General features: G+C 53.7%; 49 protein-coding genes (1 of these 49 running past the window's edge). 43 read left to right on the plus strand and 6 right to left on the minus strand.

What is annotated here, in order from left to right:
- Positions 1 to 184 precede the first annotated feature (184 nt).
- The 20 genes from dnaA (at position 185) to GEOB_RS00095 (ending at position 27179) form a co-directional block, all read left to right on the plus strand.
- Positions 185 to 1522 (plus strand): chromosomal replication initiator protein DnaA, encoded by a 1338-nt coding sequence (dnaA, locus tag GEOB_RS00005; protein ID WP_012645108.1) that lies wholly within the window; start codon positions 185 to 187, stop codon positions 1520 to 1522.
- Between the two features lie 213 nt (positions 1523 to 1735).
- A complete protein-coding gene (gene dnaN / locus GEOB_RS00010; RefSeq protein ID WP_012645109.1) occupies positions 1736 to 2854 on the plus strand; it encodes a DNA polymerase III subunit beta in 1119 nt (372 codons plus the stop codon).
- A gap of 97 nt (positions 2855 to 2951) precedes the next feature.
- Positions 2952 to 4046 carry a DNA replication/repair protein RecF gene (gene recF, locus GEOB_RS00015; protein WP_012645110.1) on the plus strand — a complete coding sequence of 365 codons (1095 nt, stop codon included), beginning with the start codon at positions 2952 to 2954 and terminating at the stop codon, positions 4044 to 4046.
- Positions 4047 to 4055: 9 nt separating this feature from the next.
- Positions 4056 to 6440: a DNA topoisomerase (ATP-hydrolyzing) subunit B gene (gene gyrB / locus GEOB_RS00020; RefSeq protein WP_012645111.1), complete on the plus strand. Its 2385-nt coding sequence runs from the start codon at positions 4056 to 4058 to the stop codon at positions 6438 to 6440.
- 51 nt (positions 6441 to 6491) lie between these two features.
- The gene (gyrA, locus tag GEOB_RS00025) at positions 6492 to 9062 is read left to right on the plus strand and encodes a DNA gyrase subunit A (protein WP_012645112.1); all 2571 of its coding nucleotides are present in this window, start codon (positions 6492 to 6494) and stop codon (positions 9060 to 9062) included.
- A gap of 44 nt (positions 9063 to 9106) precedes the next feature.
- Positions 9107 to 10669, plus strand: coding sequence for a HEAT repeat domain-containing protein (locus tag GEOB_RS00030; RefSeq protein ID WP_012645113.1), 1563 nt, complete (start codon positions 9107 to 9109; stop codon positions 10667 to 10669).
- A 57-nt stretch (positions 10670 to 10726) separates the two neighbouring features.
- Positions 10727 to 11734: an NAD(P)H-dependent glycerol-3-phosphate dehydrogenase gene (locus GEOB_RS00035; RefSeq protein ID WP_041267206.1), complete on the plus strand. Its 1008-nt coding sequence runs from the start codon at positions 10727 to 10729 to the stop codon at positions 11732 to 11734.
- 69 nt (positions 11735 to 11803) lie between these two features.
- Positions 11804 to 14059, plus strand: coding sequence for an ATP-binding protein (locus GEOB_RS00040; RefSeq protein WP_012645115.1), 2256 nt, complete (start codon positions 11804 to 11806; stop codon positions 14057 to 14059).
- Positions 14049 to 15599 carry an ATP-binding response regulator gene (locus tag GEOB_RS00045; RefSeq protein ID WP_012645116.1) on the plus strand — a complete coding sequence of 517 codons (1551 nt, stop codon included), beginning with the start codon at positions 14049 to 14051 and terminating at the stop codon, positions 15597 to 15599. The genes GEOB_RS00040 and GEOB_RS00045 overlap by 11 nt, the downstream gene beginning before the upstream one ends.
- Positions 15600 to 15617: 18 nt before the next feature.
- Complete coding sequence (locus GEOB_RS00050; RefSeq protein WP_012645117.1) at positions 15618 to 17453, plus strand: sensor histidine kinase; 1836 nt, start codon at positions 15618 to 15620, stop codon at positions 17451 to 17453.
- The gene (locus tag GEOB_RS20370; protein ID WP_230198994.1) at positions 17450 to 18001 is read left to right on the plus strand and encodes a response regulator; all 552 of its coding nucleotides are present in this window, start codon (positions 17450 to 17452) and stop codon (positions 17999 to 18001) included. Before GEOB_RS00050 ends, GEOB_RS20370 begins: the two co-directional genes overlap by 4 nt.
- 112 nt (positions 18002 to 18113) lie before the next feature.
- On the plus strand, positions 18114 to 19577 hold the full coding sequence (locus GEOB_RS00055; RefSeq protein WP_230198995.1) for a GAF domain-containing sensor histidine kinase: 1464 nt from the start codon (positions 18114 to 18116) through the stop codon (positions 19575 to 19577).
- A complete protein-coding gene (locus GEOB_RS00060; RefSeq protein WP_012645118.1) occupies positions 19574 to 20503 on the plus strand; it encodes a daunorubicin resistance protein DrrA family ABC transporter ATP-binding protein in 930 nt (309 codons plus the stop codon). The genes GEOB_RS00055 and GEOB_RS00060 overlap by 4 nt, the downstream gene beginning before the upstream one ends.
- 11 nt (positions 20504 to 20514) lie before the next feature.
- A complete protein-coding gene (locus GEOB_RS00065) occupies positions 20515 to 21270 on the plus strand; it encodes an ABC transporter permease (RefSeq protein ID WP_012645119.1) in 756 nt (251 codons plus the stop codon).
- Between the two features lie 92 nt (positions 21271 to 21362).
- Positions 21363 to 22442, plus strand: a complete 1080-nt coding sequence (locus GEOB_RS00070) for a radical SAM/SPASM domain-containing protein (protein WP_012645120.1) — start codon at positions 21363 to 21365, stop codon at positions 22440 to 22442.
- Between the two features lie 131 nt (positions 22443 to 22573).
- The gene (gene hemE, locus GEOB_RS00075) at positions 22574 to 23593 is read left to right on the plus strand and encodes a uroporphyrinogen decarboxylase (RefSeq protein WP_012645121.1); all 1020 of its coding nucleotides are present in this window, start codon (positions 22574 to 22576) and stop codon (positions 23591 to 23593) included.
- 52 nt (positions 23594 to 23645) lie between these two features.
- Positions 23646 to 23879, plus strand: a complete 234-nt coding sequence (locus tag GEOB_RS00080) for a hypothetical protein (protein ID WP_012645122.1) — start codon at positions 23646 to 23648, stop codon at positions 23877 to 23879.
- A gap of 83 nt (positions 23880 to 23962) precedes the next feature.
- Positions 23963 to 24481 (plus strand): DUF2127 domain-containing protein, encoded by a 519-nt coding sequence (locus GEOB_RS00085; RefSeq protein ID WP_012645123.1) that lies wholly within the window; start codon positions 23963 to 23965, stop codon positions 24479 to 24481.
- Between the two features lie 59 nt (positions 24482 to 24540).
- Positions 24541 to 26865: a nitric-oxide reductase large subunit gene (locus tag GEOB_RS00090; protein ID WP_012645124.1), complete on the plus strand. Its 2325-nt coding sequence runs from the start codon at positions 24541 to 24543 to the stop codon at positions 26863 to 26865.
- Positions 26866 to 26954: 89 nt separating this feature from the next.
- A complete protein-coding gene (locus tag GEOB_RS00095) occupies positions 26955 to 27179 on the plus strand; it encodes a hypothetical protein (RefSeq protein ID WP_230198996.1) in 225 nt (74 codons plus the stop codon).
- Positions 27180 to 27232: 53 nt separating this feature from the next.
- Here GEOB_RS00095 and hslO read toward each other — a convergent pair whose 3' ends face one another.
- Genes hslO through GEOB_RS00110 form a run of 3 tightly spaced genes read right to left on the minus strand, consistent with a single transcriptional unit; the run spans position 27233 to position 31061 of the window.
- Positions 27233 to 28132, minus strand: coding sequence for an Hsp33 family molecular chaperone HslO (gene hslO, locus GEOB_RS00100; RefSeq protein ID WP_012645126.1), 900 nt, complete (start codon positions 28130 to 28132; stop codon positions 27233 to 27235).
- Positions 28123 to 28656, minus strand: a complete 534-nt coding sequence (locus tag GEOB_RS00105; RefSeq protein ID WP_012645127.1) for a hypothetical protein — start codon at positions 28654 to 28656, stop codon at positions 28123 to 28125. The genes hslO and GEOB_RS00105 overlap by 10 nt, the downstream gene beginning before the upstream one ends.
- A 32-nt stretch (positions 28657 to 28688) precedes the next feature.
- Positions 28689 to 31061, minus strand: a complete 2373-nt coding sequence (locus tag GEOB_RS00110; RefSeq protein ID WP_012645128.1) for a peptidase U32 family protein — start codon at positions 31059 to 31061, stop codon at positions 28689 to 28691.
- Positions 31062 to 31206: 145 nt separating this feature from the next.
- On the opposite strand from GEOB_RS00110, the gene GEOB_RS00115 reads away from it, so the two are divergent.
- On the plus strand, positions 31207 to 32643 hold the full coding sequence (locus tag GEOB_RS00115; RefSeq protein ID WP_012645129.1) for an ATP-binding protein: 1437 nt from the start codon (positions 31207 to 31209) through the stop codon (positions 32641 to 32643).
- Between the two features lie 4 nt (positions 32644 to 32647).
- Here GEOB_RS00115 and GEOB_RS00120 read toward each other — a convergent pair whose 3' ends face one another.
- Together GEOB_RS00120 and aroF are read right to left on the minus strand one after the other, a co-directional pair.
- A complete protein-coding gene (locus GEOB_RS00120; RefSeq protein WP_012645130.1) occupies positions 32648 to 33121 on the minus strand; it encodes a hypothetical protein in 474 nt (157 codons plus the stop codon).
- Positions 33122 to 33314: 193 nt separating this feature from the next.
- Positions 33315 to 34334 (minus strand): 3-deoxy-7-phosphoheptulonate synthase, encoded by a 1020-nt coding sequence (gene aroF / locus GEOB_RS00125; RefSeq protein ID WP_012645131.1) that lies wholly within the window; start codon positions 34332 to 34334, stop codon positions 33315 to 33317.
- Between the two features lie 417 nt (positions 34335 to 34751).
- Here aroF and GEOB_RS00130 point away from each other — a divergent pair, with 417 nt between their 5' ends.
- The 15 genes from GEOB_RS00130 to cobD all read left to right on the plus strand — a co-directional run bounded on the left by GEOB_RS00130 (position 34752) and on the right by cobD (position 49862).
- Entirely contained in the window at positions 34752 to 35531 is a 780-nt protein-coding gene (locus GEOB_RS00130; protein WP_012645132.1) for a hypothetical protein, read from the plus strand.
- 178 nt (positions 35532 to 35709) lie between these two features.
- Positions 35710 to 36168 (plus strand): YqaA family protein, encoded by a 459-nt coding sequence (locus tag GEOB_RS00135; protein ID WP_012645133.1) that lies wholly within the window; start codon positions 35710 to 35712, stop codon positions 36166 to 36168.
- Between the two features lie 21 nt (positions 36169 to 36189).
- Entirely contained in the window at positions 36190 to 37488 is a 1299-nt protein-coding gene (locus GEOB_RS00140; RefSeq protein WP_012645134.1) for a M16 family metallopeptidase, read from the plus strand.
- Between the two features lie 2 nt (positions 37489 to 37490).
- Positions 37491 to 37874, plus strand: coding sequence for a sirohydrochlorin chelatase (locus tag GEOB_RS00145; protein ID WP_012645135.1), 384 nt, complete (start codon positions 37491 to 37493; stop codon positions 37872 to 37874).
- Entirely contained in the window at positions 37874 to 38515 is a 642-nt protein-coding gene (locus tag GEOB_RS00150) for a precorrin-8X methylmutase (RefSeq protein ID WP_012645136.1), read from the plus strand. Before GEOB_RS00145 ends, GEOB_RS00150 begins: the two co-directional genes overlap by 1 nt.
- A gap of 10 nt (positions 38516 to 38525) precedes the next feature.
- Positions 38526 to 39614 (plus strand): cobalt-precorrin-5B (C(1))-methyltransferase, encoded by a 1089-nt coding sequence (locus tag GEOB_RS00155; protein ID WP_012645137.1) that lies wholly within the window; start codon positions 38526 to 38528, stop codon positions 39612 to 39614.
- Between the two features lie 31 nt (positions 39615 to 39645).
- Positions 39646 to 40863, plus strand: coding sequence for a bifunctional cobalt-precorrin-7 (C(5))-methyltransferase/cobalt-precorrin-6B (C(15))-methyltransferase (locus GEOB_RS00160; protein ID WP_012645138.1), 1218 nt, complete (start codon positions 39646 to 39648; stop codon positions 40861 to 40863).
- A 154-nt stretch (positions 40864 to 41017) separates the two neighbouring features.
- On the plus strand, positions 41018 to 41743 hold the full coding sequence (gene cobI / locus GEOB_RS00165; protein ID WP_012645139.1) for a precorrin-2 C(20)-methyltransferase: 726 nt from the start codon (positions 41018 to 41020) through the stop codon (positions 41741 to 41743).
- A 13-nt stretch (positions 41744 to 41756) separates the two neighbouring features.
- Complete coding sequence (gene cobM, locus GEOB_RS00170) at positions 41757 to 42548, plus strand: precorrin-4 C(11)-methyltransferase (protein ID WP_012645140.1); 792 nt, start codon at positions 41757 to 41759, stop codon at positions 42546 to 42548.
- A 342-nt stretch (positions 42549 to 42890) separates the two neighbouring features.
- Positions 42891 to 43745, plus strand: a complete 855-nt coding sequence (locus GEOB_RS00175) for a KilA-N domain-containing protein (RefSeq protein ID WP_012645141.1) — start codon at positions 42891 to 42893, stop codon at positions 43743 to 43745.
- 85 nt (positions 43746 to 43830) lie between these two features.
- Entirely contained in the window at positions 43831 to 44889 is a 1059-nt protein-coding gene (locus tag GEOB_RS00180) for a cobalt-precorrin 5A hydrolase (RefSeq protein WP_012645142.1), read from the plus strand.
- Between the two features lie 19 nt (positions 44890 to 44908).
- Entirely contained in the window at positions 44909 to 45436 is a 528-nt protein-coding gene (locus tag GEOB_RS00185; RefSeq protein WP_012645143.1) for a hypothetical protein, read from the plus strand.
- Positions 45437 to 45442: 6 nt separating this feature from the next.
- Complete coding sequence (locus GEOB_RS00190) at positions 45443 to 47785, plus strand: cobyric acid synthase (protein WP_012645144.1); 2343 nt, start codon at positions 45443 to 45445, stop codon at positions 47783 to 47785.
- A 14-nt stretch (positions 47786 to 47799) separates the two neighbouring features.
- Entirely contained in the window at positions 47800 to 48762 is a 963-nt protein-coding gene (gene cbiB / locus GEOB_RS00195; protein WP_012645145.1) for an adenosylcobinamide-phosphate synthase CbiB, read from the plus strand.
- An 8-nt stretch (positions 48763 to 48770) separates the two neighbouring features.
- Positions 48771 to 49862: a threonine-phosphate decarboxylase CobD gene (gene cobD / locus GEOB_RS00200; protein ID WP_012645146.1), complete on the plus strand. Its 1092-nt coding sequence runs from the start codon at positions 48771 to 48773 to the stop codon at positions 49860 to 49862.
- On the opposite strand, the gene GEOB_RS00205 is transcribed toward cobD, so the two are convergent.
- Positions 49854 to 50681, minus strand: a complete 828-nt coding sequence (locus GEOB_RS00205; protein ID WP_012645147.1) for a PilZ-like domain-containing protein — start codon at positions 50679 to 50681, stop codon at positions 49854 to 49856. The two genes, cobD and GEOB_RS00205, sit on opposite strands and share 9 nt — an antisense overlap.
- A gap of 340 nt (positions 50682 to 51021) precedes the next feature.
- Between GEOB_RS00205 and GEOB_RS00210 the strand changes: the two genes are divergently transcribed.
- The 7 genes from GEOB_RS00210 to GEOB_RS00240 form a co-directional block, all read left to right on the plus strand.
- A complete protein-coding gene (locus tag GEOB_RS00210; protein WP_012645148.1) occupies positions 51022 to 51447 on the plus strand; it encodes a Fur family transcriptional regulator in 426 nt (141 codons plus the stop codon).
- Positions 51444 to 52373 carry a metal ABC transporter solute-binding protein, Zn/Mn family gene (locus GEOB_RS00215; RefSeq protein ID WP_012645149.1) on the plus strand — a complete coding sequence of 310 codons (930 nt, stop codon included), beginning with the start codon at positions 51444 to 51446 and terminating at the stop codon, positions 52371 to 52373. The genes GEOB_RS00210 and GEOB_RS00215 overlap by 4 nt, the downstream gene beginning before the upstream one ends.
- Positions 52364 to 53116, plus strand: a complete 753-nt coding sequence (locus GEOB_RS00220; protein WP_012645150.1) for a metal ABC transporter ATP-binding protein — start codon at positions 52364 to 52366, stop codon at positions 53114 to 53116. Before GEOB_RS00215 ends, GEOB_RS00220 begins: the two co-directional genes overlap by 10 nt.
- 97 nt (positions 53117 to 53213) lie before the next feature.
- Entirely contained in the window at positions 53214 to 54035 is an 822-nt protein-coding gene (locus tag GEOB_RS00225) for a metal ABC transporter permease (RefSeq protein WP_012645151.1), read from the plus strand.
- Positions 54036 to 54299: 264 nt separating this feature from the next.
- Positions 54300 to 54743 carry a response regulator gene (locus GEOB_RS00230; protein WP_012645152.1) on the plus strand — a complete coding sequence of 148 codons (444 nt, stop codon included), beginning with the start codon at positions 54300 to 54302 and terminating at the stop codon, positions 54741 to 54743.
- A gap of 38 nt (positions 54744 to 54781) precedes the next feature.
- Positions 54782 to 56101, plus strand: coding sequence for a diguanylate cyclase domain-containing protein (locus tag GEOB_RS00235; RefSeq protein WP_012645153.1), 1320 nt, complete (start codon positions 54782 to 54784; stop codon positions 56099 to 56101).
- Positions 56098 to 57671, plus strand: the 5' portion of a protein-coding gene (locus GEOB_RS00240; RefSeq protein WP_012645154.1) for a sensor histidine kinase. 388 nt of this gene lie beyond the right edge of the window; the window shows 1574 of its 1962 coding nt (coding positions 1-1574); its start codon is at positions 56098 to 56100; the stop codon falls past the right edge of the window. Before GEOB_RS00235 ends, GEOB_RS00240 begins: the two co-directional genes overlap by 4 nt.

Here is a 57671-nt window from a genome sequence, read left to right on the forward strand (position 1 = left end):
TTATCCCTTTTGGAAAATTTACCTTGCAAATTAAAGGTAGCTTTGTTACATTTCAACCACCATCGGCTAGATCAAAATATCTCTCCTTTTAGAAATGTAACAGACTGAAATTAATATGTTTATTTTTTCAACATCTGTTGATAAATCTGTTTAAAAGTCACCTATCCAAGAAGGTCATATTCAAATGGAAAAGATTTGGCTTGAAGCCCAATCGAACATAAAGAAGGTCCTAACTCCGCAGACCTACAACACCTGGATCAAACCAATTCATTTCCACAACGTCAGTGACACCAATCTGACACTGGAAGTTCCCAGCAAATTCATCAAGGAATGGGTCACTGAAAAATACCTTTCCATCATTATAGAGGCAATATCCTCTCTTACCAACATCAAATATCAAGTTGATTTCAAAATAACGGAAAAATCCCAGGTGGAGAAAAAAAAGGTCGACCTTCAGGCTACTGAGAAGATCGAAAATGACTCCACCAGAAATGTTGATTTCAATACCAATCTCAACCCTAAATACACTTTCGATTCCTTCGTCTGCGGTGCCAGCAATCAGTTTGCACATGCCGCTTCCCAGGCAGTGGCAAACAACCCGGCCTGCAATTATAATCCTCTTTTCATTTATGGCGGCGTCGGCCTCGGCAAGACCCATCTTCTCATTGCAATCGGTAATCAGATCAGGGAAAACAATAAAAAAGCGAAAATTTGCTATTACTCATCTGAAAAATTCATGAATGAGATGATCAATTCCCTCCGCTATAAAAAAATGGATGAATTTCGCAATAAGTTTAGAAAAATGGACATTCTCCTCATCGACGACATTCAGTTCATGGCGGGAAAAGAAGCTACCCAGGAAGAGTTCTTCCATACCTTCAATGCATTATACGAATCGCACAAACAGATAGTTGTTACCTCGGATAAATTTCCCAAGGATATTCCTGGTCTTGAAGAAAGGCTCCGCTCGCGCTTCGAGTGGGGTTTGATCGCCGACATCCAGCCTCCCGACATTGAGACCAAGATAGCGATCTTAAAGAAAAAATCAGACTTGAACTCCATTACCCTGCCCAACGATGTGGCCCTTTTTCTTGCATCGAGTGCCACTAGCAACGTCAGGGAACTGGAAGGCATGTTGATCAGACTTGGAGCTTATGCGAGCCTCACCGGCAGTGAAATCAGCCTGAACATGGCCCGCGACATTCTGAAAGATATAATTGTCGAAAAAACCAAAGATATTACCGTAGAAATGATACAGAAACACGTTGCTGATCATTTCAAAATCAAAGTATCGGAGCTAAAATCGGACAAAAGGTTGAAAACCTTCGTAATTCCGCGCCAGATAGCCATATACATCAGCAGGGAACTCACCAAGGCCTCCTATCCTGAGATTGGAGAGAGATTCGGAGGTAAGGATCATTCTACAATCATACATTCGGTTAAAAAAATCGAGAAACAGATGGAAAATGACCTGGAGATAAAAAACACTGTGGAAAAGATGAAGAAGGAATTGATGAGTTGATGGGAAAAGCTGTTAATATTTCCCGACAGCTGTTGACAATTTAAGCGCGATGTTTAAAAACCTCCCAGCTGTCGTAACTGCCAACAATCTTATAAAGTGAAAAAAATACGTAACTTCGGCTAATTAGCCATTGTATCAACATATCCACAGCCACTATCTACTACTACTTAAAAGATTTAAAATATATTATTCGTATGTGACATGGAGGAGTAGATGGAATTCAGCATCAGCAAAGAAACATTCACCAAAGCCTTACAGAAGATCCAGGGAATCGTCGAAAAAAGAAATACTATGCCCATCCTTTCCAATGCCCTCATTGAAGCAAGCAATGGCTTGTTGCATATTACGGCTACCGACCTTGAAGTGGGCATGAAAAGCTCATACCCTGTAACAATTGCCAAAGAAGGAAAGATTACCGTAGCGGCAAAGAAAATTTACGAGATTATAAAAGAGCTTTCCGATGAAGAAATAACCTTTTCCACAAAAGAAAATGACTGGATAGAAATCCATTGCGGCAAAGCTCACTTCAACATAGTCGGCCTTTCACCCGATGAATTTCCCTATTTTCCCAAGGTAAACGACAACATTTTCGTTAATCTCAGCAACAACTTTTTGAGTGAAATGATTGAAAAGACCTCCTATGCAATCTGCACCGACGAGAGTAAATTCAATCTCAACGGAATTTTCATAAAAGCTGCCAGCGAAGAAGGCAGAAATGTCATCAGGATGGTTGCCACCGATGGACATCGGCTGTCAGTCACAAATAAGGAATTTGAAGGGGCCATTAGCAACGAACTGAGCAAAGGGGTCATATTTCCCAAAAAAGGGATTTATGAGTTGAAGAAGATTGCAGAAGAAGAAAGCGGCGACATAATGATGGGCTTCATGGATAACAGCGCCGTAATCAAGAAGGACAATACGGTTATTGTCATGCGCCTTATCGACGGGGAGTTTCCCGATTACACCAAAGTGATCCCTGCAAACAACGACAAGAAAGTAACAGTGTCCCGTGAGGCCCTGCTCCATTCACTCAGGAGGATGGCCATCCTCTCCAGTGAAAAATTCAAAGGTATAAAACTGGATGTACGAAGCGGCAGTATCGAGATTTCTTCCAGCAATCCCGAGTTGGGTGATGCCAGGGAGGAGCAGGAGGTTCTATACGATGGCACTCCCTTGTCGGTGAGGTTCAACGCCAGATACCTGATCGATGTTCTGACTGTCCTCAGGGATGATCAGGTTGAGCTGGATCTCAGGGATGAGTTATCTCCAATAATAATGAAACCGATAGCAAAGGATGATTTCATGTCGGTGATCATGCCCATGCGTCTCTAGAACTTTCCCTATCTAAGAAGGTTCAGCCACAGGGGACCAGCTCCCTGATAAGGCCCCTCTCGAAAGGAGTGGCCTTTTTAATGAAATAACAGTTGAGATGAAATTAAATAAAATATATCTTCAGTCGTTTAGAAATCTTCAAGAGACCATGCTGATGCCGGCTCAGCATTTCAATATTTTTTACGGCAATAATGGTCAGGGCAAGACAAATCTCCTTGAATCCATCTTTATTATGGCAACTATGAAATCCTTCAAAACTGCAAGGAGCAGCGACCTTGTGCGGTGGGGTGCCATCAGCAGCCTTTTAAAGGGCTGGGTGGAGCGGGATGGAGTAACTAGAGAAATAGCTGTTTTCCTGGATAACCAGGGTAAAAAAATAAGGGTAGACCAGAAGGCTGTTACCAGAATAGATGATTTTTTTGGCCATCTGAATGTGGTGGTATTCACTCCGGAAGAAGTGAACATGGTCAAGGGCCTGCCGGAGCTGAGAAGAAAATATCTGGACAGGGCTGTCTTCAGCAGTGATATCACCTATCTTTCCGTCTATCATGCTTACAGCAAGATCCTGAAAAACAGGAACATGCTTCTGAAAAGGGGAGAAAAGGCCAGCTTTGACATCTGGACTGAAAAGCTTGTCGAACAGGGAAAAAATATCATCCTTTCCAGGCTTGCCTATCTCGACGCCCTTCGAGACTTGCTTAAACGCTTTTACCGCGAGATATCGGGAAATGAAGAGGCCGTGGATATAAGCTACAGGCCTTATCATATGGATTTGGCTGACTGTAGAGGCGATGTGGCTGATGCTTTTGCAGAAGCCCTTGCTAAAACGGCGACGGAAGAAGAGCGCCGGGGAACGACCCTGGCAGGGCCCCACAGGGACGATGTGGAATTCATTCTCAACGGCAGACCGTTGAAACAGTTCGGTTCACAGGGACAGCAGAAGAGCTATGTGCTTGCCTTAAAAATGGCAGAAACTGAATACTTGCAGAAGAAATTCCACAGCCAGCCAATCTTTCTCCTGGATGATCTCAGCTCCGAGCTGGATCAGGAAAGGAAAAAAAACCTGATGGAGTTCCTGAAGAAAAGAGATATGCAGGTTTTCATCACAACCACGTCTCTGCAGAATATTAACGTTGATGAAATAGAAAACTACAGGACCTACCGGATTGAAGAGGGAAAGGTTCTACATTGAGGGACAACGATGAGCAATGACGAAACTTCCAAAGATTACGGTGCGGACAAGATCAAGGTGCTGGAAGGTCTTTCTGCGGTAAGAAAAAGACCAGCCATGTATATCGGGTCAACCTCCATCCAAGGGCTGCACCACCTTGTTTACGAGGTGGTTGATAACTCCATCGACGAGGCACTGGCTGGCCACTGTGATGACATTGCGGTGACTATCAATGTTGACGGGTCTGTAACCGTCGTAGACAACGGTCGCGGTATTCCTACAGATATGCATCCAACAGAAGGGAAATCTGCAGCGGAGGTAGTACTGACAGTACTTCACGCCGGTGGAAAATTCGATAATACTTCCTACAAGGTTTCTGGTGGCCTTCATGGCGTCGGAGTTTCGGTTGTCAATGCCCTGTCGAAGAAGCTGGAGCTGGAAATACGCCGGGATGGAAAAATATTCAAACAGTCCTACCGTTGTGGTGACCCCCAGGGTCCGCTGGAAGTGGTGGGCGAAACAAAGAAACGCGGCACCAAGATCATCTTTTTTCCCGACGATGAGATTTTCGAGACAACGGAGTTTTCCTTCGACATTCTCTCACAGCGCTTGCGGGAACTGGCATTCCTCAATGCCGGAGTAAAGATAAAGATAGTTGACGAGCGGACTGAAAAGGTGCATGAGTTCTTCTATGAAGGGGGTATACGGTCCTTTGTCGAATATTTGAACAAGAACAAGACCCCTATCCATCCCCAGCCGATATTCATCAACGGCGAAAAGGGTGGTGTGGAGATGGAAATTGCCATGCAGTATAACGATTCCTACGACGAGAAGGTGTTCTCCTTTGCCAATAACATCAATACCCATGAAGGCGGAACCCACCTTGTAGGTTTCAAGGCAGCCCTCACCCGCACCATGAACACCTATGCCAACACCAATAACCTGCTGAAAAACGTCAAGGAGAACATTTCCGGAGAAGACCTGCGTGAAGGGTTGACGGCTGTCATATCGGTAAAGATATCCCAGCCCCAGTTCGAGGGGCAGACCAAGACCAAGTTGGGTAACTCTGAAGTGAAGGGTTATGTGGAAACTTTGATGAACGAAAAGCTGGCAACCTACCTGGAGGAAAATCCGCAGATCGCCAAACGTATTCTGGAAAAATCCATCGATGCGGCCCGGGCCAGGGAAGCCGCCCGTAGAGCCCGCGACCTGACTCGGCGCAAGGGAGCGCTGGAGGTTGGAACACTGCCGGGCAAGCTGGCCGACTGCCAGGAAAAGGATCCGGCATTGTGCGAGCTTTTTTTGGTCGAGGGTGATTCTGCAGGTGGATCGGCAAAACAAGGGCGGGACCGTAAATATCAGGCCATACTCCCCCTCAAGGGAAAGATCCTCAACGTGGAGAAGGCGCGCTTCGACAAAATGCTCTCTTCCCAGGAGATACGCACCCTGATTGCGGCACTTGGCACCAGTGTCGGCAAAGGGGACTTCGACATCGCCAAGCTCCGTTACCACCGCATCATTATCATGACCGATGCCGACGTTGACGGCTCGCACATCCTGACTCTGCTCCTGACCTTCTTCTTCAGGCAGATGCTTGAACTGATCGAACGTGGATACCTCTACATTGCCCAGCCTCCTCTTTACAAGATCAAACGCGGGAAGAAGGAGCAATATCTGAAAAATGAGGCGGCGCTGCAAAGCTACCTGTTAGAGGAGGGCACCGAAGATCTGATCCTCCGTTTTGGGAGCGATGAGCGCACCTACCGTGGGAAACAGATCATCCCCCTGCTCAGGCAAATCATCGAACATCAGTCCCTCTTCGGCAAGGTAGTGAAGAAGGGGGTTAACGAGGAACTGCTGAAGATTTTCCTCAAGAGCGGCGTAAAAAGCGGGCTGGAAGAAATAAGCGAACTGGAGCCTTACCTGGCAAGAATGAAGGAGAACTTTCCCGATGCTGATTATATGCCGGGGGATCAGAAGATTATCTTCATGCTGGGGAATCTCAGGGTCAGCATAGATCAGCACATCTTTGACGCCATCAATTCCTATGAATATGACCTTCTGGTTGAAAGTCAGCGCAAGGTGGAAACCATCATGGGCAACGAGTCGGCAACGGTAGCCACCGAAGAAAAGCAATTGCTTGAAACGGAAAGCCATGAGGAACTGCTGGCATTTTTCCTCGAAACGGCTAAAAAAGGGCTGTATATCCAGCGTTACAAAGGTTTGGGAGAAATGAATCCTGAGCAGTTATGGGAAACCACCATGCATCCGGAGAACCGCTTACTGCTCCAGGTGAAGATCGAGGACACTGTCGAAGCAGAAGAGATATTTACCGTCCTTATGGGTGATCAGGTGGAACCGCGGCGCGAATTCATAGAGTTGAACGCACTGAACGTTTCCAATCTGGACATTTGATGACACAAGGGTGCTTTTCCGCCCTTATATGCCAATTGCAAAGAGGTCGTAATGCTTACTCAAACTAACAAGGTAGCGGTCAACATAGAAGATGAAATGAAAAGGTCGTACATGGATTACGCCATGTCCGTCATTATCGGACGGGCGCTTCCCGATGTGCGCGACGGTCTGAAGCCTGTTCACCGGCGCTGTCTCTATGCCATGTATGACATGGGCAATGATTACAATAAGCCATACAAAAAATCGGCCCGTGTCGTTGGTGATGTCATCGGTAAATATCATCCCCATGGCGATACGGCGGTTTACGACACACTGGTGCGCATGGCCCAGGATTTCTCCCTCCGTTATCCGCTTGTTGATGGTCAGGGGAACTTCGGATCCGTTGACGGAGATTCTCCGGCAGCCATGCGTTATACGGAAATCCGCATGTACCAGCTTGCCCACGAACTTCTGGCCGACATCGACAAGGAAACGGTGGAGATGGGGCCGAACTACGACGACTCGTTGAAAGAGCCGCTGGTTCTGCCGGCCAAGTTCCCCAACCTGCTGGTCAACGGCTCTTCAGGTATTGCCGTCGGTATGGCGACCAACATTCCTCCCCATAATCTGGCAGAGGTCATTGACGGTATCGTTGCTGTCATCCACAATCCTGAGCTGACCTTCGAGGAACTTATCGCACTCATTCCAGGGCCTGATTTCCCTACCGCCGGCTTCATCTATGGGCGGGAAGGGATACTTTCAGCCTACTCTACCGGCCGTGGTATCATCCAGATGCGTGCCAGGGCCATCGTTGAAACCCACAAGAAGACCGAGCGCCAGTCCATCGTCGTCACCGAAATTCCCTATCAGGTGAATAAGGCAAGGCTGGTTGAAAAGATCGCCGAACTGGTCAGGGAAAAGAAGATCGAAGGTATTTCCGACCTGCGGGACGAATCGGACCGTGAAGGGATGCGGGTCGTTGTCGAGCTGAAAAAGGACGAGAATCCACAGATCGTTCTCAATCACCTTTACAAGCAGACCCAGATGCAGTCCTCCTTCGGCATCATCATGCTGGCCATCGTCAACAACCGGCCGAAGGTTCTTACCCTGCGCGAGACTATCAATCATTTCATCGACCACCGCCGGGAGATCGTCACCCGCCGCACTATCTTCGATCTGAAGAAGGCCGAGGCCCGTGCCCATATCCTGGAGGGCCTGAAAATCGCGCTGGACTGGCTAGATGCCGTGATCGAACTGATCCGCGGGTCTAAAAACCCGGCGGAGGCCAAGGAAGGGCTCATGTCCGGCATTTTTTCCGACGAGGAATGGCTGAAAAAGCTTGGCCTTTCCCTGCCGGCAAATCATGCCGAATATGCCAAACCGGTCATGCTTTCCGAGCTCCAGGCCCAGGCCATCCTTGAGATGCGACTCCATCGCCTCACCGGCATGGAGCGGGACAAGATCATCGACGAATACCACGAGATCCTTCGGTATATAGCCCGTCTCAAGGAGATTCTCGCTTCGGAAACGGAGATCCTGAAGATCATTGTCGGCGAACTTCTGGAGCTGAAAGAGAAGTTCGGCGACAAACGGCGCACCGAGATCATCGATCAGACGGCGGAAATATCCCTAGAAGACACGATCGTCGAAGAGGATATGGTGGTGACAATTTCCCACACCGGATACATCAAGCGTAATGCGGTGACCATGTACCGTGCCCAGCGCCGTGGCGGCAAGGGCAAAACCGGCATGAAAACCAAGGAAGAGGATTTCGTAGAGCAGCTGTTCATCGCCTCTTCCAAGGATTACCTGATGTTTTTCACCGATGCGGGCAAGGTTTACTGGCTGAAGGTCTATGAAATCCCGGAAGCAGGACGGGCTACCAGGGGCAAGGCTATCGTCAACCTGCTCAACCTTTCCGCCAATGAGAAAATTACAGCCATCCTCCCGGTCAAGGAGTTTGCCGCCGACAAATTCATCATGATGGCCACCCGTCACGGTGTGGTGAAAAAGACGCCGCTTATGGAATATTCCCATCCGCGCCTGGGGGGGATAATCGCCGTCAACCTGGACGAAGGGGACAAGCTGATCTCGGTAGCGCTCACTGACGGCCGCCAGGATGTGCTGCTGGCCTCAAGGAACGGCAAGTCCATCCGCTTCAAGGAGTCGGATGTCAGGACTGTTGGCCGGGTATCCCGAGGGGTGCGGGGCATGACCCTGGAAGATGACGATGTGGTCATCGGCATGGAAATCATCAACGAAGAGTACACCGATTCCACTCTCTTCACTGTCACCGAAAACGGTTTCGGCAAACGGACCGAGCTTGGGGAATACCGCTGTCAGTCCAGAGGGGGCAAAGGGATCATCACCATCAAGACCACCGAACGTAACGGCTGTGTCGTCGATATCAAGCAGGTGGTGGACGAAAACGACCTCATGCTCATCACCGATCAGGGGAAAATCCTGCGGGTGCCGGTGGAAGGATTTTCGATCATCGGCCGCAACACCCAGGGTGTACGCCTGATGGTGACCGAGGACGACGAGCGGGTGGTGGCTGTTGCCCGGCTGGCCGAGAAAGAAGAAGATGACGCCGACGAATCCACTGATGGGGGCCTGGACACAGAGGTGGAAGAACAGGAATAAGCCGATTTCGGATTTCTCCAGCCCAGTTCCATCTGAAGGATGCAATGCACCTGCGAAAAATAGATACAAGCCTTAATGACCGCCGTGGCATTCTTCGCCAGCTGGAAAGAGTGAAAGAGGAAAATATCAGTCTCGATGAGCTGGAAGAGATTGGCAGGTCCCTGAAAAAAAACGGGAAGTCCGCCCTTCGCCCCCTGGTGCGAAATCTCTGGCTGGAGAGGCGCGGTGACCTGATTTCAAGGTATACCTATCTTCTGGATTTTTTCGAGGATGAAGTCTGGATCGACCAGCTCATTCAGATTGCCCTGAAACGCAGGGACCTGGACCATGATGCCAAGGCGGCAATACTGGCGGCACTGGAAGGCTATGGTGTCGATGTGAGTCATCCTCCCTTTTCATACTTGTTCGCCGGTATCGCCAATAGCGCATCCATATCCGTACCGGAAGTACTGGACCGTGGTGAAGAAGGACTCATTTCTTTTATGGAAGAATTCCTTCTCTACCCGCAGGAAATCCGGTTGATGGTGATTGGACGGCTGCCGGAAGTTGGCAATCCCAAGGTGGTCGATTTGCTGCAGATTCTGCTCAGGCTTGATGATGGTGGGGTAACGCCGGCAACACTCGCTGCATTGGGAAGAATCAGGGAAAAAGCATCTGCAGAGCTGCTGAGAAAATACTTGTCCCAGGCTGCAGAACCGTTGGCCGGGGTCGCAGCCCGAAGTCTGCGCCGGCTCTCTTTTCTTGGGGTCGATGCCGGTAATCTTTCAGAGCAGGATACCTCCCTCCCCTTTCACATCTGCTGTGCCGGACCGCCCGATGGAGACGGCTATCGTACGCTGTTTTTTTCCCGCACCAGTGGTGGGGACACCTTTGCCATTCTCTGTCTGCAGATCCATGAATTGATCGGCATAGTCGGAGCCAGGGGCAGTGCTTCGGTGGTCGGGTCGGAACTGGAAGAAGAACTTGCCGAGCTGCACGGCGAGGAAGAGGTAGTACCTGTTGAAGCGGATTATGCTCTTTGCCTGATGCAGGATGCACTGTACCGGAACAGGGAGACCGGTACGGAACTGCCGGCAGAGTTTTATGTCCGTAGCGGCATGTTCAGTCGCGGCCAACTGGTGCCGGCCATCTATGAACCCCCTTTGCAACCGACGAAGGCAAAGATTCGCCTGACCAATAATTGCCTGGATGAAATAGCAGATGACGATTTCTTCTCCTGCTGGTTCATGACCGACAGCAGTGTTTATGGCTATGCCGCCGAATGGCGCGACCTCCAGCTCAAGTGCAGCGGCAGAGAGCTGACCCGGGGGCTTGAATTGATCCTGGCGCGGTTTTGTCAGGAACTTTTTCCGCACTCAGTTGAACGAATCCACCGGCGGCTGCTCCTGGTGGCAGATTTGATGCGCCGGGTGGGGCGTGACCCCCGGCTTGCCGAAAAGACGGCGGCCCTTGCCGGTAACGTTGTTGAATTTAAGCTGCCGTACCACTTTCACCCATTCTTGCGACGACTTGCCTTGGAAAGTATGGATATGGCTCGCGAGGCCATGGAAGAGGGTTTCGATACCCGCCGCTATGAATCGGAATCTGGCGAAGAATGGGATGATTGAGTGGCTGAGAACCAACGAAGTCCCTGGTAAGACAAAAGATCGGAGAAAATGATGCTTATACCTGAAAAAATCGGGGTAATAGGGGCTGGCAGCTGGGGGACGACCCTGGCGGACCTTCTGGCAAAAAAAGGCCATGATGTTACGCTATGGGCCTACGAGCCGGAGCTGGTGGTGGAAATGGCCCGGACACGGTACAACAGCATTTTTCTTCCAGGAATATCGCTTTCGCCGGTACTCAAGTTCACAAACCTTCTGCAGGAGGCTGTGGCGGACAAAGGGCTGCTGCTGTTCGTCGTGCCGTCCCAGGTGACCCGCCGCGTGGTGAAAAACGCCCTTCCCTTTATGTCCCCTTCCGCAATCATTGTCAGTGCTTCCAAGGGCATAGAGGTGGATACGCTGATGACCGTTTCCCAGGTATACCGGGAATTGCTGCCCCATGAGCTTTACGCCAACTTTTCCGCCCTCTCCGGCCCAAGTTTTGCACGGGAAGTGGCTCAGGAAATGCCCACAGCGGTTGCGGTCGCTTCCGAAAGGGGCGACATTGCCAGGAAAGTTCAGCAGATATTCAATACCCGCAAGTTCCGCGTCTACACCAACAACGACGTTGCCGGGGTTGAGCTGGGGGGGGCAATCAAAAATGTCATTGCCATTGCAGCCGGTATATCTGACGGACTTGGCTTTGGCCACAATACCAGAGCCGCCCTGATTACCCGCGGACTGGCGGAAATGACGCGCCTTGGCCGGGCTCTTGGCGCCAAGGAAGCGACCTTTGCCGGTTTGGCAGGGATGGGAGATCTGGTCCTCACCTGTACGGGGGATCTTTCGCGCAATCGTACCGTCGGCATGCAATTGGGGCAGGGAAGGCGGCTGGCCGAGATTCTCGGTGAAATGCGCATGGTTGCAGAAGGTGTGAAGACGACGGAGTCGGCTTATAATCTGGCGGCCAGGCTCAAGGTGGAGATGCCTATTACCGAAAAGGTCTATGAAGTGCTTTATCAGGACAAACCGGCGCGCGAAGCAGTCCTGGAGCTTATGACTAGAGATCTGAAAGCGGAAGATTATTAGACAGTCAGCCGGATTCTTGTCGCAAGTCCTTTCCTTTCCATAAATATCTTGCCAGGCAAAAGGCCACTTATGCAATTCAGCCTCAGCATAAGAAGCAAACTTTTTCTATCCATACTGCTCATTCTTGTAGTCTCCTATACAACCCTCCTCTTTACCACCGTCGAAGGGCTCGAAAGCCATATCGAACACGATATCGGCAAGGGGCTGGAAGCACATCTCAATTATGCCCGCAGTCAGTTTTACGTCCGTGCCGAGCAAATCAAATATTCCCTGATGCAGCCGATTATGGCTCCTCCTGTGCAACAGCACTTGATCAGGCGGGATTCCGTCTGGTTGAAGGACGCCATGCGCCGCTGGAAAAAGGTACTCCCCTTTGTTGATGTGCTCACTATTATCGATCCACAAAACAGGGTCATTGCTAGATACAATAATCAACAGCGCGGCGACCTGTTCGGGATCCATGAGATCGTCAGGCAGATGTACAGGGACAAGAAAGCGGTGATATCCATCGAACTGGTGGATAAGGAATTTCTGCAACAGGAAGAAGATCCTGCCGGCACCGATACGGAAGCAATGGTGGTGTTGGTCGCGATTCCAGTTTTCAATGCTGACGGGACATTACTTGGGGGAGTCGTCGCCGGAGACAAGATCAACAACGATCCGTATCTCCCCTTCCAGATCCAGGAAATCTTCGGCGAAGAGGCAGAGGTGGCGGTGAGCCAGCGTGGTATGCGCATTGCCAGCAACCGTGCGGAAGACAACATCCAGACTGCTACCGTGGAATCCCATGTCATCGAAAGATTGCAAAAGGGCTATTCCTACCGGGGCAAGGCGGAAATCGGCAACAATGCATATGAGACGGTCTTCGAGCCATTGACCAACAGTCGCGGCGAATTTGTCGGCTCGCTTTCAGTGGCCCTGTCCAGGGAAAATATGCAGAAGATACGGGTGGACAGCCTGAAAAACATACTGATGTCGGCAATTGTCGGCATCCTGCTCTCCTTTGTCATTGCCTTTATTGCCGCACGAAAGTTCGCCGGGCCGATCCTCGAACTGGCAAACGGGGCCAGGCGCATAGAGTTAGGGGACCTGAGTCAGCGTGTAATGGTGAGGAACAATGATGAGATCGGAGATCTGGCCGGTTCCTTCAACAGGATGGTGAATGCCCTGGCCGAAAGGGACAGCATCATTTCCAGGAAGAACAATGACCTGCAGGAACTGAACGGGCTCCTGGAAAAGAAGGTGTCCCTGAGAACCGCAGAACTAAGCATGGAAATGGGACGGCTCGAAACCATCCTGACCAGCATGGTGGAAGGGGTGCTCGTTACCGACAGCGACAGCCGGGTTATCCTGTTCAATCCGGCAGCGCAGGCGATTCTCGGTATTGTTCCTTACAAGGTCATAGGTCAGTCCATCGAACAGCTAGGCAATTCAGGGGAGTTTTCCAACCTTGTGCGGTGTATCCAGGAGATCAAGGAGACATGGGGCCCGGTTGCCAGCCGACAGGAGGATCTTACCCTGAAAGGGAAAAAACTGAAGATAAACCTGGCACCCATGGCTCGGGAAGGAAATGAGTTTGCAGGAATCGTCATGTCTCTCAGGGACATAACAGCGGAAGAAGAGATCGATCGGATGAAAACCGAATTCATATCGACCGTTTCCCATGAGCTGAAAACACCCCTTACCTCCATGAAGGGATCGCTACAGCTGCTGCTCAACAGGGGCAAATGGCTGACCGAAACGGAACGGCAGCTCCTCTCCGTCTGCCTGCGCAATACCCAGCGTCTCATAAGGATGATCAGCGAAATACTCGATATCTCCAGGATGGAATCCGGAGGGATGGATTTCACGTTCAAACCTCTTTCCATGGGAGAACTGGTGGTCTACGCCATAGAGGAGATAAAGACTTTCGCCCATAACCGGAGTATTTCCATCGTCAACAGCCTTGGGGATCATCTGCCGCTTGTATATGGCGATCACGACCGGTTGATCCAGGTTCTGACAAATCTCCTTTCAAATGCGGTTAAATTTTCCCCGGAAGGTAAAATAGTCATGGTACTTGCAGAAAGGGAAGGAAACTATCTGGTCGTTTCAGTGACCGATCGGGCCAGGGCGATCCAATGGTCAGACCGGGAGAAGCTTTTCAAAAAATTCCAGCAGCTTGAATCGGACCAGCCAATGCAGGGGGGCACGGGACTGGGGCTTGCCATCTGCAAGGAAATCATCGAAAAACATCACGGCAAAATTTATTACAATGCCGGTAAAGAAGGGGGTAATGTCTTCTCCTTCACGGTACCAATATACGAGGAAAACCATGGCAAATAAAAAGATACTTATTGTTGATGATGAGCCGGATATAGCTCTTATTCTCAAGCTGCAGCTGGAGGATGCCGGATACAGAACCGCCATTGCCAGGGATGGTGTAGAAGGGCTGGAGGCGATTGACCGTGACCGGTTTTCCCTGGTGCTGCTTGATATCAAGATGCCGCGCATCGATGGCCTGCAGATGCTTGAGAGGGTCCAGAACCTTCATCCGGAGGTTGCGGTTGTCATGATGACAGCCCACGGTAGTGAGGATATAGCCGTGGAAGCCATGAAGAATGGTGCATTGGATTACATAGCCAAACCCTTTTCCACTGAGGATGTGCTGCAGAAGGTGGAACGGGCAATTCAGCTGAACAAGGCAAAAAGGGACAATATCCGGCTGCAACAGCAGCTGGATGAAGAGCGACAAAAAATGGAGGCCGTACTGCAGGGGATGGCAGACCTTCTTCTGGCCGTGGATCCGGAGGGAAGAATAATCACGGTTAACCTCAAGTCGGAACAGGTGCTGGGCCTTAACCGGGACCAACTTCTGGGCATGCCTGTGGAAGAGGCCTTAAGGGCCGATATCGCCGCGGAGTCCATTCCCTGCCGTGTGGTTCTGAGGAGCGGCCAGCCCTGTCTGGACGTTTACTATACGATACAGGCAGAGACTGCGGCGATCCCGGTTTCTTCCAGCGCTTCGCCTTTGTTCAACGCTTCCGGCCAACTTACCGGCAGCGTGGAGATCATTCGGGACATTTCGGCATACAAAGCGTTGGAACAGGAAAAGGAAGACTTCGTCAGCATGCTGTCCCACGACCTAAAGGCGCCGATTACTGCAGTTGTCGGTTCGGTGGACTTGGTGCGGGAAGGGCGCCTGGGGCCGGTAAACGAGGACCAGAGGGAATACCTGGAATCATCCATGGAAAGTTGTGCCGAGATGGTAGAGATGATCGATACCCTGCTGGGAGTGCATAAATTCGAAGCGGGGAAGATGCTCATGCATTTCAAGGAAGAGATGCCAAGCCAACTCATCCAGCGGACCATGACCAGGTTTCTGACTGTAGCAAGAAGAGCGCAGCTCAGGCTCTTTGCTACGGTACAGGACCACCTGCCGGCAATTTCCGCTGATCGTGCCACCTTTTCCAGGCTTCTTGGCAATCTTATCTCTAACGCGCTGAAATTTACGGCTGAGGGAGGTGAGATCGAGATTTCCGCTGTGGCCGTAAACGATCCGGAAACGATCAGAGGAAAGATTCCGGCAAGATACGGAGCGCAAAAGCTGACCCTGGACAAACCGATGGTCCAGATAACGGTCAGGGATACCGGCGAAGGGATAGCCGAAGATTCTCTGGAGGATATTTTCGACCGTTTCGTTCAGGCCAGGAACCGGCGCCAGGGCAAAAGCAGCGGAACCGGTCTGGGATTAACCTTCTGTAGAAAGGTTATGGATGCCCATCAGGGCTTTATCTGGGCAGAAAGCATCGTTGGCCGGGGAAGCCGGTTCATCATGCTGTTTCCGGCGATAGTCGAATCAGACGAGGTAGAGCATCATGAATAGCTGAAGATCGAGAGGCTTATGGAACGGGCATTCAAAATCTCGCTGAAGATCACTGTTATCTACATCCTGGTGGGAGCAGTCTGGATCCTCTTTTCCGATGAACTGCTTGCATACCTGGTGCAAGATGTTCGTACCATCAAGCTCGTTTCAATTTCCAAGGGATGGTTCTTTGTGGCCGCCACCGGGTTGATGCTTTATTTTCTGGTCAGGCGCCATATGCTCCTTCTTATTCGGTCTGAAACTGCTGTCAGGGAGCGTAACCGGGAGCTGGCCAGGACAGAAGAGGAATTGCGCCGCCAGATCGTCGAGCAGCAAAAAACGGAAGCGAAACTGCACGGCGCAAACCAGAGGTTAAGGACACTGTTTCATACTTCACCGCTGGCCATAGTAGCCCTGGACCCGGGCGGCAGGGTAACCCAGTGGAATAAAGCTGCACAATCGCTTTTTGGTTGGACAGCTGAGGAAATCAAGGGGAGCCCCTACCCTCTTCTTCCTGAATGGAGCTTGGAAGAGCAAAGACAATTCATGGAAAAGACCCTGCGGGGGGAAGTATCCAATGACATTCAGGTACGCCGGAAGAAGAAAAACGGGGAACTGCTGGATGTGAGCCTTTCCATAGCTCCGACCCGTGACGCAGACGGAGCCGTTACCGGCATTATGGCCATATTGGCTGACATCACCGAGCGCAGAAAGGCGGAAGAGGCTTCACAGGCCTCGAAACAACTCTATGTGGAGCTGGTCGATTCCATAGATGGCATCGTCTGGGAGCTTGATTACAAAACCTTCTGCTTCACTTTTGTCAGCAAAAGGGCGGAGGAACTGCTCGGCTATCCGGCAGAAGAGTGGCTGAAGAGCAGTTCCTTCTGGCAGGATCATCTTCATCCTGCAGACCGTGACGGAACGGTTCGCCTCTGCCTCGCAGCCTCGGATCAGGGCAAGAACCACGAACTGGTCTATAGATTCCTTGCCGCCAACGGTGATTACGTCTGGTTGCGCGACATCGTCACCGTCAGCACCGAAAAAGGCCATGTGGCGAAGCTGCGTGGCGTCATGTTTGACATCACCACACAAAAGATAGCAGCGGAAGCCTTGCTGGCCTCGGAAGAGCGCTACCGCAGCCTTAATGCGGAGCTTGAAAAACGGGTTATGGAACGCACTGCTCAGCTGGAAGAGGCCAACAGGGAGCTTGAATCCTTCAGTTACTCGGTCTCCCACGATCTCAGGGCACCCCTACGCCATATTGAAGGTTTCAGCCAGCTGCTCCTGGAAGACTACGGGAAACAGCTAGATGAAGAAGGACAAAGCCATTTGCTGCGCCTGAAACGAGCCAGCCAGCGCATGTCGCAGCTTATCGACGATCTGCTGGAGCTGTCGCGGGTCACCCGGTCAGAGCTGAATTGCCAGGCGACGAATTTGAGCAGAATGGCGCACCTGGTTCTGCTTGAATTGGGGCAATCCCAGCCAGAGCGCAAGGTGAAGTGGGAAATAGCCGAAGATGTCATGGCCGATGGTGATGCAAGGTTGCTCAGGGTTGTCATGGAAAATCTTCTCGGCAATGCTTGGAAATACACGGCAAGAAACGAGGAAGCCATCATTGAATTCGGTAGCTATATGGACAGGGGAGCTGCCATCTATTATGTCAGGGACAATGGGGCAGGTTTCGATATGAAGTACGCAGACAAGTTGTTCGCCCCCTTCCAGAGATTGCACAGAACTGAAGAATTCGAGGGAACCGGGATTGGGCTGGCCACAGTGAAAAGGATTGTCGGCAGGCACGGTGGAAGGATCTGGGCTGAAAGTGCGCCAGAGGCGGGAGCAACTTTTTATTTCACGCTGTCCGGGGTGGGGGAATGAAGCGACCATTGAGAATTCTTTTGGTGGAGGACTCGGAAGAAGATGTGCTGCTCTTGCTCAGGGTGCTGAAAGATGGAGGCTTTGAGCCTGTCTGGCAAAGGGTGGAGACTGCGGCAGATATGGGTCGCGCTCTCGCCGAACAAAAATGGGATCTGGTGATCTCCGATTACAACATGCCCCAGTTCGATGCCCTTGAAGCCCTGAATATTCTTCATGGAAGCAATCTGGACCTACCTTTCATTATCGTTTCCGGTAAAATCGGCGAGGATCTGGCAATTGCAGCCATGAAATCGGGAGCCCACGATTACCTGATGAAAGACAACCTTTCCCGGCTTATGCCCGCTGTTGACCGTGAACTCAGGGAGGCCGCCGACCGGCAGAAGCACAGGTCAGCACAGGAAGACATCCGACGGGGGAAGATGCAGTGGGAGGCAGTTTTCGATTCGGTTTCCGACCTTATTATCATCACCGACACCGAGGGGCGGATAACCCTGCTGTTCTTATGCCGACATTCTCGGACGGAATATCGGCAGGCTCTTTTATGGTGAGGAAAACATTTCATCCAGGACCTTTCTCTTTCCCCACAAATTTCATGCAGCGGCTGAAGAGGATCTTGTCTTTCCCCTGCTTAACGGCTGGTTCAGTGTTGCCAGCTATCCGATGAATGTGGAGAATGAGCCGGTCGGCATTGTTTTCATCATCAGGGACATTACCAAGCGTAAACGGATGGAGGAAGAAAAAAGGGTCATCGACCGGGAGCTGTTGACACTTTATGCCATTGCTTTCCGGCTTAACACCAAGCAGAGCCTGGAAAAGATCATGGAGGACCTTCTTTTTCAGCTGCATAACATGCTCCGTATCGAGTTTTCCTGCATCCAAACCCTGCGCCATAAGGAATTGAAGCTGACTGCCTCTCTGGGGCTCGATCCGGAGCTGGAAAAGGTGTTGAAGAGCCTTCCCGTGGATACTCCGTGGGTTAAAAGCATGCTGAAGGGCAAGTTGGCCAAAGCCAGAACTCCGGCCAGACTTCTTCCGGCCAACGTGGCCCAAGCCATAACCCGAGTGGGCATTACCGCCTGGTGCACCATTCCTCTCAGGATTGGAAGCGAAGTAATCGGGGTGATGATGGTTGCCTCCAGTGCCAAGAAGAGTTACTCCGACCGCGAGGTTTTCCTGCTGACCCTGATTGCAAACCAGTTGGCTGTCCTCATAGAAAACTACACCCTTTACGATCAGATGCGGGAAAAGGCCACGGAGCTGCAAAGGAGCCGCAAGGCGCTCAAGGAAAATCTGCTTGAGGTCAAGCGGGCAAACATAGAGCTTGATCGTCTCAACGTGGCCAAAAACAATTTCATCGGCATGGCCTCCCATGAGCTGAAAACGCCTATCACCTCCATAATGGGAGGAGTACAGTTCCTTCTCAAATACGGCGGCTTGCAGATGACCCCGGAGCAGGAGAACATCCTTATTTCAGTCTATGAGGGAATAGGTCAGCTGAAGTGTCTGGTGGAAAACCTTCTCTCCATTTCGAGAATTGAGGCGAAGGAGATAATTCCCCATAAAAAGCCTCTCCGACTGCTTGTGCTCTGCAAAGAGGTGTATGGGAACTTCAGCCTTCCCCTGACCGGAAGAAAAATCACCGTCGATTTCACCGGCGCTGAAGATGAAGTGCCAGTTGATGAGAGCCTTGCCAGTCTGGCCATTAGAAACCTTCTAGAAAATGCGATAAAATTTACTCCTGATGGGGGTGAGGTTCAGATCCGGGGAGAGGTGTTGGGAAAAAAGGATATTGTCTCCCAATCCAGGACCATCGGCCCATTCTATCGGAATTTCCCCAAGAATCTTAGCGGCAGCTGCTTTTACCGTCTCAATGTTACCGATAACGGCATCGGCATCCCTGCTGAAGAACAGGTAAGAATCTTCGAAAAATTCTACGGTGTCGGGGACATTGCTTACCATTCCTCCGGTACTTCGGATTTCATGTCAAAAGGGACCGGGCTCGGCTTATCCATCGTCCGCGGCGTTATGGATGCCCATGGTGGACTGGTCTGGGTCAGCCAGAGAAAGGATGCCAACGGCAGCGTTTTTACCCTGCTCTTTCCAATGGACAGTGATTGCCTATGACAAATCCGGCAGTTTCCATCAAATCGGTGTCGAAGGCCTATGGCTCATTTGCCGCCGTGGGTAATTTTTCCCTCGAAGTGGAGCGGGGGATGATTTTTGCCCTGCTTGGGCCCAACGGTGCCGGCAAAACGACGCTGATCAAGATCCTGACCACACTCATGCGTCCGACCAGTGGCGACGCCTTCATCGAAGGCTACAGCGTTTTAGGGCAGGCCAAGCAGGTTCGCCGCCTCATCGGTGTTGTGCCCCAGGAAAACAACCTGGACCGGTATCTTACCGCCAGGGAAAACCTGGTGTTTCATGCCCGGATGCATGGAATGTCTCCACACCTGTACAATCAGCGCATTGATCGCCTGCTGGAACTGATCGGTCTGGCCAACCGGCAAAACGACTTTCCCGACACCTTTTCCGGCGGTATGCAGCGGCGCCTGGTGGTGGCCAGGGCGCTGGTTCACGAACCGCAGGTGCTGTTCCTGGATGAACCGACCACCGGCCTAGACCCCCAGTCACGGCGGGTTCTCTGGGATTACATCCAGACCTTGCGCAGCCGCATGACCATCTTCCTTACCACCCATTACATGGACGAGGCAGATACATTTTGCGACCGGATCATGATCATGGACCACGGTAAGGCACTGGTTGACGGCACAGCTTCTGCCCTCAAAGAAGCCCTTTCCCGTGCCCATATCTACGAAGTGGAGTTTCGCAATCATAGTGACCATTATGAAGAGATCCTGCACAGCTTGTCTTTCGTCGATTCCCTGGAGCGGAACGGCAATATTTTTCGTCTGGCCCTGGCCGGCGAAGAGAGCCTCAAGCCATTGATGGACTGCCTGGGCAGCAACGATGTGCGCAAGATTTGCCTTCAGGAGCCGACCCTTGAGGATGTCTTTCTGGAGCTGACCGGGCGCACCATAAGAGAATAGACGGAGGAGCAATGTTCAGAGGAGGCCTGACAATCTGGAGGCGCGACATGCTGGTAATGCGCCGGAGCATCTTCTCCGAGCTGCTGGCGGTTACAGCCTATCCCCTCACCCTCTATCTGGCCTTCGGCTTCGGCCTGAAGGGCTATATTGCCGACGTGGAAGGCATCCCCTACCCTCTCTTCATTGCACCGGGGCTGATCTCAATGACCGCCGTCAATGCCGCCTTTACCGAAAGCGCCTGGAGCATGTGGTTCCACCGGCGGGTTCAGCACACCATTGAAGAATACCGGGTAACGCCGATCACCGTCTACGACATCGTCGTCGGCAAGATTTTTTCCGGGTTCTGCCAAGGGGCGATCAAAGGAATGGCCGTGGCCGTGGTCATCTTTCTCCTCACCCCCTTCCGCATGGACTACTCCAATCTCATCGCCTATCTTGTCTACATAGTCCTGGGCTCCATGATTTTTTCCTGTCTCGGCACCGTCTGTGGGACGACCATCGATAAACCGGAGAACATCGGCCGGGTAGAGTCGGTTATTATCGTGCCGCTCATTTTCATGGCCGGCATCTTTTTTCCTCTTTCTTCCTATCCTGCAACTATCCAGCCCCTGATCAGGATTCTGCCCACCACCGCCATCTTCGAAGGGGCAAGGCAGGCTCTGCTGCACGGCGCCCTGGACTGGCAGTACATCATCGTATTGGTAGTCAGCGCTGCTGTCACCTTTGCCGTGGCAGCCGTCACCTTCAACCGCAAGATGTCCGAATAAGGCGAATCTTCTTGAGTTTTAGCCGACTTTCATAGTAAATTCACTTGTTCGCTATCGCAGAGGCTCGACCTCGAACCTCCCCAGGAGATCGTATGGCTGAAGAATTCATCCCTAAATGGATTGCCTGGGAAACAACCCAGAAATGCAACCTTAAATGCGTACATTGCCGCTGTTCATCTGATCTTACCTCGTCGGAAGGTGACTTTACCACCGACGAAGGAAAGAAACTTTTAAAGGAAATAGCAGACTTTTCCAAGCCGGTTGTTGTTCTTTCCGGCGGCGAACCTTTGATGCGCCAGGACATTTTCGAGCTGGCGGGGTATGGCACCTCCCTGGGCCTGCGCATGTGCATGGCGACCAATGGCGCCCTGGTGACCGATGAAGTCTGCCAGAAGATGAAAGAGGCGGACATCAAGATGGTCTCCCTTTCCCTGGACGGCTCAACCGCAGCGGTACACGATAACTTCCGCCAGTGCCCCGGCGCCTTTGACGGTGTCGTCAGGGCGGCAGAGCTGTTTCGCAAGCATGGGCAAAAGTTCCTCATCAATTCCTCCTTCACCAAGCGCAACCAGAATGATATTGCCAACACCTTCAAGGTGGCAAAATCTCTGGGCGCCACTGCCTGGTACATGTTCATGATCGTTCCTACCGGCCGCGGCGAGGAAATCATGAATGAGCTGATTTCCAAGGAAGACTACGAGGAAATCCTGGACTGGCACTATCAGCAGGAGAAGATGGAGGATGACATCCTCATGCGTCCCACCTGCGCTCCCCATTACTATCGCATTGTCCCTCAAAAGGCCAAGGCCGAAGGCTCCAGTTTCGAGCGCCGCAGCCTGACTTTCTCCACCGGCGGTGGCAAGGGATGCATCGCCGCCCAGACCATCTGCCTCATCGACTGCTTCGGCAACGTCAAGCCCTGCTCCTATTTCCACCGCACCGCCGGCAATGTTAAAGAAACGCCATTCCGTGAAATATGGGAAAGCTCCCAGATCTTCAAGGAGCTGCGTAATTTCAAGGACTACAAGGGCAAATGTGGCCAGTGCGAGTATCTGAACGTCTGCGGCGGGTGCCGGGCCAGGGCTGATGCGGTCTACGGCGACTACATGGCAGAAGAGCCGTTCTGCAACTACGTGCCGATCAGGATTCAGAAGCAGTCCGAAAAAAAATAATCTCACCACGAAGGCACGAAGGACCCTAAAAGAGTCATTCGTGCCGCACCATTCTTGCGCTTCTGTTTTTCTTCGTGATCTTCGTGTCTTAGTGGTGAAAGACGTTTTGTATAATAAAAGGAGGGGTTACCATGAATACACGTTTTTTGGATGCCTGCTGGGGCAAGCCTGTCGACCGGACACCGGTGTGGCTTATGCGCCAGGCGGGCCGCTACCTGCCCGATTATATGCGGGTGCGCAGCAAGTGCACCTTTTTGGAACTGTGCAAAACCCCGGAACTGGCCGCTGAAGTGACCATCCAGCCGGTGGATATTCTCGGCGTCGATGCCGCGATTCTCTTTTCCGATATCCTTACTCCGGTGGAGCCCATGGGCATGGCCCTGGATTTCGTCCCTGGCCCGGTGTTCGAACACCCGATCAGGACAATGGCTGACGTGGAAAAGCTGCGTATCCCCCAGATGGAGCAGGATGTTCCCTACGTGCTGGAAACAATCAAGATCCTTCGCCGCGAGCTGGCCAACAAGGTGCCCCTGATCGGCTTCGGCGGTGCTCCCTTCACCCTCGCCTGCTACATGGTGGAAGGCAAAGGCTCCAAGGACTGGGCCACCATCAAGCGGATGATGTATGCTGCCCCTGAGGTCTATGCGGCTCTCATGGAAAAAGTGACCATGATGGACATGGAGTACCTCAATGCCCAGATAAAGGCCGGTGCCCAAGCCATCCAGATTTTCGATACCTGGGGAGGCGTTCTGTCCCCATCCGACTACGAAAAATTCGTTCTTCCCTACACCACCAAGCTGATCAACGGCCTCAACCGGCAAAACGTTCCGGTTATCCACTTTGTCAAGGGAGCCGGCACCATGCTCGACACCGTCAAAAAGGCGGGGGGGGATGTGATGGGCCTCGACTGGCACACAAATCTGGGAAAAGCCCGGGACATTCTCGGTAGCATGGCCGTTCAGGGGAACCTGGATCCCACCGTGCTGTTTGCGCCTAATGATGTCATCGAAAAAGAGGTCAAACGGGTGCTGGATGAGAACGGCGGACGCTCCGGCCATATCTTCAATCTTGGACATGGAATTTTACCGACGGTACCGCCGGAGAACGCCATCCACATGGTGGAATGCGTACACCGTCTTTCGCAGCAATAATGAACGAACAGTCCTGTCTATGCAGGACATAGACAATGTTAAGGAGAAGCCTATGCTGAAAAGAACAGGTATGGTGGCTGCTGGACTGCTGTTGATGACAGGTATTGCCTTTGCCGGCGTGGATGTCAGCGTTAATGTGGGCGTGCCTGCTCCCCGTATTCCGGCCCCTCAGGTGAGAGTGATTGAGAAGGAGACCATCATAATCAAAGAGAAAAAGGGCCATGGAAAACATAAGGGTCACTACAAGGAAAAAGAAGGCAAAAAAAAGCACAGGGGCAAAGACTGAGCTTTTTCATCGAATATGACAGCTTATGCAGGCAAGGCGGGTAAACCCCGCCTTTTCTGTTTCCGCAGCAAAGGAGCTAACCGGTGACAAAGCCTGAAATGCATGACAAAGCAGGTGGCGCAGACATCCTGGCTCTTCTCCATGGCGGCAAGGCCAGCGTGAGGGCTGTCGCTATTCTTGAGGCAACAAAAGGGCTATTGGTGGTTCTGGTCGGCTTCGGCCTTTTCGCCTTGATTCATCGTGATGTTCAGGCAATTGCCGAAGAGGTGGTCCGTGCCGTGCACCTGAACCCGGCCAGTCACCTGCCGAGGGTTTTTCTTGATGCCATGGCCTCGGTCAATGATGCCAAATTGTGGGTCATGGCGGCGTCAGCCATGGCATATGCGATCATCAGGTTCATCGAAGCCTATGGGCTATGGCAACAGCAGATGTGGGCCATATGGTTCGGCATTCTCACCGGCTGCCTCTATCTGCCTGTGGAAGTCTATGAGCTTTTCCTTTCCACTTCACTCCTCAAAATCCTCATGCTTGCCCTCAACCTTCTCATCGTGTTCTGGCTGGCTCTCGTGCGCTGGCAAGCGACCCATAGGGGCAGCAATTGACATCACTGAGCTGGTGATTAGTATTGTTTCATGTGGTTGATTCCCCGCAGGGGGTGAACATGAAAATCTCAGACAGGAAGATGCTGTTGTCCCCCTTATGGCTTCAGACAGCCATAGTCACCTTTCTTCTCGGCTTTGCCGTGCTTGGCTACCTTGCCTTGCGCGTCAGCACCGACCACCCACCAATCCCGCGTCAGGTGCTGTCTGCCGATGGGAGTACCCTGTTTACCGGTGAAGACATCATTAGTGGTCAACAGATCTTCCAGAAATATGGTCTCATGCAATACGGCACCATTTATGGCCATGGCGCTTACCTGGGCCCTGATTTCACCGCCCAGTATCTCCACCATCAAGGTATGGAGATGCTTTCCTTCTATCGCGGGCAGGGGCTTTCCGATGCAGAGGCGCGGGAGCGGATACGTCGGGAGCTGAAGGCGAACCTCTACGATCTGAACACAGGGACATTGAAATATACCAAGGGGCAGGACCAGGCCTTCGGAACCATGGTGGATTTCTACCGTGACTGGTTCGGCACTTCAGGCAACAGCAAGGGCTTGCGCCGACCGGCCATCACCAACGAGGGAGAAATAAAGAGGCTGACCGCTTTCTTTTCCTGGGCGGCATGGACAAGTGCCGCCGTGCGCCCCGACGCCTCATATTCCTATACCAACAACTGGCCGGCCGACCCCCTTGCCGGAAACGAGCCGACAGCGCAGGCCCTTCTCTGGAGTGTCCTCAGCCTGGCCGCGCTCCTTGGCGGCACCGGGGTGGTGCTGTTTCTCTTCGGCCGTTATAAATGGCTTGGCTGGCATGGAGAGGAAGAGCGATTGTCAGAGCGCCGTTTTATAATGCCGGACGAGGTGCGGTTGACACCGGCGCAACGGGCAACTGCCTGGTATTTCTTGGTCGTGGCCGGCCTTTTTCTTTGTCAGGGTCTACTCGGTGGCGTCAATGCCCACTATCATGTGGAATCAGAAGGATTTTTTGGCCTGAAGCTCGACCAATGGCTTCCCTACAACCTGTCACGCATGTGGCACGTGCAACTTGCCCTCTTTTTTGTTGCCTCAAGTTTTTTGGCCATGGGTATTTTTCTCGCACCGATGATTGCCCGCCGCGAGCCCAGGCACCAGGACAAACTTGCCCTGCTCCTTTTTGGGGCATTGGTTGTGGTGGTGGTTGGCAGCCTGGCAGGCGAGGCAGCCAGTATCAAGGATTATATAGGCCTGAATGGACCCTGGTTCTGGATCGGGTCTCAAGGATGGGAGTACCTGGACCTGGGGCGGTTGTGGCAGATGCTGCTGACCATGGGCATGTTTCTCTGGCTGGTTATTCTGGTGCGTGGGCTCAAGGATACACTCCAGGAGGAGCATCCGGGCAACATGCCCTGGCTCTTTCTCTACAGTGCCCTTTCCATCCCGCTCTTCTATGCGGTAGGGATGGCTTTCAGCAAGAGCAGCAATTTTGCCGTCATCGACTTCTGGCGTTTCTGGGTGGTGCATCTGTGGGTGGAGGATTTTCTCGAACTGTTCACCACCATCATGGTCGCCTATATTTTTGTCCTGCTGGGGGTGGTGCGGGCCAGGGTGGCGAATATCATCATCTATATGGATATCATCCTCTATTCAATTGGCGGTGTCATCGGCACCATGCACCATCTCTATTTCAGCGGTGCACCGGCCATACACATGGCGCTGGGCGCGTTTTTCTCGGCCATGGAGGTCATTCCGCTGGTACTCCTAACCTACGAGGCCTGGCGCTTCATGCAGCTGGGGGCCGCGGGGGGCGAGAAGTCCATGTTTGCAACCCCCAGCAGCCAATTTCCACACAAATGGGCGGTCATGTTCCTCATTGCAGTCGGCTTCTGGAACTTTCTGGGGGCCGGAGTCTTCGGTTTCCTCATCAACCTGCCCATCGTCAGCTATTACGAGATCGGTACCCAATGGACAGCCAATCACGGGCATGGGGCGCTGATGGGTGTTTACGGCATGCTGGCAATGGGGTTTTTCATGTTCGTAGCACGGTACTTCATTCCCCGTGACCGTGCCAGCGAGCTGGCAATGAGATCCTCTTTCTGGAGTATGAACATCGGGCTTGCCTGGATGCTCTTCATCAACCTCTTCCCAGTTGGCGTGCTCCAGCTGAATGATGCCCTCACCTACTCCTACTGGCACGCCAGAGCTCCAGAGTTTTTTCAGCAGCCATTGGTCAGGGTTTTTGAATGGCTTCGCTTTCCCGGTGATGCAATCTTCATTGTTGGCGGTATCTTCCCGGTCGTCTACCTTGCGGTGCGGATGTTTATCAACAGAAACAGGCCGGGGGGCCATGGGTGGCAGGAAGAAGGTGAATTTACAAGACTTGCCGGAGGCGAAAATTTAAAAGCTTGAAAAAAATAAATTAAAAAGCATATAATTTCTCGTTAGTTGGGTGACAATAATTACAAAAGCACCTGAGAAAATCGCCTACAGTGGGGGGAATGATGGAAAATTGTGAGTTGCTGGAAAAATGCGTTTTCTTCAACGACAAGATGGGTAACATGCCATCGACTGCCAGTGTCATCAAGATGAGGTATTGCAGGGAAGACAGCAGCGGCTGTGCCAGATATCTGGTGTGCAAGGCCTTGGGCAGGGAAAACGTACCGGCTGACCTGTTCCCCAATCAGGAGGACAGGGCACGCCAGCTGATAGCCTCGGCCAGGTAAAGTTACTTTCGCTTTCACACAGGCAGGCCTGTCGATTTACCCGGCAGGCCTTTTTATTTTGATGATGCGGAATCGGTCAATTCCGCCAGCAGAAGCTCCAGAGCCTTCCGATCAAAGATATAGCTCTCGCGGCAGAATTCACAATCCACCGTTACCTGTTCCTGTTTTTCAAGTATGTCTGATAGCTCCTCCCGACCAAGGGAGAGCAGCACCCGTTCAATTTTTTGCCGGCTGCAGGAGCAGTCGAAGGCCAGGGCACGCCTCTCCAGGATGTCGTAGGGAATATCTGCAAAAAGCAAGGCCAGCAGTTCTTCCGGCTTGCTGCCGTTGCGCAGCAGCTCACTTATGGGGGGCAGTTTGGCTAGGCGGTCCATCAGGGTATCGACTGCAGCATCATCGGCCGGTGGAAGTGCCTGGATGAGAAATCCTCCGGCCGCAGCCACACTGTTGTCGGGTTCCACGTAGACACCCAGACCGATTGCCGAGGGTATCTGCTCCGATTCGGTCAGATAGAGTGCCAGATCTTCGGCAATTTCGCTGGAGAAAAGTTGGACGGTGCCCCGATAGGGCTCCTTGAGCCCAAGGTCCTTAGTGACAGTGAGAAATCCGGCACGACCCAAGGCTCCGGCCACATCCAGCTTACCGTTCTTTTCCGGCAGATGTACATGTGGAGCGCCTACACAGCCGCGAACGGCGCCGTTACTGTCCCCTTCGACCAGGATCTTCTGCAGCGGTCCATTGCCTTCGAACTTGAGTGCCACCCGTTGACCCGTCTTCAGCAGCGCACCGAAAAGTGCTCCGCCGGTCAGTGCTCGCCCCAAGGCAGCGGAAGCTGTCGGCCAGGTGTCATGCCGGCGGCAAAGCTCGTTGACCAGCTCGGTGGTGAGGCAGGCCAGCGCCCGCACCTTGCCGTTTTTGCTGATAATCCTCACCAGATAATCACTCACAGGCATAATCCCAGACGGCCGATCATTTCACCCTCCCTGAAAAGCAACTCCTTGATGGTGAGAAAGTCACAGACCTTGATCCCATTGATGTTATAAGCAAGAAATTTCTGCAGTTCGGGCACCTGGGTCAAATCGCAGGCGATGGTGCCCTCGCAGTAGGAAAGAAATGGAATTTTTTCCACGACTTTCCTCGTGACAAAATCCACATCAACCGGTTTTACCTCTTCAATCTTGAGAAAGATCATCTTCTCCTTTGGCGTAAAAAATATCCGCTCCACGCCAAATCGCGCAGAAAATGGGATGCTGAACGGAATCAGCTTCTTCTTCACCTTGCCGCTGATCTCCCCATAGCCATCATAAAATTTCATGGACAATTCGTGGATTTCCTCGTCCATTGCCCGGGCGATCAACTCCCGATGAAAGTAGTCCTGGCTCACCCTCACTTCCCTGCGGGTTACGATCTCTTTCAGATGCTGATCCTTGATCAGATCAAGCAGGGCCGGATTTTTCAACATGTCGAAGATGCTCATTTTTACCTCTGTTGTGGAGTCTTATAAAGTTGTCAGACAAGGCCGCGGTTGAAGTTGAAATCGGACGTTCCGTTCAGTTCCACTCCCCTGTCGAAGGCATTGATGATCCTGCCATAGTCGGCGGAAGAGATCTGGGAAAGGTCGAGAATGAAGGAGCTGCATCCCATCTCCTTTAGTTTTCCCTTGAATGCGGTCAGGGAAAACATGACATTTGGCGTAACTACTGTAAGACCATCCCTGTTTGTCACCACGTAGCCGTCATTGCGGTCGGAAACCACCGGTACATCGTTGCGCACATCCTTGATGCGGATTTTGGAGGTGATGGCAGGGACGCCGCAATAGGCGATGACGCGCCTTTTGATTGGCACATCGGCAGCCAATAGCTCCGCCATATTTTCCGCATCGTCCTCGATATAAAGTGTTGCCGCGCTGGCACCCAATTCCTGCCATGCCAGCAGCGCCTGGCTGTTAAGGGAGAAAAGCCGGTAATCGGTGGAAATCTCCACAGCATGGCCTGAAAGCAGCTCGAAATGGGAAAGATTCGTTGCCTCGAAGCGGCGGAAACCAAGGCTTGTCAAGGTGGTGACGGCTTCACGAAAAAAGGGTATATCCGCTTCGAAAATGATAAAGGGAAGCTGCCAGATTACCTGCTGTTCCCGCGCCTTAAGCTTGCGGACAAACAGTGGCACCTGATGCATGTTAGCCCTGGACACCGGCATGATCAGTGAGTCGATTCCGTTCTGGTGGAGCAGATGGTAGTCACGGATATGCTCAAGGCGGACAGTGAGTTCCTCCCGACTTGCTTCTTTGGCAGCCTTCCTGCCGGCCAGGGCTTGAAGTGCAGCTTTGCGGTGGCCGCGGGTATGCGCCTTCAACTCCCCTGCCACCTTTTCGGCGAGCCGGCGGTAGAATTCCCGGCGAATTTCCTTTAGCTTAACCGGAGGGATGAGCACGGCCGGGAATCCGGGTGCGGCCAACGAGGCGAGGGTGAAGGCAGTATCACCTGTCTTGTTGAATTGGGCAGTAAGCACGGCCTCCATGTCGGTGGTGCGAGCCTCTTCCAGTTGTCCCAGAGGAAATTCCAGACATTCATTCTTTCCAGCAACCATCGCCTCGATGCGCAAATTATGGTCGACCATCGCCAGTTGCAGTTTGCAGGGCAGCTTGTCCCCCTTGACGGCATCCAGTTTTTTCAGGCAGGCGCTTTCGCTCATGGTGAAGGCCGTTTCCGATGAGACCTTGAACACTGTGTCCCCGATCTTGAAGGGAAATGGCGATGGCGTGGAAACCAGAGCTTTTTCGTGGGCCTGTTTGACCTGTTGTTTGCCAAGGTAAAGTTCCTTGATGGTAAAGGCGCGGCCAGCCATATCGCTTTTGGGTTGTACCCGGATGCGGTCCCCCACGTGCAGCTTGTCCTTTGTTTCAAAGGTGATGCGGTTACCCTGAATGGATTTGATGGCGCCGAGGAACCGGCCGGTAGCGCCTTTCAGGGAAGGGGTGGCGATATCGGTCGGCTGATGGGAGGCGAGAAAGCCCTTGGTTGGCACCCGGCCGAAAGAGAGCTTCAGGAGTTCCTTGGCCGCGGCCACCGCCTCGGCTCGTTTCCGTTCAGGGGCATCCAGAACCTGCCGGTAAGCGCCGACGACACTGGCCACGTATTCGGCGGATTTCATCCTGCCTTCGATCTTCAGGGAAGAGACGCCTGCGTCCACGAGCTGGGGGAGCAAATCGATGCTGGAGAAATCGTTGGTGGAGAAGTAGTAGCCCTCCTTGCCACGGTAGGTATACTGACGGCGGCAAGGCTGGGCGCAACGTCCCCGGTTGCCGCTGTGGCCGCCAAGAAACGAAGAGAAGTAGCATTGCCCGGAGAAGGAGAAGCAGAGGGCACCGTGAATGAAGCATTCAATTTCTGCGGTGGTAGAGTCGGCGATGGCCCTGATCTCGTCCAGGTGCAGCTCACGGGCCAGCACCACTCGCTGGAAACCGAATTTTTCCAGTTGCTTCACCCCCAGGGAATTGTGAATGGTCATCTGGGTGGAGGCATGGAGCGGAATGCCGGGGAAGAAATTCCTGATCAGGCGGGCCGTGGCCATATCCTGCAGGATGACCCCGTCGACCCGCATTTCTTCCAGGGAGGCAAGCACTTCCACCAGGCGCGGCAGCTCTGATTCCTTGACCAGGGTGTTGATGGTGACATAAACTCTGCGTCCCATGCTGTGGGCATAGGCAAGCATCCGCTCCATCTGGGAAAGGGAAAAATTCTTCGCTTTGGCCCGGGCGGAAAAGTCTTGCAGCCCGGCATAAACGGCATCAGCGCCTTTTTCCATGGCGGCGAAAAATGCTTCCAGTGAGCCGGCGGGAGAGAGCAGCTCGGGCTTTTTTCTTGTTTTTTCTACAAAAGACATCCGGTTAGACTACCCGAAGGGGGGAAAAGCGTCAAGTTGAATGAGCCAGTGCATGCCTTGTAATGAAAGGGAAATCTGGTAACCTTTTATACGGTTTTGCCGGAGCATTCCGGCAGGGAGTGCGGGAAGTGAACCCGGGGGATGCGTGCCTGAACAGATCCGCATACTGATACTGGAGGATTCGGAAGAAGATGCAGTCCTCCTGGTCCGTGAGCTCAAAAAGGGGGGCATGGACCTGTCCCATGAAAGGATCGACACCCCAACCGCCCTTGAAAGGGCGTTAGTGCAAAGGACCTGGGATATTATCATTGCCGATTACCGCATGCCCGGTTTCAATGCTGTCGAGGCCCTGGAAATCCTCAGGGGAACCGACATGGATATCCCCTTCATCATCCTGTCTGGCAAGATAGGTGAAGATCTGGCCGTTGCCGCCATGAAAGCTGGCGCCAACGATTATGTCATGAAGAGCAACCTGTCGCGGCTGGTGCCGGCTATCCAGCGGGAATTACGGGAAGCAGAGGAAAGGAAACGGCGGCGGGAAGCGGAAGAGGCACTTAAGAATCAGTTCCGGCAGATTACCGCCATTTTCGATTCGATGAATGCCATGGTTTCTGTGGCTGATATGGAAAGTCACGAACTGTTGTTCATGAACCGTTTCGGCGGCAAACTGGCAGGGGGGGAATGGAAAGGGAAGAAGAGCCATGAAGTCCTGAACTATGACCAGTCCCTCTGTACCAAGGAGACGCTTTTGCGGGACGGTGAGCCTCAGCCACCTTTTGTCTGGGAATACCAGAACCCCATCTCCGGCAGGTGGTATCAGTGTATAGACAAGGCGATTTACTGGCCGGATGGCAGGCTGGTCAGGCTGCAGATAGCAGTGGATATCAGCGAGCGCAAAGAGATTGAACAGATGAAGGACGAGATGATATCGGCGGTAAGTCATGAAATGCGCACTCCCTTGACCGCCATGCTCGGCTTTACCGAATATCTGCTGGAAAATGAGGTCGATCCGTCGCAGCTGAAGAATTACCTGAATACCATCTATAAGGAAACGGCCCGGCTTAAAGAGCTGATCGGCAACTTTCTCGACCTGCAGCAGATTAATGCCAGGATGACAACTTACCGGATGCACCCGCTGGATGTCTGTCTTCTCATCAAGGATGCTGCCGGGCTGTTTGCACTGGATTATGACAGCGGGCGGCTGGTCGTCCAGTGCCCCCGGAATATTCCGCCACTTCAGGGTGACGAGGCGCGGCTTCACCAGGTACTGACCAACCTCATTTCCAATGGCCTGAAGTATTCCCAGGCACCAGCCAGGGTGACGGTCGGGGCTGAAGCGGAGGGAGACCAGGTTGTCGTGTGGGTGAAGGATGAGGGCTGTGGCATTCCGCCAGAGTTGCAGGAAAAGATTTTCGAGAAGTTTTACCGCATAGATAATACTGACCGGCGCCACATAGGTGGCACCGGCCTTGGACTGGCATTGGTTCGGGAGATCGTCGCCGCCCATGGTGGACGGGTCTGGGTGACCAGCGAGGTAGGCAGGGGGAGCACCTTCTTCATCAGCCTTCCCACCGCCGGGTGATTAATCAGTTGTTCTTGGCAGTCCTTTTTTTGCTCGTTTTTCTGCCTTCACCTGCCAGGGAGAAGATGTCGGCCTGGGAAATGCACCAGACCCCCTCTTCCTTTTGCAGCTTGAAGGATTTCGTTACATGGTCGGTGCCTGCCGCCTCCCCTTCCATGCCTACCTTTGCTCTCAGGGTCACGGTATAATCATTTTTCACCGATACCTTTACCTCCTGCATCTTTTCCCAGCAACAGGCAGGTTTTTTGGCGGCTGTGGCGAGTTTGCGAACAAACTGTTCCTTGCTTCCCTTGCCGGCAACGGTTCGGTCGAAAAGCTGGTCATAGCGCCCATCGCGCCAAAGATCAAGGATTTCGCCGAAGCCTTTTTGCGCCTCGGCCTGCAATTCCTCGGCAGAGAGATAGGGTGTCTTTGCCGGGGCGGGACTGAAGCAGGCAAGTGAGAGTATCACAGTGAGCATAAGGATGAATGGCCGCATGGGCACCTCCTCAGGTAAAATTTCGCCAATAATAGAAGAACGGTGGGCACAGGGCAAGGGGAAAAATCGGTCGGCGGACGGAAGACGGAAGACGGAAGACGGCGGTCAGGCGGGAAAAGAGCTCCACCGACCACCGACTGCCGACCACCGACCACCGACTGCCGACCACCGACCACCGACTGCCGACCGTTTTTTAAAGCCGTCTATCTGCTGCTTCGGCAAAAAGCTTCAGCTGGGCCATCATCCTGGCGAACTTTTTCGGTTTCAGGGATTGGGGACCGTCGGACGAAGCACGCTCCGGGTCAGGGTGCACTTCGATGATCAGCCCGTCTGCACCGGAGGCCACAGCGGCATAGGCCATGGGGGCCACATACTGGTAGTGGCCGGTGCCGTGGGAAGGATCGACAATAACCGGCAGATGGGTTTTTTCTTTGAGAACCGGAATAGCGGACAGGTCCAGAGTATTGCGGGTCGCCGTTTCGAAGGTGCGGATGCCTCGCTCGCAGAGGATGACCTTCTGGTTCCCTTCGCTGAGGATGTACTCGGCACTCATGAGGAACTCCTGGATGGTCATGGACATGCCCCGTTTGAGAAGCACGGGCCTGGAGAGCTGGCCGACCTTTTTCAGCAGGGCGAAGTTCTGGGCGTTGCGGGCGCCGATCTGCAGAATATCCGAATACTCAGCGACGAGGTCGGCAGTCTCAGGATTAACTACTTCGGTAACGATCGGCAGACCGGTCAGGTCGCGGGCCTTTGCCAGGAGTTTCAGTCCTTCCTCTTCAAGGCCCTGGAAGGAATAGGGGGACGTGCGGGGCTTGAAGGCGCCGCCGCGCAGCACGTGGGCACCGGCTTCCTTCACTGCCAAGGCTGAAGAGATGATCTGTTCCTCGCTTTCGACGGAACAGGGGCCGGCCATGACCACTATTTCCTTGCCGCCGATACTGAGAGTATCAGTGATGGGAATGATGCTGGTTTCTTTTTTAACTTCCTTCGAGGCAAGCTTGTATGGCTGCAGGATTGGTACGACGCTTTCCACCCCGTGCATGGACTCGATAGACTGAAGCACTGTTTTCCCCCTTTCGTCGCCAACTGCGCCAATAACATCGCGGGTCGCACCATGGATGACATGGGGCTGGTATCCCAGCTCCCTGACCCGCTTCAACACTTCTTCTCTGTCCTTTTTAACTGCTCCGGATTTCATGACAATGATCATTCTTCCTCTCCTTTTTCCCGAAAACAAAAAGGCCGGAGGATCGCCCCCCCGGCCTTGTAAAATGGTACTGCAAATGAAAAAGCCGGGGGTCGGATTCCTGTCCACCCTCGGCTTTCGGTTTTTATTAGTAAAGTTTACTGCTCTCGCCTAATTCGAACCTCTACCCTGGGCAGACGGCCTAAAGAAAAAGCCGCACCAAAAATAAAAGCTGAAAAAGGAAAAATAACTGGTCGTGAGCATGGTTGCTATAATCGCTGAATCTTTTCCGTCATGTCAAGATTTTTTATTGTATAGGTGAAAAAATAGCGACACGGCGAGCTGACAGGCGCAGCTACTTATTTTTGCTGCGCCTTCAACAATTGCCATGTTATAGTTGGACATTCTGTGGAAAGTATTCCAACCAACAAGGAGAGATTCATGAAACAGCCATTGATTCTTGCCGCCGCCGTCCTGATTTCGCTTCTTCCACTTGCAGGGCAGGCAGATGAGGGGCAGAAGCCGATTCATCCTGTCATTTCATCGGCCCGTCCCGGAGCTGAAAAGCCCAAAGAGGCCGAACAGCCCAAGCAAGTTCAGGTGTCGGGAAAAGTCATGCAAACCATGAACGGCGGAGGGTACACCTATATCCTCGTGAAACAGGCTGACGGCAACAAGATCTGGCTGGCCATTCCCCAGACCAGTGTCGAACTTGGCGCCCAGTTGACCTTCAAGCCGGGCATGGAGATGGTCAATCTGCCCAGCAAATCCTTGAATCGCACTTTTGACAGGATCATCTTCTCGGAAGGAATCGTCGATGAGGGGAAAAATGCGAAAAAGGGGACAAAAAAATCACCGGGCAGCAAGGGGGCAATCGCCGTTGCCGAAGGCAAGATAAAGGTGAAGAAGGCGACGGGTGCCAATGCTTACACAGTCGCTGAGCTTTACAAGCTGAAGGGCAAGCTGAACAAAAAGAACATTGTCGTCAGAGGGAAGGTGGTGAGGGTCTCTGCCAACATCATGGGCAAGAACTGGATCCATCTCCAGGACGGCAGTGGCGATCCGAAGAAAGGTACGCATAATCTGGTTGTCACGTCCCAGGCCATGCCGGTCATCGGGGAGGTCGTTACCGCCAAAGGCGTACTCTACGGTGACAAGGACTTCGGCGGCGGATATAAATATGTGGTAATTGTCGAGAAAGCGGAGCTGGAAATCCAGTAACGGCGGTATTGTCGACCAAAGGCCCCCTGTGCTGCAGGGGGCCTTTTTTATACAACTGCGGAAAATATACTCATAAAGGGAGAGCCGGTTTTGCTGGAGCTTCCTTTTCTTCTCATGAGCCGAGTCAGATAAGGCCAAACTCTTTGACAATCAGCCCCCTTTCCGCTACTTTGGCGGGGTGCAAGACATACTCCTCAGCCATGGTTATCCAGCCCTTTTCCTCCTTAGTTTCCTTGCCTCAACTCTGGTTCCGCTGGGTTCCGAATGGCTGCTGGCGATAATGCTCGTCAATCGACATGATCCGGTAGCTACAGTGGCAGTGGCCACTACCGGCAACCTGCTGGGTGCCTGCACCACCTATTGGCTCGGCATTTATGGGGGACCGTGGCTGATCCGCAGGGTGTTGCGGATTAATGAACAGGCAGAGGCGCGGGCAAAGGAATTCTACCGTCGCTATGGTTCCTGGTCGTTGCTTTTTTCCTGGCTGCCGGTAATCGGCGATCCCCTTTGTCTTGCAGGCGGGCTCTTAAGGATCGGCTTCGTCAGATTTTTCGGGTTGGTTTTCCTCGGCAAGTTTTGTCGATACGCTGCAGTGGCATGGCTGACGTTGCAGGGCTCAAAGATAATAACGGGTTAAATGCCTGATTTTGGAGGTTACATGATAACCCGTCGCAAAAAAGTGCTGGCCAACGGCTTGCGGGTCGTGGCGGTGGAAATGCCACACCTGCATAGTGTGGAGATAGCCGTATATATCAGAGTTGGTGGACGTAATGATCCGCAGCAACAGGCAGGGCTGTCACATTTTCTCGAACACATGCTCTTTCGCGGTAATGAGGATTATCCTGCCGGCATAGATCTGGAGGTGGCCTTCGATGCCATCGGTGGTTCCGTCAATGCCGCAACCGATGAAGAGAGCACCTGCTATTTTTCACGGGTCCATCCCCGGCATGTGGAGAAGGGGTTGCAACTGTTCGCCTCCATGCTACTCCGGTCCACGTTGACGGGGCTCGATGTGGAAAAGCGTATCATCACCGAGGAAGCGCTGGAAGATATCAACGATCGCGGCGAAGAGACCAATCCCAGCAACCTGTCGAGCAAAATGATGTGGCCCGGTCATCCCTTGGGAATGCCGACCATCGGATATCTGGAAACCATCAATGCCATTACCGAACAGGACCTGCGTCGCCATCTGGCATCTTTCTATGTGCCGTCCAACAGTGTGGTGGTAGTGGCCGGGGATATCAAGGCAGATCGTATTTTTTCAGCATGTGAAGACGCTTTTGCCGACTGGAGCGGTCAGCCGCTCCCTGCCTTGTTGCGGGCCACTGGGGACCAACACCGGCCGCAGTCCCTGTTCGTCCGGGACGCGGACAGCCAGGTCAATCTACAGATCGCCTTTCGCGGCTTTGCCCGACCCGATCCACGAATCATGACCACAAGGCTGATTCGCCGGATTCTCTGCGGCGGCGGGAGCTCCAGATTGCACCTGCTTTTGCGGGAGAAATTGGGTATAGTCTACTCGGTGGATGCCTCCATATCGGCCTATGATGAAACGGGCTCTTTCGGCATTGAACTGGCGACGGCACCGGAGAACCTGCCGCTGGCGGTACGGGAAATACTCAACCAGGTGAGAAGGCTTGCTGTGGAAGCTGTTGGGGATGAGGAATTGGCGCGAGTCAAGGATGGATACTTCTTCGATCTGGAATACAGCCGCGACTCCACCTATGAGATGCAGGTGCGCTACGGGTGGGGCGAGCTGATGGATATAGTCCGGGAACTTGAAGAGGACCATGCCGAGGCTGCCGCTATCGACGCTCACCAGCTTAAAGAGGCGGCTGCAGCACTGTTTGCCCCTTGCAACCTGAATCTGGTGGCAGTCGGTCCTTTGAAGGCAGGGCTCAAGCGTGAGGTGGAAAAGATACTGCTTGACTATGAGCAGGAATGCACACGGGAGTAGTTATGGAAACAGCGATTTTGATCATGGCCCATGGGAGCCGTATTCCCGACGCCAACCAGGCGGTGCATGAAATAGCCGGCATGGTGAAAAAGATGACCGGGTACGACATCGTCGAGGTCTCATTCCGCGAACAGCATGCCCCGAACATCCAGAAAGGGATCGATGCCTGCGTGGCCAGGGGGGCGGAGCGCATCCTGCTTCTTCCCTATTTTCTTTACCTGGGAGCCCACGTGTTGGAGGACCTGCCGGCTGAATTGGAGGAGGCCAGGCAGCGCCATCCCCAAGTGGAAATGGCCATGGGCAAACATCTGGGGGTTCACCACAAGCTGGCCGAGATAGTCGTGGAACGCATCGCCCAATCCCTTACCGAACAGAGGTGGTACTGATGTCCACCCATCTGCGTCCGGAAGAGATTGAAGCCGAATCTTTCCGCCTGATCGAGGCTGAGGTCGGCCCCCATTCCTGGTCCTTCGAGGAGTGGCAGGTGGTGCGGCGGGCAATCCATACCAGTGCCGACTTCGAGTATTCCAGAAACCTGTTCTTTTCGGCGGCAGCCGTCGTGCGTGGCGTTGCAGCGCTTCGTCGCGGGCTCGGCATCGTCACCGATACCAACATGGCCCTTGCCGGCATCAATCGGGTAAGAAGGGAGCGATTCGGCAACAGGATTTCCTGTTTTGTCGCCGACGCCCAGGTGGCGCGGGCGGCCCAGGCCGAGGGAGTAACCCGTTCGATCCTTGCCATGCGCAAAGGGGCAGCCGATCCGGCCAACGGCATCTTCGTCATCGGCAATGCCCCCACCTCTCTTTTCGAACTGCTGCGCCTGGTGCGGGAAGAAAATTTCAAACCGGCACTGGTTGTCGGCCTGCCGGTCGGTTTCGTCGGTGCCGCTGAAAGCAAGGAAGCTCTCCTTGCCCTGGAGGATGATTACCCGGGAATTCCATTCATTACCAACCGGGGGCGCAAGGGTGGGTCCAATGTGGCGGCGGCAGTGGTCAACGCTTTGCTGATAATGGCAGAGGGGGGTTGATACTCTGATCATGACGCGCGCCTTCCTCAGATCCGGCTATACTACAGGCGCCTGTGCAGCTGCTGCGGCTAAAGGTGCGGCGGAAATGCTGCGTGACGGGCAGGTCATCGACCGGGTGGAAATTATCCTGCCCGGCGGGGAGCTGGTTCCATTCACCCTGCGGAACCAGCAGCTTGGTGACAAATTCGCCTCCTGCTCAGTGATAAAAGATGCCGGTGACGATCCGGACATCACCAATGGCGCCGAAATAAACGTTTCGCTCACCATTGAGCCGGCGCCGCCGGGAACCAAAGGAGAGATTGCCGTTAGCGGCGGGACAGGCATCGGCAAGGTAACCAAGCCGGGACTGGCGGTACCGGTGGGGGAATGGGCCATCAACCCGGTGCCGCGAAAGATGATCCGGGTTGTCATCAACGAGGTTTTTGCCATCCGCTGCGTTCCTTCCCTGATGAAGGTGACAGTAAGTATCCCCAACGGGGAAGAGCTGGCGAAAAAGACACTAAATGCCCGTCTGGGCATTATCGGCGGCCTGTCCATCCTGGGGACCACCGGCATCGTCAAACCCATATCGGCCAAGGCCTGGACCGATACCATCGATGCTGCCATCGATGTTGCCCTGGCCTGCGGCAGCAAAACCCTGATCCTTTCCACCGGGCGTACCAGCGAGCTGGTCGCGGAACGGCACCTGCAGCTGGGAAAACTGACGCAAGAAGAAGCATTCATCATGATGGGGGACCACGTCGGCTATGCACTGAAGACCTGTGCGGCCAAGGGGGTCAGAGAGATTGTCATCGCCGGCCAGTTCGCAAAACTCCTCAAGGTGGCCTGCGGTCACGAGCAGACCCACGTCTCCTCCTCGGAGCTTGACCTGCAGCAGCTGGTTTCATGGCTTGGCCCTGATCCTCGGACCTCAGGGCTGGTACTCCTTGCCCGGCGGGCCAACACTGCCAGGCAAGTGCTTGAAGAATCCGGTAACGATCCCGTGCTGATGGCAGCAGTCTGTGAACGGGTTAAAGGTTTTGCTGCAAGGCTGGTTCAGGAATCGTCCATAAAGGTTTTACTGGCGGGCTACGGCCAGGAAGTGTTATATTTCGGCTGATTTAACGAAGGAAAGTCAGCAAGGGGGGGCTATGCCTCAAAGGGAAAAGATATATCTGATCGGGGCAGGCATCGAAGGGTGGGAAGGTTTCGGGGCTACGGCGCTGGAGACTATCAACAAGGCGGAAGTACTGATTGGCCATCAGCGGCTCTTGGACATTTTTCCGGACTTCAAAGGGGAAAAGCGGGTGCTGGAAGACCTCTCCATCATGCTCGAATACCTGAAGACCACGGAAAAGCGGACGGTGGTGCTGGGTTCCGGGGATCCGAACTTTTTCGGCGTGGCCCGGTTTATCCTGAGAAATCTGCCCAAGGAGCGGATCGAGATCTTCCCCAACGTGACCAGCGTTCAGTATGCCTTTGCCCGCATCAAGGAGCCGTGGGACGACGCGGTGTTCATTTCCGTTCATGGCAGAGGGCTGAAGAGTGCCATTGATCGCATCATTGCCTCGGAAAAGGTGGCGGTCCTGACCGATGCCGTCAATTCCCCCGCGGCCATTGCCCGTGAACTTGCGGCGCGTGGCGCCGAAGGTTTTGAGGCTTGGCTGTGCGAGGATATGGGGCTGCCGGGGGAAAAATTCACCAAAACCGATGTGAGAAGCCTGGTCAACATCAGCTGTTCACCGCTGAACATCCTTATCCTCATCAAGGCCTGGGAGCCGACCCTGGAGCATTACCCGCTGATCGGCATCAGGGATGAGGAATTCGCCACGGCCAAAAAGCTCATCACCAAGGAAGAAGTGAGGGCGGTGACCCTGGCCAAGCTGCGTCTGCAGGATGACCTGGTCATGTGGGATATCGGCGCCGGCAGCGGCTCGGTCTCCATCGAGGCCTCCAACCTGATGCCCAACGGCAAGATTTTTGCCCTGGAAAAGAATGCCCAGTACCTCTCCTTCATCCGCGATAACCTGAAAAAGTTCGTTGCCCGCAATGTCACGCTCATCGAGGCATTTGCTCCCGAAGGGCTGGAGGACCTTCCAGATCCGGACCGGGTTTTCATCGGCGGCTCCGGCGGCATGCTGGAAGATATCATCGAGGCGGTGGACCGGCGGCTCAAGCCTGAAGGTCAGATCGTCCTCAATGCCGTCACCCTCGATACCCTGACCAAGGCGGTGGAATTCCTCGAAGACCACGGCTACAGCGTGGAGATAACCTGCGTCAACATCTCCAGGACCAAGGGGCTGACCGAGTACAAGATGTTTGAGGCGCATAATCCAGTGTATATCATCGCAGCCACCAAAGACGACTAGAAAAGCGAATTTGCCTTCAGGCGGATAGCGGCGTTGCCGCGTCGTCGCTCTCCTCGACGTAGCGCTGCTACGCCTGCGTCAGCTTCTCCTTGCGGCCTTGCTCTCCATCCTGAAATCGAATTCGCAAAAAACAAAACCGAAAAACCCAAAAAATATGCAAAATCCAAAACCAGGAAAAATTTATGCCGTCGGTGTCGGTCCCGGCGATCCGGAGCTGGTTACCCGCAAGGCGGAGCGAATCATCCGCTCGGTGCCGGTGATCTGCACCCCCACCGGGACTGTGGACGCTTCCAGCTATGCCCTTTCCATTGTCGAAGAATTTATCGACCGTAACCATCAGGAGGTGCTGGTCCAGGTCTTCCCAATGAAGAGGGATCAGGAGGGGCTGGATACCTTCTGGGAAAAGGCTGCCGCCCAGGTTGCCGAACGTGTTGCCGCCGGCAAGGATGTGGCCTTTATAACCATCGGCGATCCCTTTCTCTATTCCACCTTTCTCTACCTCTACCGCATCTTCCGCGATAGGTATCCGCATCTCGAGATAGAGGTGGTGCCTGGTATTTCCAGCATCAACGCCGCTTCCATTGCCGCTGATCTTCCCCTCGGCATGGCCTCGGACCGCATCGCCATCCTTCCTACTACCTACGAGGATGAAGAGCTGCGCCGCACTTTCGAAAATTTCGATACGATCGTCCTGATGAAGGTGAGCCGCGTATTCGACCGTGTTTACGCCCTGCTGCAGGAGATGGGACTGGAGAAACAGGCTGTTTTCGTCCGCCGTGTCGGTTCGGCAGACGAGGAGGTAGTGACTGAACTGGCCTCCCTGGTGGGACGGAAGCTGGACTATCTGTCGCTGCTGATCGTCAAAAAAAACCTATGGTGAAGGAATTTCATCAGTGAATGCTGCAACGGAAAACAGAATAGCTTTTGTCGGCGCTGGCCCGGGTGATGCGGAGCTGATCACGGTCAAGGGAGCGCGGCTATTGGGCGAGGCGGAGGTGGTGGTTTATGCCGGCAGTCTGGTGGACCGGGAACTGGTGCGGACCTATGCAGCCAATGCCCAGGTCTTCGATTCGGCCGGGATGACCCTGGAAGAGACGACGAGCGCCTTGTCCGAGGCGGTCTTTGCCGGAAAGAAGACGGTGCGACTGCATACCGGAGACCCATCCATCTATGGAGCCATCCAGGAGCAGATGGTCGAGCTGGACAGGCTCGGCATCGGCTACGAGGTGGTGCCGGGGGTGACGAGTGCCTTTGCTGCTGCAGCCACCCTGAAACAGGAACTGACCCTGCCGGAGGTGACACAGACGGTGATCATTACCCGTTTGGCAGGCAGAACGCCGGTGCCGGAGCGGGAGACCCTGGCCCGCACCGCAGGCATCGGCGCCACCATGGTTATCTACCTCTCCGTGGCCATGATCGAACAGGTGGTGGCGGAACTGCTTCAGGGCGCATATACGGAGCAGACCCCGGTGGCGGTGGTGGCCAGGGCAACCTGGCCCGATGAGCAGGTAGTGGAAGGGACTCTTGCCGATATTGCCGCCAGGGTCAAGGAAGCAGGCATCGGCAAACAGGCGCTGATCGTCGTCGGCGATGTGCTCAGTGCCCGACGGGAAGGGCTGAAAGCGAAGTCACTCCTGTACGATAAGGGTTTCAGCCATGAATTCCGTGACGGGATTGTCGGTTAGGTATGTGGAACGAAGAATTGAAAACAGTGCTCGATTTTGCGGCCGATGGGATATCCACCAGAAATGATATATATCCCATGAATGTGCCATCTGCATTGACGGGCGTAAACGCAGGATTAATTTATCCCGATTCCATCAAGCGTGGTGATGACACAACAAGCAATTTTTCACATCCATAAAATTTCGTTGTCCTGGAATGCATTCGCGAGAGCAGTGAATCCGCGAATTCAAAGCTTCGGTTGCCGCGGCAGAAGGTAAGAAGCGGGCGATCCTGGAAAAGTATCTGAAGTAATGAAAGGTATCTCCCAAACTTGGGGAATTACCTGTACACATGAGGAAACAATGGCTGGAAAGATCGATGTGCAAGGCAAGGAAATAACCATCATTTCCCGAGAGCGGGAAGACTACATATCCTTGACCGACATCGCTCGATATCGGAATGCTGCGGAGCCGTTTGCCGTCATCAATAACTGGATGCGTGGCCGAAGTACGATTGAGCTATTGGGCCTGTGGGAAAAGCTGAGCAACCCTGATTTTAAACCTCTCGAATTCGAGAGGTTTAAAAATGAAGCCGGAAGTAATTATTTTGTGCTGTCTCCGCAACGGTGGATTGAGGCTACCAATGCCATAGGCCTAGTATCAAAATCTGGCAGATATGGTGGAACCTTCGCCCATAAAGACATTGCTTTTGAATTTGCTTCCTGGATTTCCGTAGAGTTCAAACTCTACCTCATCAAGGAATTTCAGCGTCTCAAGGAGGAAGAGGCCCGCTCCAAGACGCTGGAATGGAATCTTCAACGGACCCTTGCCAAGATTAACTATAAAATCCACACAGATGCAATCAAGGATCACCTCATTCCCCGACGATTGACCAAAACCCAAATAACCACTATTTATGCAACAGAAGCCGACTTGCTGAATGTGGCATTGTTTGGGATGACTTCCGGCGAATGGCGGCAGAACAACCCAAAGCAGACCGGTAATATGCGCGATTATGCTACTCTTGAGCAACTGGTTGTTCTTTCGAATCTTGAAAGTATTAACTCGGTCTTGATATATCAGGGATTGAGCCAGCAGGAACGGATACGGCAATTGAATGATGCGGCGATCACACAGATGAAGTCTCTGACAGGCAATGTCAATTTAAGGCAGTTAAAGGAATCGGATAATGGCTTATTGCCGAAGATCGTGGAATAAGAAAATCCATACCAAACATCGCAGGCAAGGCAATATGCATCCGTGAAATCGGTATAATCTGTGGATTGATCTTAGTGGTGAACCAATGCGCATTGCCATTATCGCCATAACCCGCAACGGCGCCAGACTGGGAGCGCAGCTTAGGGATGGTTTTCCCAGGGCGGACCTGTTTGTTCTGCAGAAATATGCGGGGATGGCCGGCAAAAAGGCAGTTCCCTTTATCGGTGAGCTGAAAGAACTGGTGCGAAGGCTATGGCCGGAGACCCACGGCTTCATTTTCATCATGGCTACCGGCATTGTCGTGCGCATGATTGCCCCGCTCCTGGAAGCGAAGGACAAGGATCCGGCGGTGGTGGTCATGGATGATGCCGGTCGCTTTTCCATTCCGATTCTTTCCGGGCACCTGGGGGGCGCCAACGAGCTGGCCTGCAGATGCGCTTTTCTTACCGGTGCGCGGGAGGTGATCACCACAGCTACCGATGCCAACAATCTCCCTTCCTTTGATATGCTGGCTAAGGAGGAAGGTTGGGTTATAGACGACCTGTCACGGGTCAAGGTCCTCAACAGCCTGCTTCTGGACGACGCTGAAATAGCGGCTGTCGATGGAACGGGGCGGGTGCGCACCTGGTTCCATGGCCGCTGCAACCTTTCTTTTCATGATACCTTCATCGAGGCCCTGCAGAGCTCGGCGAAAGGATACCTGTTCGTCACCAACCGGCAACTGCCGCCGCAGGTGCAGTCGGAAAAGCTTCTCATTCTCCGTCCCCGAAACCTGGTGCTGGGGATCGGTTGTAACAGCGGAACCAGTGCGGAAGAGATAGGGGCTCTGGTCAGTGCAAACATGAAGCGGCTGTTCCTGTCCATGAAGAGCCTGAAATGCATCGCCTCCGCCACCGCCAAGCGGGCGGAGCCGGGATTGCTGACATTTGCCGAACGGTTAGGCCTTTCAATCGCATTTTACGAGAGTGAAGAACTGAATAGAGTTGCTTCACCGTCCCCCCCCTCCAACCATGCCCTCGCGGCCATAGGTGCGACCGGTGTTGCGGAGCCTGCTGCCTTGCTTGCTTCCGGAGGGGGAACCATGCTGCTGAAGAAGGTAAAAAGCGGCAACATAACCCTGGCCATAGCGGAATGTCAAAATTGATGAAGCAATGGAGGCCATTATGAGACTGTCAGTGAAGACGATAGTTAGTTGCACCCTGGTTCTGGCATTTCTTGCTGCCAGCGCCCTGGCCAATGATCTTGCCTTTGAGGAAAGGGAACCTGACGGTTTCCGGGGTATCGCTTGGGGAGCACCGGTCTATGAGGTGGAAGGGCTGGAATTCAGCAAGGAAGGGACGGCAGCCCTGCGGGAGCTGTACACGCGTACCAACAAACAGGCTGCTGCACAGGTCACCGTCTATTCCCGCCCGGACGATCAGCTGAAGATCGGCGAGGCCACCGTAACCAGGATCTACTACTATTTCTACAAGGATCTTTTCTACGGCGCCACCGCCTATTTCGCCGGCAAAGATAATTACAACAAGCTTCTGGCCGCCTGCCGGAAAAAGTTCGGCGAACCTGCCTTGATGGAGAATGACCGGGCGGAATGGAAAGGCAGCCAGGCTAGCGTTCTTCTGTTACCGACAGGGGTCCTCTCAATCGATTCGGAAGAGATCAAGGCGCAAATGGAAGAACCGGAGGGTTTTTAGCAAGCAATGGCGCAATCGGCACTATACATAGTCGGCATCGGCCCCGGCGGGCTCAACCACATGACTTTCGAGGCCCGGGAGGCATTGGCCTCATCCGATGTGATCGTCGGTTACAAGACCTACCTGGACTTCATCACCCCACTTCTGGCAGGCAAGGAAGTGGTCTCCTCGGGCATGCTCAAGGAGGTGGAACGCTGCAACCAGGCCCTCTCCATCGCCTGTTCGGGCAAGTCGGTGGCGCTGGTTTCCAGCGGTGATGCGGGAGTCTACGGCATGGCCGGACTGGCCCTGGAGCTGGCAGAAAACCTGCCCGCACCGCCTGACATTATCATCATTCCAGGGGTTTCGGCAGTCCAGGCTGCAGCTGCAGTGCTCGGAGCGCCGCTGATGCACGATTTTGCCGTCATTTCCCTTTCCGACCTGCTCACCCCGTGGCCGGTCATCGAAAAGCGTGTTGCGGCGGCAGCTGCGGCAGATTTTGTCATCGCCCTCTACAATCCCAAGAGCAAGGGGCGGACCATGCAGATCGAAGCGGCACAGGCAATTATTGCCGCGCAGCGTGCTGCCGGCACCCCGGTGGGCATTGTGCGTAATGCCTGCCGCGAGGGTGAAGACATGGTTGTCACCACCCTTGACCAGATGCTGGATCATGACATAGATATGTTTTCCATCGTCATCATCGGCAACTCGGCCACCTTTGTCGATCAGAAAGGGCGGATGGTCACGCCGCGCGGGTATAAAACCGGTTCTAGGTTCGAAGTTCTAGGTTCGAAGTTAAAGACAGAAAACCTAGAACATAGAACCTCGAATTTAGAACCGGCCTTAAGCCGCGCCGTGATGATCTGCGGCACCGGTTCCGATGTGGGCAAATCGGTGTTGACCGCCGGCTTCTGCCGCATTCTGAAAAAAAGGGGAATAGGTGTCGCTCCCTTCAAATCCCAGAACATGGCACTCAATTCTGCGGTGACTCCCGAAGGGGGGGAGATCGGCCGGGCACAGGCGGTCCAGGCAGAAGCGTGCGGCATTGCTCCCCACGTGGACATGAATCCTGTTCTGCTCAAGCCGAACTCCGACGTGGGGAGCCAGGTCATCGTCCAGGGGAGGGTGATCGGCAACATGAAGGTGGCCGAATACAATGCCTACAAGCCGGAGGCCTTTGTCAGCGTCAAGGAGAGTTTCAGTCGCCTCAGGCAGTGCCATGATTTCATCGTCATCGAAGGAGCCGGCAGCATTGCCGAAATAAACCTGAAGCAGCACGATATTGCCAACCTGAAGGTGGCCGAAATGGCTGGTTGCCCGGTAATCCTGGTGGCGGACATCGATCGGGGGGGGGTCTTTGCCCAGATCGTCGGCACCATTGAGCTTCTCGAACCGGCCGAGCGGGCGATGGTCAAAGGTATCATCATCAATAAATTCAGGGGAGACGCTTCGCTCCTAAAGTCCGGGATAGATTTTGTGGAAGTACGGACCGGGCTGCCGGTGCTCGGAGTCATCCCCTATTTCCAGGGTTTCCGCATTGCCGATGAGGACAGCGTCCCCCTGGAAAGCCGTGCGGCAGCCTCCCGCTCACGTCATGCGGCCGGAGACAAGCTGCAGATCGGTGTGATCAGGATGTCGCGCATGTCCAATTATACAGATTTCGACGCCCTGGAGAACGAGCCGGACGTGGAACTCCGTTACATCGACAGCCCAAAGCAGATGAAGGGGCTGGATCTGATCATCCTTCCCGGCAGCAAATCGACCCTCACAGATCTTTACTTTCTTATGGAGCGGGGCCTGTACAAGGCAATCCGCGAATTTGGCGGCGCCATTTTCGGTATCTGCGGCGGCTATCAAATGCTGGGGCGGCGGGTCCTGGACCCCTTCAATGTTGAATCGGACATCAAGGAGGCGGAAGGGCTGTCCCTGCTTGATGTGGAGACGGTGATGCTGATGCAGAAGGAGACCCACCAGGTGACAGGCCATCTGCTGGCGGAGATGGATCTGGCAGATGGCGGCAGGGAGCTGACCGGCTACGAGATTCACATGGGGGAAACCACCCGTGGCGACAACGCCCTTCCCTTTGCCAGGATAAAGTGCCGCTCGGATCGGCTGGTGGACATTGAAGATGGTGCAGTATCAAGGGATGGCAGGATTCACGGCACTTACCTGCACGGCATCTTCGACAATGCCGGGTTCAGAACCGCCTTCCTCAACGGCATCAGGCGCAGCAAAGGACTGCGCGAGCGGCACAAGGTCATCCCCATCAAGGACCCCTACGAACTGCTGGCCGATCATCTGGAGCGCCATCTGGACATGGACCGGCTGTTTGCCATCTGCGGGCTGAAATCTGCCAAAGCAGACCGTTAAAGAGCGGTTCTCTCGTGTCTGAGCCTTTCATCAATCACGTGTTTGTCGTTATTGTTGCAGTTATACTGGATCTGCTGCTGGGAGATCCTCCTGGTCTGCCCCATCCGGTGGTGGGCATCGGCAGGCTGATATTGTTTTTGGAGGCGCACCTGCGGCGGGTCTTTGCCGATGCGCGACGGGGCGGCATTGCCCTTCTCTGTATCACCGTCGGCATCACCTGTCTATCGGCGGCCCTGCTGCTAAAAGTTGCCGCGCTGATTCATCCCATCTTTGCCACGGCTGTAGCCATTTATCTTTCCTGGACCTGTCTTGCCTCCCGTTCCCTTCATCGAGAGTCAATGCTGGTTGTGGATGCTCTGCGGAAGGGTGATCTGCCGGCGGCAAGGATTTGGTTGTCGCGCATTGTCGGCCGAGATACCGGTGATCTTGATCAAACGGGGGTTATCCGCGGGGTGGTGGAAACTGTGGCGGAAAATACCTCAGACGGTGTCATCGCTCCGCTCGTTTGCCTGATGATCGGCGGACCTGTGCTGGGACTGGCCTACAAGGCAGTCAACACCCTCGACTCCATGGTCGGCTATAAAAACGACCGCTATCTCCACTTTGGCTGGGCCTCGGCCCGTTTTGACGACCTGGCCAATTACCTGCCGGCCAGGCTCACCGGCCTGTTGTTGGTTCTCGCAGCGCCCTTTGCCGGGCTGTCGGCAGGGAGTGCCTGGCGCATCATGCGACGCGACGGGCGCAACCATTCTTCCCCCAACAGTGGCATTCCCGAAGCGGCAGCAGCCGGTGCCCTGGGCGTGCAGCTGGGAGGGGTAAATTACTATTTCGGCAAACCTGTGGCCAAGCCGACCATTGGCGACCACGTCTATCCCTTGTCATTGGCAGCCTGCCATGGTGCCGTACGCCTCATGTACGGGGCAGAGGTGCTGCTTTTGGCTGGATTCGTTGTCTTTGCAACGGTCATTTACAGATAGGAATAAGGATGAAGACTACATTCGATCATGGCGGAAATGTCTTCAGCGTGGCCCGCAGCCTGGGGATAAAGCCGGAAGACATCGCGGATTTTTCTGCCAGCATCAACCCTCTTGGCATTTCGACAGCGGTGAAGGAAGCGCTTATATCCTCCTTCGACCGCTACACCCATTACCCGGATTCCGATGCCGTCGAGCTTTCCTCCGGGCTGGCTGCTTTCCATGGCCTTGATCGCAATTCGGTCTGTGTGGCCAACGGTTCAACAGAGTTGATTTACCTGATGCCACGTTTTCTAAAGGGAAGGAGGGCGCTGGTCATTGCCCCCGCCTTTTCCGAATATGCCAGGGCCCTGGACCGGGCAGGATGGGATGTGGCCTATCTGGAGCTCGACGCCGAGAATGGCTTTTCCCTGTCGGTCCCGTTGTTGGAAGAGAAGTTATCCGGCGGCTTCGATGCGCTCTTCCTCTGCAATCCCGGCAATCCCACCGGAAAGATGCTCCCTCTGGGGACCATCAAGGTGGTTTACCGCCTCTGCCGTGCTTCCGGCACCTTTCTGGTGTTGGACGAGGCATTCATGGATTTCTGTGAGGCAGAATCGGCCAAGCATCTGCTCCTGGACGGCGGCGGGGTGGTACTCAGATCCATGACCAAGTTCTTCGCCATCCCCGGCCTACGCCTGGGTTATGCCATGGGGTCACCGGAGATCATTCCTGAACTGGTATCTCTGCGGGAACCATGGAGCGTCAACACGCCGGCCCAGATTGCCGGCCTTGCAGCCATTGCCGATACGGACTACCGTCTTCGGACCTTGCAGACAATCGCCGAGGAGCGAGCCCTGCTTGCCGCGCAGCTGGCAACGCTGAATGGCTTGACGGTCTACCCGTCTGCAGCCAACTATCTGCTTGTCAGGTTGGATGAAGGTCCTACGGCAGCTGAGCTGAGGCAAAGGCTTCTTGCCCGTGGCTTACTGATAAGGGATTGCTCAAACTTCCAAGGGTTAGACACCCGCTTTTTCCGGGTTGCGGTACGCAGGCGCCGGGAAAATGAGCTGTTGGTCAGGGAGATGGAGAAGACGCTGGGGGATGCTGGGAAGCTAGTTTGAGGCCATGGAATGAAAATTCTTGTTGCAGTTCCTGATTTTTTTGATTTCTTCACTGCAGACGAATTTTATGATGCTGTCCCGGCTGCGCTCATTGATTTTCAGGTATCTCATGCCGGTGGAGAAGCTGGTACTGGTATGCCACACGGAAGCGAGCGGCTGGCAGTAGATTACCTCGGCCAGGGTCTGAACCTGATGGGGCTGGCTGTTGGGCAGGTGAAAAGCGAGGTTGAACACTGATCCGACCTGGATTTCTTCCACCGTTTGTGCTCTCAGTCCGCCACCACTAATATTGACGATGATGGGCTGGGCAGCATGTTTTTCGCCGTTTCCCTTGTCATTGCACATTTCCATGAGTCTGGATCGCTGAAAGTTCCACTGCTGTGATGACGGTTTTGCACAGCCTGTTCCGGTGCCGATAATGCAGCGATTGCCGGGCAGTTCCCAGGTTTCTTCCTTGCCGGCAGGAGAATAGTTAAACTCCAGCAGTGTATCCAGGCGGAAATAAGCCCTCAGTTCATCGGGGATTACCGAGCCGCTCAATCTCAAGGTCACCTTTTCCAGCTCCACATCTTCTATAACGGCATGGCAACGGTAGCCCTGGCCGCCGCTTCCTGCCCTGACCGACACCGGTTCCCCCTTTGCCAGCAGGAGGTCGTGGGGGAGCACATCCCTTGACAACCGGAGGCTTATGAGATCTCCATGTGCAGAGCTGATAACGGCCCACTCGTGGAAGAAACGGCCGTTGCCTAGCGGCAGGTCGACCCTGGCTCTCTGGTTGACATGGAAATAATCCCGGTAATAAAGGTTTTGCTCCGACATTGGCAGGATCCAATTTGCTTGTGGAATGGTCTTAATTAGCAAGATATTTGCCAGATCCTTCACTCATCAAAGTCGCCATTGTCTCCAACGGCGTTTCCGTGGGGTGGAGAAGACAAGCTCCCGGTTCTTGCTTTTTCTGCCATTACCCCGCAGCTACCCCGGTTGCCGCCAAACCCCATTATTGAATGGTCAAATGCCTGCCTCGATACACACTTACTTCATTTTCCCCATCTGGGCCAGAAACCTGCAGCCGGATAAAACCTTGACAGTGGGCAAAATTGGGGTATTCTAAAAAGAAATGATTTCTATTTAGATCAGGCACCATCTATCACGGAGCAATATGTCCGACAAATTTAATCAGGACCTGAAAGAGCTGAAGCTGAAGGTAACACCGAAAAGGCTGGCGATCCTCTCCCTGCTGGCTGAGGAATTATCCTATGCAAGCCCGGAAGAGGTCTGGCGCAAGCTGCAAAAGAATTTCGACAGCATCGGCTTGCCAACCGTCTATCGCAATCTGGAAGAACTGGCCAATGGCGGTCTCATCACCAAGGTCATTCATCCAAACAGGCAACTCTATTACTATTTCTGCCCCAACGGCCACCATCACCACCACTTCGTCTGTCTTTCCTGTCGCAAGGTGGAGGATATCAATTTCTGCGGTATGGAAGAGATCGAAAAGAAGGTCAGCGGTACCGTCCTCTCCCATATCGTCCAGGTAAACGGCCTCTGCCGCGAATGTTCGGAAAGCCAGGGAGGAGCCATATGAAAAAATTTCTTTTCCTGTTCATGCTCCTGCTTGTGCCGGCACTTCTTTCCTGCGAAAAAAGGGAGCAGCACAATTCGGGTAAGCTGAAAGTGGTAACGACGCTTTTCCCCCTCTTCGACTTTGCCAGGCAGATCGGCGGTGACAAAATCGATGTGACTCTGTTGTTGCCCCCCGGCATGGAACCCCACAGCTTCGAGCCGAAACCGGACGATATTATCCGTGTCAGCCGGGCCGATATCTTCATCTTCACCAACAGGTACATGGAGCCCTGGGCGGCGCAAATAGCCGAAGCTGCGGCTCAAAAGGGGCTGACGGTGGATGCCAGCCGGGGAGTGAACCTGTACAAGGCGGGGGAAGAAAAGGCTGAGGAGGATGGGCATGGTCATCGCGCCGGGAGGGTGGATCCCCACGTCTGGCTTGATTTTGACAATGATCGGATCATGGTCGACAACATTCTTGCTGCTTTTGTGGCAAAGGATCCGGCAAACCGCCAGTATTACACGGCCAACGCGGTTGCCTACAAGGCAAAGCTGGCCGATCTGGACGGGCGATTCAAGGTTGGCCTGTCCCGGTGCGCGACCAGGGATTTCCTCCACGGGGGACATTTTGCTTTTGGTTACATGGCTCGTCGCTATAACCTCCACTACCAATCAGCCTATGCCCTGAATGCTGAGGCCGAGCCGACCGCCGGCAAGCTCACCTCCCTTATCAGGCAGATGCGAAGCAGCGGGCTCAAGTATATTTATACCGAGGAGCTGCTCAATCCCCGCGTTGCCGAGACCATTGCCCGGGAAACAGGAGCACAGCTGCTCAGACTGCACGGCGCCCACAATATCGGCAAGGCGGACTTTGACCGGGGAGTAACCTTCATCTCCCTTATGGAAGAAAATCTCAAGAACCTGAGGACGGGGCTACAATGTCCATAGAAGCGCTTTCCGTGAAAGGTCTCTGCTCGGGCTATCAGGGGGCCGATGTACTGCAGGATCTGACCTTTGCCGTTCACTCCGGTGATTACGTGGGGGTGGTCGGTCCCAACGGGTCGGGCAAAAGCACCTTGGTCAAATCGATCCTCGGCCTGATCAAGCCTGAGAGGGGAGCCATATCCCTGTTCGGCACCCCTTTTGCCCAGTTTCGCGATTGGAATCGCATCGGCTATCTGCCCCAAGGGTTGCAGTTCTTTAATCCAAACTTCCCTGCCACTGTTGCGGAGGTGGTTCGTCTGGGCCGTCTTGCCGCAAAGAGTTTTCCCCGGCGCTTTGACAGAAATGATGCGGCAGCGGTGGCAAAGACGCTGCAGTGGATGGATATCGCACACATCAGGGACAAGATGATCGGCGAGCTTTCGGGGGGGCTCAGGCAACGGGTTCTGCTGGCACGGGCGCTGGTCAATGAGCCTGAGCTGTTGGTTCTGGACGAACCGACTACGGCACTTGACCCGGAAACCAGGGAGCATTTTTACCAGTTGCTCGCCGATATGAACCGGGAGCGAAACACCACCGTCATCCTCATCACCCACGATACCGGCACCATCGGCCGCTATGCGACAAAGCTGCTCTATCTGGACAAGCGGGTGATATTTTACGGTGGTTTTGACGAGTTCTGCAAATCGGCGGAAATGACAGGTTTTTTCGGCGAAAAGGCCCAGCATGTGGTCTGCCATCGGCACTGAGTTGGCCCCCCTGCTCACGGTGTTCGCTTCCCCCTATGGAACAGGGGGGATTGAGGGGGTAAACGGTCGGCTAAAACTAAGGTTGTATAGGAAACTCATGGATCTGGCGGAAATACTCAGCTATGGATTTTTGCAGCGTGCCCTGGTCGGGGGGTCGCTGATTGCCGTACTCTGCTCTACTTTGGGAATCTTTCTCGTCCTGCGTCGTTTTTCCCTTATCGGTGACGGGCTTGCCCATGTGACCTTCGGCAGCGTCGCCCTGGCGCTATTTCTGGGGTTCCAGTCAGTTTTGATGACCGTGGCTGCCATCCCGGTGGTGCTCCTTGCCTCCATCGGGATATTGAAGCTGACCGACAAGGCGAAAATCTACGGTGATACTGCCATCGGCATCGTCTCCTCCCTGGGCATCGCCGTCGGTGTAATGCTGGCGAGCAAAGCTGGCGGCTTCAATGTTGATCTTTTCAGCTACCTGTTCGGCAATATCCTTTCCATCAGTATGACCGAGCTTATGCTTGCCGCAGTGTTGTTCCTGGTGGTCCTCATATCCATCTTTTTCTTTTACAACGAACTTTTTGCCACCACTTTCGATGAAGACCTGGCCAGGAGTGCCGGCATACAGACCAGCCGCATCAATATGGTCCTGGTGCTTTTGACTGCCCTGACCGTGGTGTTGGCCATGAAAGTGGTAGGAATCATGCTCATCTCCGCACTCCTCATCCTGCCCGCCGTATCCGCCCTGCAACTGGCACGCAGTTTCAAGGGGGCAATATTCTCTTCAGCCCTGATAGGCATGGGTACGGTCATGATCAGCATCTGTCTCTCCCTTGTCCTCAATCTCCCCGCCGGTGCCACCATCGTCCTCTTCAACTTCGTCATCTTTGCTGCCTCGTTCTGCTTCAGATTGCTCCGCCGGCGCTAGGAGTCTGTCGGACTTAGAATGAATCGGCTGCGAAAATGGCAAATAGGTCCACTATTCGCTCTCAAATTTCCAAATATCCGTCCTCGATTTTCCATTCTCTCGCTTCGATCCCTAAGTTCGACAGACTCCTAGCCCTCCGTCTCTCCGCCAAGCAAGAACCAGCCATCCTTTAGTTCTCTCATTAATTTTTGAGGTTACCTTAAGCTTTCAGGCAAGCTGCCGATAAGGCATATGAAATGCCAACAACAAAGGCGAGGGAGACCTATGTCCAGTCATCAAAGCGTAACCATCCTTCTGGTGGAGGATGACGCGGGCCATGCACGGCTTATCGAAAAGAACCTGCGCCGCGCAGGAGTGGCCAACGAAATAATACATCTGGATAATGGCCAGAAAGCGATTGATTTTCTGTTCAATGAGGGAGAGTTCACCGGTCATGAAAACAGGGTGCCGTTTCTGATCCTTCTCGACCTGAACATGCCGGTGCTGGATGGCTATCAGGTGCTGAGCAGAATCAAGGCAAATGAGCGCACCCGAAACATTCCGGTGGTCATGCTCACCACCACCGAAAATCCCCGGGAAATCAGCCGATGTTACAGTCTGGGGTGCAATATCTATGTAACCAAGCCGGTTGACTACGACAGCTTTTCACAAGCCATCCGCAATCTGGGGCTGTTTCTCTCCATCGTCAAGGTTCCCGACGACCTGTGACAACAATAACGGCATCCTGTTCAGAAAGGGACGATCCGGTGGCGGCCAAAAACTCAGTGAGCATTCTCTATATGGAAGATGATGCGGGTCTGGCTCGGCTTTTACAGCGAAACCTGCAGCGGCTCGGCTATGTGGTGGACGTTGTCGACAATGGCGAGAAGGGTCTGGCGATGCTTGAAGGTGGAGGATACGACCTGGTGCTCCTGGATTACCATATGCCGGTCTGCGGGGGGATGGAGGTCTTAAGGGCCATGACCGCCAGAGGACTGCCGCCGGTGATAATGGTAACCGGCAATGGCAACGAAAAGATTGCGGTGGAGGCGTTGAAGCTGGGGGCCAACGATTACGTGGTTAAAGATGTGGAAATGGGTTACCTGGAGCTGTTGCCCATGATCATTGAGCAGGTGCTGGAGAAGGAGCAGCTGGTCCGGGAGCGTGAACAGATGCTCCATGCCGTCAGGGAGAGCGAAGAGCGATACCGGAAGCTGGTGGAGCTTTCTCCGGACGGCATCGCCATTCATCAGCATGGGAAACTGGTCTTCATCAACCCCAATGGGCTGGAAATACTGGGGGCAAGGGAAGAACAAGAGCTTCTCGGAAAGGACTTGGCTGGAATTATCCAGCCGGCCTTCCGCGACCGGCATCTTCCTGGGCTGGGACTGCTGGTGGAGGAGCAGGAGGACTTCCCTGTAATTGAAGAGAAATTTCTGCGTCTCGACCAGACCGAGGTGGATGTGGAGGTGACAACGCTTCCTTTCACTTTCAATAACGAGCCGGCCTTTCAACTGATATTCCGCGATATCAGCGAACGGAAACAGGCCTATGACCGCCTCCAGTACATGGCCAATTTCGACCCTCTCACTTCTCTTCCCAACCGGATCCTCTTCTTTGACCGCCTTGGCCAGACTGTCTCCCATGCCAGGCGATACAACCAGATGTTTGCCCTCCTTTATGTGGATCTGGATCGTTTCAAACCCGTTAATGATAACCTGGGACACGACGTGGGGGATATGCTGCTCCGGGAAGTGGCCGGCAGAATGACCGGTTGCATACGTGATGCGGATACGGTGGCGCGCATGGGTGGGGATGAGTTTTGCATAATCCTGTCGAAAATCGCCGGGAAGGGTGATGCAGAAACAGTGGCAGGAAAAATCATCGCCGCCCTCGATGTTGATTTCTGTTTGCGTGGGCACCAATGTTCGATAGGGGCCAGTATTGGTATCAGTATCTTCCCTGCGGACAGCGATGATCCGCAGTTGCTGCTGAAGATGGCGGACATGGCCATGTACAATGCCAAGGAAAACGGGCGCAACAGGTTCTGCCTTTTTGCCGATCAATCCCTGATGGTGGACCAATGAAGATTCGCGGCAAGCTGCTTACGGGATATTTTCTGGTCGCCCTGTTCACCGCTGTGGTTGGCTGGTTCGGCATGCGCATCGTAAACACGGTCAGTGAAGAGTTCAAGCGCCAGGCCGAGGATGAAATCCCCCTCGGTCGCTCCCTGCAGGAGCTGAAATATGCCGGCTTGCGGATTGTTTCCTCCACGGTTGAGTATGGGTTTCTCTGGCAGCAAGGGGACAGAGAACTATTCCAGGGTGAACTGGCAGAGGAGAAGAAATTTATTGCTGAGGGAATCAGCTCTTACTACAAGGCGCTGGGCCGCTACGAAAAGGATCTGCTGAGACATCACCGCGGTGTACGGGACCAAGGACACGACAGGATAAATGAGAGCGGGGAAGCGTTGATAAAAACAGCCGCGGCCATCGTCAGCGCTCTGGAAAAGAGCCGTCCTGCCAGAGAATTGGTCGAACTGAAGGAGAAGAACGAAAGGGCAGAACGGCAGTTTCTGCAGGCGGTAGAGCAGGAATCCCAGGAAAACGCCAGGGATTTTGCCGAAATCAAACAGTTTACTTACCGGACAATGCAGGGGGCACTGCAAAATATCGTCATGGTTACCGGCGCCACTTTCGCCCTTGCCATTCTGTCCGGCATGGTCATCTCAGCTTCCTTTTCCCGGCGACTTCGAACCCTGCAAAACGCCGTCCGGAAAATGGGAGAGGGAGATTTGAAAGCGGCCATCCACATCGGCCCGGAGGATGAAATCGGGGCGCTGGCCAAATCGTTCCAGGGCATGGCGCAAGCCCTCCATCGCTCCACTCAGGAGATTATCGCCGGCAAGGACTATTTCAGCGAAGTCATCCACTCCATGATGGACGCCCTCATCGTCGTCTCGCCCGATGGGGCGATACAGCAAGTCAATGGTGCAGCCTGTGCCATGCTCGGTTATGACGACGAGCCGGTTGGCAGACCTTTAAAAGAAGTATTGCCCTATTGTTCCCTGGAAGAACTGGTCAACCTGGGCTACCTGAGCGATGAGGAAAGGACCTTGGTCGCCAGGGACGGCAGAAAAATTCCCGTGGCCCTTTCCATCTCCATTATCTGGAATCCTGATAACAGCATGCGAAGCCTGGTTTGCGTGGCCCATGATATCACCGGCCGCAAGCAGTGGGAGGCAATGCAGAGACGCTACAACCGGGAGCTAAAGGACAGCAACGATGAACTGAGGGGGTTCGTCTACACCATTTCCCATGATCTGAGGACGCCGTTGGTGAACATCCGGGGCTTTGCAGGTGAGTTGGCCGACAATCTCAAGGAACTGTCCGCGGTGCTTGAGGAAGCCATGCCCCATGTGGGAGAAGCAGCCAGGGGACGAATGGTGGAAATAGTCAGAAGTGAAGTGCCGGAGGCCCTGCATTTCATCACAGATTCTGTGCGGAAGATGGACGGGATGCTTTCCTCCGTCCTCAGGCTGTCCCATCTGGGGCAGCGCAAGATGACGGTTGAGCCGGTGAATGTGAGCGAGCTGGTGAAGGGTATAGGGGCACGGCTAGGGAAAACCATTGATGGGGCAGAGGCTGAGGTGATAAT

The sequence above is a fragment of the Geotalea daltonii FRC-32 genome, from assembly GCF_000022265.1.
In the GTDB taxonomy this organism is placed as follows: Bacteria; Desulfobacterota; Desulfuromonadia; order Geobacterales; family Geobacteraceae; genus Geotalea; species Geotalea daltonii.

Excerpts from the sequence above, each read along its gene's own strand:
- GEOB_RS00070 (WP_012645120.1), top strand. The coding sequence starts at position 21,363 with ATGGCTGAAGAATTCATCCCTAAATGGATTGCCTGGGAAACAACCCAG.
- gyrA (WP_012645112.1), top strand. The coding sequence starts at position 6,492 with ATGCTTACTCAAACTAACAAGGTAGCGGTCAACATAGAAGATGAAATG.
- GEOB_RS00210 (WP_012645148.1), top strand. The coding sequence starts at position 51,022 with ATGTCCGACAAATTTAATCAGGACCTGAAAGAGCTGAAGCTGAAGGTA.
- cobD (WP_012645146.1), top strand. The coding sequence starts at position 48,771 with ATGAAGACTACATTCGATCATGGCGGAAATGTCTTCAGCGTGGCCCGC.
- GEOB_RS00090 (WP_012645124.1), top strand. The coding sequence starts at position 24,541 with ATGAAAATCTCAGACAGGAAGATGCTGTTGTCCCCCTTATGGCTTCAG.
- GEOB_RS00030 (WP_012645113.1), top strand. The coding sequence starts at position 9,107 with ATGCACCTGCGAAAAATAGATACAAGCCTTAATGACCGCCGTGGCATT.
- GEOB_RS00225 (WP_012645151.1), top strand. The coding sequence starts at position 53,214 with ATGGATCTGGCGGAAATACTCAGCTATGGATTTTTGCAGCGTGCCCTG.
- GEOB_RS00215 (WP_012645149.1), top strand. The coding sequence starts at position 51,444 with ATGAAAAAATTTCTTTTCCTGTTCATGCTCCTGCTTGTGCCGGCACTT.
- GEOB_RS00055 (WP_230198995.1), top strand. The coding sequence starts at position 18,114 with ATGAATGTGGAGAATGAGCCGGTCGGCATTGTTTTCATCATCAGGGAC.
- GEOB_RS00230 (WP_012645152.1), top strand. The coding sequence starts at position 54,300 with ATGTCCAGTCATCAAAGCGTAACCATCCTTCTGGTGGAGGATGACGCG.
- GEOB_RS00095 (WP_230198996.1), top strand. The coding sequence starts at position 26,955 with ATGATGGAAAATTGTGAGTTGCTGGAAAAATGCGTTTTCTTCAACGAC.
- cobI (WP_012645139.1), top strand. The coding sequence starts at position 41,018 with ATGCAAAATCCAAAACCAGGAAAAATTTATGCCGTCGGTGTCGGTCCC.
- GEOB_RS00050 (WP_012645117.1), top strand. The coding sequence starts at position 15,618 with ATGGAACGGGCATTCAAAATCTCGCTGAAGATCACTGTTATCTACATC.
- GEOB_RS00155 (WP_012645137.1), top strand. The coding sequence starts at position 38,526 with ATGACGCGCGCCTTCCTCAGATCCGGCTATACTACAGGCGCCTGTGCA.
- recF (WP_012645110.1), top strand. The coding sequence starts at position 2,952 with ATGAAATTAAATAAAATATATCTTCAGTCGTTTAGAAATCTTCAAGAG.
- gyrB (WP_012645111.1), top strand. The coding sequence starts at position 4,056 with ATGAGCAATGACGAAACTTCCAAAGATTACGGTGCGGACAAGATCAAG.
- GEOB_RS20370 (WP_230198994.1), top strand. The coding sequence starts at position 17,450 with ATGAAGCGACCATTGAGAATTCTTTTGGTGGAGGACTCGGAAGAAGAT.
- GEOB_RS00110 (WP_012645128.1), bottom strand. The coding sequence starts at position 31,061 with ATGTCTTTTGTAGAAAAAACAAGAAAAAAGCCCGAGCTGCTCTCTCCC.
- GEOB_RS00060 (WP_012645118.1), top strand. The coding sequence starts at position 19,574 with ATGACAAATCCGGCAGTTTCCATCAAATCGGTGTCGAAGGCCTATGGC.
- GEOB_RS00190 (WP_012645144.1), top strand. The coding sequence starts at position 45,443 with ATGGCGCAATCGGCACTATACATAGTCGGCATCGGCCCCGGCGGGCTC.
- GEOB_RS00220 (WP_012645150.1), top strand. The coding sequence starts at position 52,364 with ATGTCCATAGAAGCGCTTTCCGTGAAAGGTCTCTGCTCGGGCTATCAG.
- GEOB_RS00130 (WP_012645132.1), top strand. The coding sequence starts at position 34,752 with ATGAAACAGCCATTGATTCTTGCCGCCGCCGTCCTGATTTCGCTTCTT.
- GEOB_RS00160 (WP_012645138.1), top strand. The coding sequence starts at position 39,646 with ATGCCTCAAAGGGAAAAGATATATCTGATCGGGGCAGGCATCGAAGGG.
- dnaN (WP_012645109.1), top strand. The coding sequence starts at position 1,736 with ATGGAATTCAGCATCAGCAAAGAAACATTCACCAAAGCCTTACAGAAG.
- dnaA (WP_012645108.1), top strand. The coding sequence starts at position 185 with ATGGAAAAGATTTGGCTTGAAGCCCAATCGAACATAAAGAAGGTCCTA.
- hemE (WP_012645121.1), top strand. The coding sequence starts at position 22,574 with ATGAATACACGTTTTTTGGATGCCTGCTGGGGCAAGCCTGTCGACCGG.
- GEOB_RS00105 (WP_012645127.1), bottom strand. The coding sequence starts at position 28,656 with ATGAGCATCTTCGACATGTTGAAAAATCCGGCCCTGCTTGATCTGATC.
- aroF (WP_012645131.1), bottom strand. The coding sequence starts at position 34,334 with ATGATCATTGTCATGAAATCCGGAGCAGTTAAAAAGGACAGAGAAGAA.
- GEOB_RS00175 (WP_012645141.1), top strand. The coding sequence starts at position 42,891 with ATGGCTGGAAAGATCGATGTGCAAGGCAAGGAAATAACCATCATTTCC.
- GEOB_RS00205 (WP_012645147.1), bottom strand. The coding sequence starts at position 50,681 with ATGTCGGAGCAAAACCTTTATTACCGGGATTATTTCCATGTCAACCAG.
- GEOB_RS00180 (WP_012645142.1), top strand. The coding sequence starts at position 43,831 with ATGCGCATTGCCATTATCGCCATAACCCGCAACGGCGCCAGACTGGGA.
- GEOB_RS00150 (WP_012645136.1), top strand. The coding sequence starts at position 37,874 with ATGTCCACCCATCTGCGTCCGGAAGAGATTGAAGCCGAATCTTTCCGC.
- GEOB_RS00040 (WP_012645115.1), top strand. The coding sequence starts at position 11,804 with ATGCAATTCAGCCTCAGCATAAGAAGCAAACTTTTTCTATCCATACTG.
- GEOB_RS00140 (WP_012645134.1), top strand. The coding sequence starts at position 36,190 with ATGATAACCCGTCGCAAAAAAGTGCTGGCCAACGGCTTGCGGGTCGTG.
- hslO (WP_012645126.1), bottom strand. The coding sequence starts at position 28,132 with ATGCCTGTGAGTGATTATCTGGTGAGGATTATCAGCAAAAACGGCAAG.
- GEOB_RS00080 (WP_012645122.1), top strand. The coding sequence starts at position 23,646 with ATGCTGAAAAGAACAGGTATGGTGGCTGCTGGACTGCTGTTGATGACA.
- GEOB_RS00065 (WP_012645119.1), top strand. The coding sequence starts at position 20,515 with ATGTTCAGAGGAGGCCTGACAATCTGGAGGCGCGACATGCTGGTAATG.
- GEOB_RS00045 (WP_012645116.1), top strand. The coding sequence starts at position 14,049 with ATGGCAAATAAAAAGATACTTATTGTTGATGATGAGCCGGATATAGCT.
- GEOB_RS00145 (WP_012645135.1), top strand. The coding sequence starts at position 37,491 with ATGGAAACAGCGATTTTGATCATGGCCCATGGGAGCCGTATTCCCGAC.
- GEOB_RS00185 (WP_012645143.1), top strand. The coding sequence starts at position 44,909 with ATGAGACTGTCAGTGAAGACGATAGTTAGTTGCACCCTGGTTCTGGCA.
- GEOB_RS00120 (WP_012645130.1), bottom strand. The coding sequence starts at position 33,121 with ATGCGGCCATTCATCCTTATGCTCACTGTGATACTCTCACTTGCCTGC.